Here is a 40,879-nt window from a genome sequence, read left to right as displayed (position 1 = left end):
CCGTCCGATTGGACAGATAAAATATTCACTAATTTAATTCAACCAACAGGTATTGTTTTGTATAAGTCTTGTGCATAGTCGTAAAAATACCTATCTTTGCTTGCGGTTTTTAAAGATAATACAATGAAAACATGTTTTTTGCCTAAAAAGGTATACATATTTTTATTCATCAATTTATTGATAGTCTTACGGATTTCAGCACGGAATAATGAAAATTTTTATTTTTCAAATCTGAATCTGAAAGATGGTCTCTCCCAGATTTCCGTATTGAAAATATTTCAAGACACAAAAGGGTTCATCTGGTTCGGTACCCGCAACGGGCTGAATCGGTATGATGGAAGTGACTTTGTGGTCTATAAGCATGACCCGAAAGATTCTCTCTCGTTGAGCGACAATCATATCTGGGCTTTGGCAGAAGACAAAGACCGGAACCTGTGGGTCGGTACGGCACGCGGTTTGAACAGGTTCGACCTGAAGACCAATCGTATAAAACCGTTTGTCGACAAGCGTTACGGAGAGGTCGCCACAAGCGAGATACGGTGTCTGACGGTAGATTCGAGGAACCGGCTCTGGATAGGCACCTCCAGGGGGATGTATCTGTATGTTCCGGCAATGGACGTTTTCCAGCATATAGACTTGAACGGATTGATTAAGGATGAATTTATTTCCGTGATTTATGAAACCAAACAACATCAGATCTTGATTGGCACTTCTACTGAGGGCTTGATTGTTTGCGATATGAACATGAAGGTGCAGAAACAGTTGACTGCCCGGACACCCAATCTTCGTTTGTTGAGCAACAGCATCTCTACCGTTTATGAAGACTCTAAAGGAACGTTGTGGGTGGGTAGCGCAATCAGCGGGCTTTATCGCATTGATTTGGAGAACGAAAAGATCGTGACCTACCATAAGGACAATAGTATTTTGGCAAGTAATAGCATCAGAGCCATATCCGAGTTGCATGGCATGTTGCTGGTAGGTACTTTTGACGGCTTGTATACGATAGACCTTTCTACTCATTCTTTCTGGAAACATACGGATGCCTCGCTTGAGAAGGGAACGTTGAGCCACTTCTCCATTTACTCCCTATTTGTAGACAACAGTCAGACGGTGTGGGTAGGCATGTATGCCGGTGGAGTCAGCTTCTCCAGCCGGTTCAATAACCGTTTTGATTTTCATGATCCCACTACGGTGTTCGACGCTTTGTTTGGTATCTATGGCTGCATGGTAGCTTCTCCTAACGGTTGCTTATATATGGCGACGGAGGGTAGGGGATTACTCGATTATAATCTGGGCAACAGGCAATATGCCTATTATCCGATAGACAATGCTTCCAAATTGCAATATAGCCAGAATATTATCAAAGGGCTTTTATTGGAGGATGATATTCTGTGGTGCGGCACCAACAAGGGAACCATCTATCGGTTTAACACCCGTACCAAGAAATACACATTACATTACCAGCTTCCAAGGGACATGTCCATTTATGCCATACTTCGCGATGAAGATAACAGTATGTGGTTGATTACTTCTGATTCCCGTATGGGTGTTGTACGCTTGTTGGACAAAGGGGAGATGCAGACCCATTTCCCTGTGAATGGCGGAAAAGACAGTTGCTTGTTTGCCAGTTCGCGCTGTATCTTGCGCTTAAGAAAAGGAGTTGTATTGATTGGTAGCCGTAACGATGGACTGATAAAATACGATTTAAACAAAAAAGAAGCCGTTTATTATGATGCAGATGAGAAAGAGCCGTACCGCTTATTCAGCAATTACGTGACGAGTATTGTGCGCGACAGTTCCGGACGTATCTGGATTGGCACTTATGGTGGAGGAATAGCACTGTATGATGAAGAAAAAGGAATCCTGAAGACCGTGACTAAAGAACAGGGGCTGATAGCCAATGATGTTTGTACTATTGTAGAGGACAATGAGAATAACTTGTGGATCAGTACCAATAACGGCATCTCCAAATACAATCTGAAGACAGAAGAATTTACCAATTATAACTCCTTGAACGGAATTGGTGTTTATGAATTTACTCCTCACAGCGGTCTTCTATTGCCGAACGGTGAGATTTGCTTTAGCGGAAACAATGGTTTTGTGACCTTTAATCCGCAAAAGTTGCAACTGAATACCTATGTACCGCCGATAGTCTTCACAAAGTTGGTGGTGAATAATCAGGTGATCGAACCTGAAGACGACACACGGATCCTGACTACGATACTGGATGATATGGAGGAGATAGAATTATCCTACAATCAGAATAACATATCTATCGGATACAGTGCATTGAATTTTGTGTTTGCCCATCAGAACCAGTATGCCACCTTCTTGAAAGGGTATGATAAAGACTGGAATTACATAGGCGACCGTCGGGAGGCTTATTATACGAATCTTAGTCCGGGGACATACGTCTTTGAAGTAAAAGCTTCCAATAATGACGGAGTATGGGGAGAGCAGACGCGTAAGATACGTATCATTGTGCATCCGCCTTTGTGGAAGACCTGGTATGCCTATTTGTTCTATGCGATTGCTTTTGTTTTTCTGTTGACATTGATCATGTACTATATAACGAAGAAGCAGAAACTGGAACGTGAACTGCAATTTAAGCAAAAAGAAAAATTACAGTTGGAAGAGTTCCATCAGGCAAAGATACGTATGTTCACCAATTTCTCGCATGAACTTCGTACTCCACTTACGCTGATTATTGCGCCTTTGCAGGATCTGGTGTCCATGCCAGAGTTCTCTGCCAGCGTGCGGAACAAGCTGGGATTGATTTTCAGCAACGCTCAACGGCTGTTGTTGCTTGTGAATCAGTTGATGGACTTGCGAAAGAATCAGGAAGGAAAGTTGAAACTGCATATTACGAAATCAGACCTGAATGCTTTCATGCAAGAGATTTACTATGCATTCAATCATTTGGCGGCAAAGAAATCTATCGAATTTACTTTCGATAAAAAAGAAGAAAGAATGTTGGCATGGTTCGATAAATCCATTATTGAGAAGGTGATTTTCAATTTGTTATCCAATGCCATGAAATTCACGCCAGCCAATGGTAAAGTGATTTTCTCTTTGTCCAAGTGCACTTTTGCCGATCTGCCTTCAGAACAACAGGAAGAACTGAGTGCATTGCCGGAGGATATCGAGTTTGCCTGTTTCTCTGTGATAGATTCCGGTAAAGGCATTCCGGAAGATGAAGTGAAGAATATTTTCGCTCCTTTCTATCAGGGTGAGGATAGCAATAAAGAGAATGTGGGTACGGGTATTGGTTTAAGTTTGACGCGTTCTATTGTCCTTTTGCACAAGGGCACGCTTGCCGTATCTCATAATCAGCCTACCGGTACGATTTTCAGAGTGTATATTCCCATCAGTAGTGCGGCATACGATGCCAGTCAGTTGGTGGCAAAAGAAGACGGGCAAATCGTGGAGGATGTGATTCCATCTGCCAGAGAGATGCATTTTGATATAGAAAAGAAAAGGACGGTACTTCTGGCAGAAGACAACGATGAAGTACGGGCATACGTCAAGGAATGCCTTGAACCCTATTTTTATGTTTTGGATGTGGATAACGGAAAATCGGCATTGGATATGGCGTTGGAGAAATATCCAGATTTGATACTTAGCGACATAATGATGCCCCAGATGGATGGATTGGAGTTATGTTCGCGTGTGAAACAGGACTTGCAGCTGGGGCATATTCCGGTGGTGCTGATGACAGCCAAATCGATGGTAGTGCATATTAAAGAAGGTTTCTCGGTAGGTGCTGATGATTACATCGTGAAGCCTTTCAGTATGGATGTGTTGATTTGTCGTATCAACAATCTGATGGAATCTCGTGAGAAGCTGAAAAAACTCTACGGAAAGAAATTCTCACCGGAGGCAATGGGTATCGAAATCGTTTCTGGTGACGACCGTTTCACTCAAAGTTTCTTTGAGATAATCGAGAAGAATATTTCAAATTCCGAGTTGGGAGTCGACTTGTTAAGTCAGGAATTAGGTTTGAGTCGTGCCAATCTGTATCGGAAGCTGAAAGCAGTGACGGAACTCTCCCCCACAGAACTGATACGCAATAAGCGACTTGAAATTGCGGCAAAACTTTTATTGGAATCCGATTATACAGTTTCCGAAATATCTGTTTATACAGGTTTCAACAGTCATGCCTATTTCACCAACTGCTTCAAATCGTTTTATGGTTATTCGCCCTCAGAATGGGTACAAAGGCATAACGAGAAGAAGGATACCTCTAATTAATATCGCTTTTATGTCTTGTTTGAAATAGAATTTCAAATGAATAAGACAATATTGAAAGTTGCGCTAAGATTAATCGCTTATCTTAGCGCAATCTTTTTATAAGTGATTTGATTATGAAAAACCTTTTGATTGTATTTATCTTATTTTTCTCTATGTCTGTGAAAGCACAGTTGCCGGGATCTGAACCGCGTTTGTGGTCGGAGGGGATTGCGCAAACAGTGATGACGCGCTATCCGTCAGCTTTGATGATTCCTTTTAAGCCTTGGTGTTATCCGCAAGGGTACTTTCTGATGGGTCTGGATAAATTGTGGCAGTCCACGGGAGACAAAAAGTATTATGATTATATTATGAATTGGGCCAATGAGGTCGTTCGTTCGGATGGGAGTCTGGTCTATTTCCGGGGTAGGAGCATGGATGATATGATGGCAGGTTCTGTCATTGTCTGGGCTTACAGACAGACGGGTGACGAGAAATTTAAAAAGGCTGCCGACCTCATACGGAAGAGCTATGATGACTATCCTCGTACATCTGATGGCGTCTTTTGGCATGGCCGCGGAACGGTAGGGCAGATATGGGTGGATGGCGTCTTCATGGGACAAATGTTCCTGACGAAGTACGGCTGCTATATCGGTGATTCGGAATATTGTTTTGATGAAGCAGCCAAGCAGTTGATTGGTATGCATCGCCATCTTAAAAAAGGAGATACAGGTTTGTTGTATCATGGCTGGGATGAAGATAAGGATGCTCGATGGGCGAATAAGGAGACCGGAATGGCGCCTGAAGTATGGAGCGAGGGTTTAGGGTGGTATGCCCTGATATTGGTAGAGACTTTAGAGGTGTTCCCTAAGAATCATTCTCAATATAAAGAATTGCTTAGCATTACTCGTGAACTGATGGCAGGCTTGAAAAAAACTCAAGATACGGAAAACGGACTGTGGTATCAGGTTGTCGATAAGGGAGGAGAACCGGGAAATTGGCACGAAACTTCCGGAAGCGGTATGTTTGTTTACGCTATGCAGCGGGCCATAGAATTGGGTATTATTCTCTCTAATGATTATGCGCCTTGTGTGCAGAAGGGATATCGGGGATTACTGTCCAAAGCACGTCTCAATCCGGAAGATGGTCTGATTGATTTATGGGATGCCAACAACGGACTGGGCATTCAGAAAGACTATAAAACTTATGTTACCCGTCCAAGGAAGAAGAATGGACAAGAGGTGATTTCTTCCTTTCTGTGGGCTACCGGCATTGTAGAAAAAGGAAAGAAAGAGGCATTATACATCAAGCCGCAACCTTGTAGAAGCTTTGTCTGCACGGATTATTCACAAGGGAAAGTCTTTATCTTTGAAGATGGAGAGAAAGTGTGGGAGCATGATGCGCCGCTTTCTAATGATGTCTGGGTTTTGGATAATGGCAATCTGCTGTTTACCACCGGACATGGGGTTCTTGAGGTGACTCGTGCAAAGGATACTGTTTTTCATTATACATCCAAGAGCCATATATTTGCTTGCCAGCGGCTTGCAAACGGGAATACGTTCATCGGCGAATGCAATTCCGGACGTTTGTTGGAAGTTTCTCCCACGGGAAAGATTGTGAAAGAAGTCTGTATTCTTCCATCGGGAGTGACAGACGGGAAGAAGTCGTTCATCAGGAATGCGCGTAGACTGGATAATGGCCATTATCTGGTGGCACACTATGGTGGCAAAAAGGTGGTGGAATATGATGAGAACGGGAAGAACTGCTGGGAAGTACCGGTATCGGGCGGAGCGCATTCTGTGATTCGTCTGCCTAACGGGAATACATTGGTGGCAGTGACCGATGCTGATAAGAATCCCCGTATTGTAGAGTTCAATCCGCAGAAAGAGATCGTATGGGAATTATCCAATAAGGACATTCCGGGAGCACCTCTCAGGTTTATGAGCGGAATGCAATATATTCCCGAAATGGGATTGGTGGTGACCAACTGGACAGGGCATGGAGCTAAAGAAGAATTGCCGCACATGCTTTGGGTGGACAGGAATAAAAACGTAGTGGATGTTTTTGCTCCACGCGAAGGCATCGTGACCTTTTCTTCGGTGTTTGTTCCCCTGAAAGGAGAAAATATTTATCATTAAAACAATATCAGTAAAAAGAAAATTTTATGAAACTTAAGACAGGTTTAGTATCGTTGTTGGTTGTATGTGGAGCATGTAGCCAAGCACCCCAAGAAGTAGATGTTGTAAAGGACAGTTTTGATTTTGCTGCACAACAGTTGAGATACGCATTTACGCAGGTAGATTCAGTCAAGGCCGGTATGTCGGAAGAGCAGTTGAAAAAGAACCTTGTTTCTCCCCGCACGATAGAAGATGACGGAACTTTGCGCCTGGTAGCATCAAGAGATTGGACCAGTGGCTTCTTTCCTGGTGAATTGTGGTATATGTACGAATATACCCAGGATGATTTTTGGAAGAAGCAGGCACAAGTGTTCACGGCCAATATAGAAGACCAGAAGACCAATGGAGGAACCCACGATATGGGCTTCAAGATGTATTGCAGCTTTGGAAACGGTTACCGCTTGACGCATGATGCGGCTTATAAGGATATTCTGCTGGAGTCTGCTGCAACATTAATCACTCGCTACAAACCGACTATAGGTTGTATTCGTTCATGGGACCATAGCCGTGATAAATGGCAGTGTCCGGTTATCATTGACAATATGATGAACCTTGAATTGCTGTATTGGGCATTTAAGGAAACGGGTGATTCGGTGTATTATAATATTGCGACGACGCATGCTCGTACTACGATAAAAAATCATTTCCGCGATAATTACAGCTCTTATCATGTGGTGGATTATGATACGATCAGTGGCGAAGTGCTTCATAAGCATACGCATCAGGGCTATAACCACGAATCGGCTTGGTCGAGAGGACAAGCATGGGGATTGTACGGTTATACCATGTGCTATCGTGAAACGAAACTGCCTGAATTCCTGTCTCAGGCTGAAAATATAGCTAATTACATTTTCACCAATCCTACTATGTCGGAAGATATGGTAGCTTATTGGGACTTTGATGTTCCGAGCATTCCGAACGAACCACGCGATGCTTCTGCTGCTGCTGTAATGGCTTGTGCAATGTACGAATTGTCTATGTATAATGCAGAGAAGTCGGCACAATATAAGAAATGGGCAGATACTATCGTTGAAAGTTTAAGTAAGAACTATCGTGCTCAGTTGCAGGGTGATTATGGTTTCTTGCTGTTGCACAGCACTGGTGCACGCAACTTTGAAAGAGATGTACCTTTGGTTTATGCCGACTATTACTTCCTGGAGGCTTTGCTCAAGAAGGCAAAGCTGGAGAAGGAAGGTACGGCAATCTTATAAATGATGAAAATATCAATAGGTATGAGACGTTTTATTTTATTGTTAGTGATAACTTGTTTCGCCGCAGGTACTTTCCAAGCGAAAGTACCTGTAGCGGATAACAAGATCCGGTTGACAGATAATTGGGAGTTCCTCCGCCAAGATGTGGGGAATATCTGGGAACTGGTTCGTCCGGTAAGGAAAGGGCAGCCGGAGGAACAACCGATATGGACAAAGGTTACTCTGCCCCACTGCTTTAATGCAGAAGATGCGGTAGATCCCGACTTGAACTACTATCAAGGACCGGGTTGGTATAAGACTCGTTTGAAGTTGGATAACCCATATCCCAACGGACGCATCCTACTGGAATTTGAGGGCGCAGGTCAGAAGACGGATGTATATATCTATATGACTAAAGTGGGTAGCCATGTCGGCGGTTATGACAGTTGGAATGTGGATATAACGGATGCCGTGCGGGCGTTTCTTTCGAGCAAAGAAGCGGAACGCTTTGGGGGTGAAGTTCCTTTAAGCATTCGTTGTGACAATACGCGGGATGCCGAAATGATACCTTCGGATTTGTCGGATTTCAATCTGTATGGTGGAATCTATCGTTACCTGAATTTGGTCTATCTGCCGGAAGTCTCAATCGCTTCCCTACGGGTAGATCCGGTTTTGGATGCCAAGATGAAGAACGGTACATTAAAAGTATCCGGCACGTTCTATAATCCTGCCGATGTGCGTGAAGCCTCAGTAGAGATAGCCGTGAAAAATGCGAAAGGAGAGGCCGTAGCCACACGGACTCTCGATAGCGTCACTCCGTTGGGAGATATGGCCCTCTTGGATGTTCAGATAGCCAAGCCGCAGCTTTGGAATGTGGATAGTCCTGCATTGTACACTTGTGAAGTGACGGTTACGGCAAACGGGCAGAAGATGACCGCAAGCGAGCGTTTCGGTTTCCGTTCGTTCGAGTTTATAGAGAAAGGTCCTTTCCTGCTGAATGGAAAGCGTCTTTTGCTCAGAGGCACGCATCGGCATGAAGACCATGCGGGAGTAGCTGCCGCCATGACCGAGGAGCAGATGATAGAAGAAATGAAGATGATGAAGGATATGGGAGTGAATTTCATTCGTCTTGGACATTATCAGCAATCTGAAATCATTCTGAACCTTTGTGATGAACTGGGTATTCTGGTTTGGGAAGAAATTCCCTGGTGTCGTGGTGGGGTCGGCAATGAGCAGTATCGCGGGCAGGCTAAGAGTATGTTGGCGAATATGATCACCCAGCACTACAATCATCCTTCGGTGATCATCTGGGGCTTGGGCAATGAGAATGACTGGCCGAACGACTTTCCAGAGTTCGAGCAGCGTGAAATCCGCAGTCTGATGAGCGAACTGAATACATTGTCCCATCATCTGGATGCCGGACGCAAGACGGCCATTCGCCGTTGCGCTTTCTGTAGCGATATTGTAGATGTATATTCCCCTTCAATTTGGGCAGGATGGTATCGTGGAGTCTACACGGACTATCAGAAAATGTCCAGAGAAGAAATGGAGAAGGTGAAACACTTCCTGCATGTAGAGTGGGGTGGGGATAGCCATGCCGGCCGGCATGCGGAAGCCACGGCACCCATACGCAAAGAAGGAGAAAATGACGGTGATGCCGCCCTGAATGGTTCGGCCTTGGTATTGAAGAAGGGGGACTGGTCGGAAAGTTACATTGTGAAACTGATAGACTGGCATCTGAAGGAACAGGAAACCATGTCGTGGCTGACCGGTACTGCTTTCTGGCCGTTTAAGGACTTCTCTACTCCGGTACGTCCGGACAATCCGGTGCCGTATGTGAATCAGAAAGGGGTGGTAGAACGGGATTTCACAAAGAAAGAAAGCTATTACGTCTTCCAGTCATATTGGGCACAAAAGCCGATGATTCATATCTATGGGCATGGCTGGCCCGTGAGATGGGGGGATGCAGACGAAGAAAAAGAGATTTTGGTCTATTCCAATTGTCCGGCAGTAGAACTATTCGTGAATGGTGAAAGCCAAGGGGTGCGCAAGCGCAACAGCCAAGACTTTCCTGCTGCCGGTTTACGTTGGAGTGTGAAACTCGCCAAAGGCCGGAATACGCTTCGTGCTGTATCAGTTGGCAAAGAGGCTCTTTCTGATGAATTGAGTTTTGAATACCAGACAGAGAAGTGGGGAAAGGAACATGCCTTCAAGATTACCTCTACCCCTCGCGAAGATGGTACGGTGGAAGTGGAGGCGCAATTGGTTGATGCCAATGGAGTCAGATGCCTCGATTCCAGGATCTTTGTCTATTTCGATATTGCAGGCGACGGAGAATTGATCCAAAACCAAGGGACCGTGACAGGCTCACGCAAGGTACAGGCACGTAACGGAAGGGTTCAGATCAGGGTCAAGACACACAACGGAACCTCTTGCGTGGCAGTGAAAGCGGATCAGGTAAAGACTTCATTTATAACGATACAGTAGCTGAAAAAGATCGGTCTTATAGCGATACAGTAGCTGAAAAAGATCAGTTTTATAGCGATACAGTAGATAAAAAAAGTAGGTATTATAACGTTACAATAGATGAAAAAGGTAGGTATTTTATTTTTAGGGATATGTGCTTTACTGCTCGTTTTTTGTTCTTCGCAGGGTGACGGTAAAGACTACGTAAAGAGTGTTTTGAAACAAGGGATATTGGAACGCGCAGCTGCGAATTTGAAGGAAGAGCCGGTAACGGTTACTGCCTTCATCGCAGAGCGTAGTGCAGGCGATGTGCACGACTTCTATTCGGAAGGTGACTATTGGTGGCCGGATACGTTGAATCCCGACGGGCCTTATATCCGTCGGGACGGGCAGACGAATCCGGATAATTTCGTGGCCCATCGTCATGCCATGATCCGCTTTAGTTCGATTGTGGCAATCTGACTTCCGCCTATTTGCTGGAGCAGGAGCAGAAATACGTAGATGCGGTGCTGGAGCACGTACGTGCCTGGTTCGTGAACAAGGCGACGCGTATGAATCCTAATTTGCAGTATGCACAAGCCATCAAGGGAATCGCCACAGGGCGCGGCATCGGTATCATCGACACGATACACCTCATGGAAGTGGCGCAATCCTTGTATCGGCTGGAGAAATTGGGACTGCTTTCCGAAGACGATATCAAGTCTACCAAACGGTGGTTTGCCGATTATCTGAACTGGATGTTCACGCACCAGTATGGCATCGACGAGATGAACGCCAAGAACAATCATGGAACTTGCTGGGTGATGCAAGCCGCAGTGTTTGCCCGCTATGTCGGCGACAAGGAGATGCTGGACTACTGCAAGAAGCGCTACAAGGAAGTTCTCTTGCCCAACCAGATGGCCGAAGACGGCAGTTTCCCCTTAGAAACCGCCCGTACAAAGCCCTACGGCTATTCTCTTTTCAACCTGGATGCAATGGCAACCATCTGTCAGACCCTTTCGGACGAAACCGACAACCTGTGGACTTATACGGCAGAAGGAAACAAGAACATGGAAAAGGGAATCGGATTTATCTATCCCTATGTGCTTGATAAAGAGAGCTGGACCTATCCGAAAGACGTGATGTACTGGGATGAATGGCCGGTGGCACATCCTTTCCTGGTGTTCGGGGCTTTGCAGACGGACAATGAGGAGTGGCTGTCTACGTGGGCGCGTCTGGAACATTTCCCTGTGACGGATGAAGTGGTGCGTAATTTGCCTGTACGTAACCCATTGATTTGGATTTAGAGACAGATAAATTGCTCTACCCAAGTTCCGCAGCCCGGCTTTTGCAGGGAACAGCGCAACAGGCAGACCAGGCGTTACAGCCGACAAGCAGGGGCAAGCGACAAGTAATCGGCTTTTCCGGAAGCGCATACTTCTCCTTGCCTTCTATAACGCAGGCTAAAAAACGCCGTTTAACGTCTGTTTGCACTATAGTAACGATATGTTAACGCTGTAGCGCCATTCTGCCCTTGCAACAGGATTGCTCGTTCATCGTTCGCTAAAAACGGTTTTTTAACGGAGGTACAACGGAGGTAGAGCGAAGGCAGAGCGGAGGTAGAGCGTCCCGAAAAAGGGGTCGGAGAGCCGGAATCTGCTCAAAACGCCCCCGACAGCGCGACGGGAAATCCCCGGAAAGCGGGAAAAAAAACGAAAAAAAGGAAAAAATAATCCTCAAATTAAGATTATTTAACCGGTTTTCGTGAACCCTGTAACCCTCCGGAGAACCGGACAGTTACCGACTTGAGAAACTTAAATCGCATTAGATTTAAAAACAAGTTGCCGACTTGGGAAACTTAAATCGCATCAGATTTAAAAACAAGTTACCAACTTGAGAAACTTAAATCACATTAGATTAAAAAACAAAGCATATGACTCGAAAAATAGTAATAGGAGTATGTATATGGTGTATGGGAAGCATCAGCCTCCCTGCCGTAGCACAAAACAGAGTTGTGAACCAGCGCACCACGGGTACGATGGTCGAAGGAGAAGTAACGATGCTGGTAACCCAAGAAACCACCACCCACTACCGGCGGACCACTTCCCAGGGCGTATCGGAAGCCAAATTAGGGTACACTCCCGGAGTCACCCCCCCGCACTTGGCACTTCCTCTGGCCGAGACCGTGATGGCAAGATATCCGGACTACCGGATGGCCTACTGGAAAGATTACACCTATGTACAAGGATACATGTTCGAAGCGATGGACCGCTTGGGGCAATTGACCGCCGACAACAAGTATCTCGAATACATGAAAGCATACATAGACCACTTTGTCGATGAAAACGGCAACTACCGTGGCGGCGCACTGACCAATCTCGACAACTTCATGACAGGCTCAGCCTTTTGCACCCTCTACCATCGTACGGGCAATGAAAAATACAAAAAAGCAGTCTTGCAGATCCTGGCGGCCGTCGACAAGTACCCCAGCTCGGACGGGCAGTTCTGGCACGGAAACCGCAGCCCGAACATGTGGATTGACGGCGTATTCATGATGCAGATGTTCCTGATACGTTGCGCCCAATATGTCGGAGAAGCGGACTACTGTTATGACGTGGCATGCCGGAACATCATGGCTGCCGCCCGCCACCTGCAACGCCCCGATGGACTGGTGCTTCACGCCTGGACCACAGAACCGGAAAAAGCAGCGTGGGCAGACAAGTCTACAGGACTTTCACCCGAAGTTTGGAGTGAAGGAATGGGCTGGTACACCCTGATCGTCCCCGAACTGCTTGCCGCGCTGCCCAAGACCCATAAAGACTATCAGTCGGTGCTCGACATCTACCTGAAGATGTGCAAAGGGCTGAAAGACGTGCAGGACAAGAAAACCGGAGGCTGGTTCATGGTGGTAGACAAAGGGGAGAATCCCCTGAATTTTATCGACCCCTCAGGAACAGCGATGTTTGTCTATTCCATCCGGCGCGGCGTCCAACTGGGCCTGCTGAAAGCCAAAGAGTATGCCCAGGTTGCCGAAAAAGGATACAAGAGCCTGTTTCCCTTCATACAGGTGAACGACCGCGGTCTGCTGGACGTGATAGGCGCGTGCGATGGTGTGGTGATTAAGCAAAATTTTGTAGAATATGTTACTGTCCCCAAGATCCTGAATGCCAAAGAAGCCGTAGCCGGCATCTTGTGGGCTTCTGTCATCATGGAAACAGAACAATTGAAAAAATAAACAAGAATGAGAATCTTACGCAGTCTGATCATGGTGGGCGTATGGCTTGTGGCGCTCTCCGTTCGTGCCGATAATGCGGATGAATTGGCGCGCATCAAGCAGAATTATGTCCGGATGCTGGTACCCTCGGGCGAAGACCCGTCCGGTTTGTTGTCTATACTTTCGTCCATTCAGCCGGAGAAGGAAATGTCGGACCAGGCGGTAGTGGAGCTACACCAACGTTATCCTTTCGATTTAAAGAAGATAACAACCTATATCTCTTCTCTCACCGATGCCGGAACGTGGCCCGACATTAATTACGAAGATAAAAAACGCTCGGGATGGGAACCCAAACTTCATGCCGAGCGCATCCTGGAACTGGTGAAACTCTATAACTCCAAGCAAACTGCTTATTATCATTCTCCCGAAGTAGAGACGGTGATCCACAAGGCATTGGACTATTGGTTTACCGCCCGACCGGTGTGTCTGAATTGGTGGTACAATCAGATAGGCATCCCTAAAACGCTGGGCACGGCCTTCATCTTGTTCGAAGACAAACTGAGTCCGACCGAGAAGCAGCAAGCCATCACCGTAATGGAAAATGCAAAGTTCGGAATGACTGGACAGAATAAAGTGTGGCTTGCCGGAAACGTGATGATGCGTGCGTTGTTGCAGAACGATTATGCCTTGGTCAAAATGGCGCGTGACACGATTGCTTCCGAAATCGTATCGGGCGGGAAAGAAGGCATCAAAGACGACTGGTGCTTCCATCAGCACGGCGCCCAACAACAGTTTGGTAACTACGGGCTTTCATTCGTCTCCGGAATGAGCTTCTTCTCGGGACTCTTTTCTGGCACCTCCCTGGCCTTTGACGATCGGCAGCTGGCCATTCTGAGCACGCTGATCGACAGGGGCTACCGCTGGATTATCTGGCGTGGGATGATGGACGTGAATGCCTTAGGACGCCAGCTCTTCCATCACGCCCCCGTGCATAAGGCATTGGGACTTGCTTTTGCCGCCTCCGAGTTGGGAGGAGGCGAGTCGCAGTCGTGTGCGGCTGTCGCTGCGGCTTTGCTCCACGACAATTATCCGGCGCCCGAGCGCAACACCCTGACAGGGCATAAGCATTTCTGGCAGTCGGACTATACAGTCCATCGGCGTCCCTCGTGGATGGCTTCCATAAAGATGGCTTCCGACCGCATTGTAGGTGCGGAGATGATGAATGGCGACAACATGAAAGGCTATTACATGGCCGACGGGGCAACCTATATCTATAAGGACGGTAAGGAATACCTGGATATTTTCCCTCTTTGGGACTGGCGTAAACTGCCGGGAGTGACGGCTTTTGAGGATGACGCCCCTATGCCGTTGATTAAAAGTTACCAGCCTCGCAATAAAGGAACCTTTGTCGGTGCTGTTTCAGACGAAGAACAAGGTATGACCGTCATGGAGCTGGACCGGGCCGGAGTGAAAGCACACAAGGCATGGATTTGTACAGATGATTTCCTGCTTTGTCTGGGAGCCGGCATACAGGCCGATAGCAATTTGGTCGTAACGACTTCGATAGAACAATGCCATAAGAAGGGGGAACTTCTTGCTTGGAAAAAGAAAGAATGGAATACGGCCGATGAGAAACAGACGGCTACGGCAGGAGAACATCGCTTCTTTCATAACAATACGGGATATATCGTATGGGGAAATGAAGGCGAGATCGTTGCCGAAACGGCAAACCGCACAGGACGTTGGCATGATGTGATGCAGATGTATCGTCCGACGGAAGTGCAAGGTGAGGTCACTACTCTTTATCTGAAACATGGAGCATCTCCTAAGCAGGCTGCATATCAATATCTGATATTGCCGGCAGCCGACAAAGAGAAGGTGGCAGACTTTGATTTGTCGGATATCCGGATACTTCGTAATGATACAATCGTACAGGCTGTTTATGCAGAAAAGAAATCCACTTGCTGGATAGCTGCTTATCGGCCGGCACAGTTGGCAGTTGCAAAGGGTATCACACTGAACATTCAGACTCCCGGAGTCTATATGATACGAAAGCGTGGAAAAGGACGATACACGATAAGCTGTGCCAGTCCGACACAACAAGAAGAATCTGCAAAACTCGAATTTAACCGTAAACAGATACATATCTCTTTGCCCCAAGGAAAAGAGAAGGGTAAAACAGCTTCCGTGGAGGTTGTAGTTCGTTAAAAAGTACCTTTTGAGGCATTTCTCCAAGCGTTTGGAATAATATTGCAAGCCTTGTATGTAGGATACGCCTATTTTTGTTTTTGAAAAACAACAGATAGACTATGAATACATACAAGGCTTTTATTTTAGGGTTAGCATTGTTGGGTACCAGTCCGCTGAAGGCTCAATCAATGATGGATGCTTATAAAGCGGTCTTTACTGCTCCCCCTCAACATGTTCCTACAACCAAAACTCCGGATGCCCCTTTGGCAGGCAATGGAGACATAGGTATCACCATGGGCGGCACCCCTGATAAAATTTGTTTTTATGTCGGTAAGAACGACTTCTGGAGGGCTTATCCGGTTTATCCCGGTGGTATTGCGTTGCCTGGTGGATTGGATATTTCGATAGATGAACTTCAGGGTGCATCGTATTATGTGGAACAATTGCCGGGCTCGGCTGAGATAGCTGCTAAATTTGCTACTTCCCGTTGCAAACTAAAGTTATCTGCATGGGTTGCAGCAACCGATAATAAGGTCATCATAGAGTTGGAGTCGGATAGGGCAGTAACTGCCCGTCTGCGCTTATGGGCAGCCGAGGGTAATACTTCGACTACGGCATACGGCATGGATAAAGTGATGTGGGTGAGTCGTTCATTTGAGAATACTGAATTGTTGCGTTGGCCTACCCATGTGGCATTGGCTCTAAATTCAGATACCGACAAACTCTCTCTTACGCCCGGAAGGAAAATCTGTTTGGTGATATCTGCCTATACTAATCATGATACGCCGGATTGGAAGAATAAAGCTATTACGGAGGCTGACGGAATAACGGAACCCGCAATCGAGCAGTTGCGCAAGGAACATCATGCTTGGTGGGATAACTTTTGGAAACAGTCTCATATCAATATTGGCGATGCTTATTTTGAGAAGTATTATTATCAGTCCCAATATTTGTTTGCCTGTTCTTCTCGCGAAGGAAAGTTTGCACCTGGAATCTGGGGACCGTTTGTTACGCGCGATGAGGCAGCATGGGGAGGCGATTATCATCTGAATTATAATTATCAGGCACCTTATTGGGCATCTTTTTCTTCCAACCATATTAGCCTGACGGATAATTTCGACCAGCCGCTGTTGGATTATATGGAATCCGGCAGGAAGCATGCACAGGATTTGTTGGGATGCAGGGGAATTTATTATCCGGTGGGCATCGGTCCGAAAGGGTTGTGTACGGCTATGTGGCCGTTGACTCCGGAAGAGATGCAGGAGAAATATGCAACTCGTGAGAATACGATAGATGGTGGTTATAAGTTTTTGGGACAGAAGATAAATGCTGTGTTCAGTGTTGGAAATATGCTGATGCGTTATTATAGTACGTATGACGAAGCGTATGCCCGCAAAGTATATCCCTATCTTGTGGCTTGTGCCGATTTCTGGGAAGATTATCTTTCTTTGGAGGGTGGGCGTTATGTCATCCGCATGGATCACTTCAATGAAGTAATGCCCAATAAGCGTAATGGAGGTATTTGGCGTGATCGTTTGGGTGATTTTAATTCCACTCTTTCTTTGGGACTGGTTCGGATGCTGTTTCAGGGAGTGTTGGATATGAGTGATTTCCTCTCGGTTGATCAGGTGCGGCATTTCCGTTGGAAAAATATTTTAGAGAAGTTGAGTGAATATCCGTTGGGGATTGCTGAAGACGGACGTCAAAGTTTGAAGAATATGGAGAAGGGTCCTCAGGATAGAGATGTACCGGCATCGGGCTTGAACAGAGTTTCTATTCATGGGCTGATTCTTCCGGGAGGAGTTGCGGGACCGGTGACGGATGCCGGATTCAATGCTATCTTGTTGAATGATGTTGCGCACTGGGCAGAAAAGCAGCGTGAACCTAATGATTGGGGAAATACTTCTAATAATGGCATTGAAACGTGTTATCCCGGAGCGGTGCGCGTAGGATATCCTTCGGATAAGATACTGTCATATATGAAGAAACGCATAGAAATGAATGTATATCCCAATTATTGGATTGTACAAGGTGGGGGAGGTATCGAGACTTTAGCAGCTGTTCCTTTGACAATAAATGAAATGTTGTTGCAAAGCTACGAAGGTGTTATACGGGTTTTCCCGAATTGGAATTCGAAGAAAGATGCTTCGTTTGAGAATCTGAGGGCTTATGGTGCATTTTTAGTTAGCTCTACATTAAAGAAAGGTAAGGTGCAGGGAGTTGCCATTGTTAGTGAGAAGGGACGTGTCTGTAAGATAGAAAATCCTTGGAAGGGACAATCGGTGCAGGTTACCCGTGGAGGTAGAAAGGCAGACGTCCTTTATGGAGAATATCTACAGATACCAACTGTTGTAGATGAAAGAATAGAATTAAGTTTATATACAAATCCATAAATTTAAGAATCAAATGAATGATATGAAAAAATTAGTAAGTGGCATTGTTGCCATAGCGCTTTGTGCAGGTATGTCTGCTCAGACGAAATTGCCGCCAGGATGGCAATCCAGTTATGTGCAGATCAGCCCAAAGGGGGAGTTGGTTTATCATCCCGACAAACAGGGAAATACGATTCCGGACTTTAGTCGTGTGGGATATCATCATGGCGATAAGTCAATCCCTTATTATCCGGTGACGAAAGTCGTATATCCGGTAGAAAATGGCGATAATCGTCAGCGCATTCAAGATGCGATAGATGAGGTGTCTCGCATGAAACCTGACAAAGACGGTCATCGCGGAACGGTTTTGTTGAAACGTGGGGTATACTATGTTCACGGAACAATCCACATCAACACAAGTGGAGTTGTTTTGACGGGTGAAGGAGATAATGTGAATGAAACTCGCCTGTTGGCCATTGGTAAACAGCGTTTTTCATTGATACAGGTATCAGGCGCAGGAAAAATGGAAAAGGTGCCCGGTACCAGAGTGAAGATTACGGATAGTTTTGTGCCGGTAGGTACCCATTCTTTTCAGGTATCTTCTGCTAAGAAGTTTCAGGTAGGTGACCGTATCATTGTTTATCGCCCAGGAACGGATAATTGGATTCATGATATTAAAATGGATCAGATTGTCGAGCGTAAAGGAACCCGCCAGTGGACAGCCCAGGAGTATAATCTTTCTTTTGAACGTGAAATCGTGAAGATAGAAGGCAATCGGGTCTTTATTGATAATCCGGTGATGATGCAGATGGAAGATAAATATGGAGGTGGCGAGATCTTTAAATATACTTTTGCAGGACGCATCAATGAGGTCGGAGTCACTAATATGTGTTTGGAGTCAGAGTTTGAACATTACGAAGACAATCAGCATGGCTGGATCGGTGTTCAGTTTGATAAAGTAGAGAATTGCTGGGCACGTAATTTGACTTGCCGTTATTTCGGTTACTCGGCAGTGAGCTGTGAGCGCAATGCGAAAAATGTGACGGTGACGGATTGTCGTTGTTTGGAAACAAAATCTTTGATAACTGGGGGGCTCCGGTATTCCTTTAATAATTGGGGGCAGCAAAATTTATTTATGAATTGCCAAAGTACGGAAGGGCGTCATGACTATGTGACCGGTGCTCGTGTATGTGGGCCGAATGTGTTTTATAATTGTACGGCATCACAATCTTATGCAGACATAGGACCTCATCATCGTTGGGCAGTGGGTACTCTTTATGACAATGTGGTTACAGATGGAGAAATCAATGTGCAGGACCGTGGTAAGATGGGTAGCGGACATGGTTGGGCTGGCGTGACTCAGGTTCTTTGGAATTGTCGTGTAAAGCGTGCTGCCGTACAGAGTCCCTGGACATCCGGTTACAATTATAATTTTGGTATGAAAGGAGAAAAATATCCGGGAGTGTTTACAGATCGTCCTGACGGTGTTTGGGAAGGACAGAATGAAAAAAACGTTTTTCCCCGTTCGCTTTATGTCGCTCAGTTAATGGCTCGTCATAAAAATATGGATCTGCATATACTGACTAAATAACTCTGAAATGATTTGCATTTAGGCATTGTAAAATTGTAGTTTATAGTAATTGATTGAATTATAGGATACTATAAAATTTTAGTTTTTGCAAATTATAAGATTTTGAGATATAATTGATAGTATTTGATACAATCTTTAAATCTCATTTCATAAAATTGTTGTTTGTTTGCAATAGCGAAAATAACGATGTCTAACTTTAAAATAATGTATTGATATTATGTAAAAAAACAATTAAATCATGAACAACTCAAAAAGAATTTCCAGTGAAATTCCTTGTTAATTTAGGTCTAATTTTTAAAAAAAGTAGTTTAATGAAAAAGAAAGAACACAAATCGAAATCGCTGCTATGGCGATTATTTTTCGTTCTGTTTGCATTTTCTATGAGTATTAATCTCTATGCTCAGGAAATTACAACAATCGGTACGGTTGTCGATCAAAATGGAGAACCTCTAATTGGAGTAACAGTTTCCGTTATGAAAGGCAGTAATGGAACTATTACTGATATTGATGGTAACTTCTCTATTAAATGCAACAAAGGAGCCACATTGAAATTTAGTTATATTGGCTATAAGGATGTGACACAAGTTACTATGGGTACTAAAATGAATATTGTACTGACAGAAGATGCTCAAGCATTGGATGAAGTTGTAGTTATTGGTTACGGTACAGTAAAGAAGAGAGATCTGACAGGTGCTATCTCTACTGTAAATGCCAAAACGATTGAAGAACGTCAACCTACCGATGTATTTCAAGCATTACAAGGAGAGGTGTCCGGTCTACAAATTTCCAATAATTCAGGTGCTCCAGGTGATACAGGTACTATGCTGATTCGTGGTGCTTCTACTATGGGGTCAGGTGTTACTCCATTGTATATCGTAGATGGTGTTGCTGTAGATAATATCTCTACTATTAATCCTGGAGATATTGAAAGTATGGAAGTTTTAAAAGATGCTGCTTCTGCTGCAATTTACGGTTCTCGTTCAGCTGCTGGTGTAATCATTATCAGCACCAAACGCGGAAAAGAAGGTGCTCCAGCTAGAATATCAGTGAAGTACAATCATTCAATGAAGAAACTGGGACATAAGATTGACCAAGCAAATGCATTTGAACGCTACTTGAAAGAAAGAGCCGGTAACGCAGGAACTTCTTTATGGAAAACCAGTAATGACTCTTTACATCCTAACTTTATGGCTGATAACGATTATCAGGATTTGATTACTCGCATGGCTCATTCCAACCAAGTCGATATCAACATCAGTGGTGCAAAAAGTAAAATGAGTTACTATACAAGTATTGGCTATTTGAATGAACAAGGTATTGTTTTAAATAGCTATTTGAATCGTATTACTTCTAGGACTAACGTTGATTTCACCATATCAGATCGTTTCAAATTAATGAGTCGTTTCAATGTGGCGTATACAGATAAGAATAATATTAATACCGGTGGTGTAATCAATCAGGCATTACGTCGTCCACCACAAATGGCACTCTATTTCCCTGATGGTTCTTATGTATATAATAATGGTGGTCAGTTCAATCCAATAGCTGATGCTTATGAACGTGTCAATAAAAGCGTTTCTTATTCGGTTTCTTTGTATCAGGGAGCAGAATACCAGCTTATGAAAGGTTTGATCTGGTCTGCCAATGTACAAGGTGAATTGAAAATCAATCGTAATGACCAATTGATTCGTGGAGATTTGGTTTCTTCTGGTATTAGTTCTGGTTCTAATGATGTAAAACTTCCTCGTAAATTGGCAGCAGAAACCTACATTAACTTTGCTAGGGATTTCAAAGAGCATTCAGTAGGTGCCATGCTTGGTACTAGTGTTGAGGATTGGCGTGATGAAACGTTCCATTTGGAAGGTAGTGATTATGTGTCAGAATCCATTCTTACTTCTAATGCTCAGCAAGTGAAAGACCTGACAAAAACCAAAACTACTTATGAAAGTCATGCTATGGCATCTTTCTTCGGGCGTGTAAACTATAGTTATAAGGGGAGATATATATTTACATCAAATCTTCGTTATGATGGTTCTTCACGCTTTGTTGGCAACCGTTGGGGATTATTCCCGTCTGCATCAGTTGCATGGCGTGCTTCTGATGAATTCTTCTTTGATTGGGCAAAGCCTGTGCTGACTGATGCTAAACTCAGAGTTAGTTGGGGTACAAATGGTAATGAACGTGTTGGTAACTATGAATCAATCAACCAATATAATATTGGTTCATATTATAATGGCATCATTGGAGTTACTCAAACGAATAAATTGGCTAATCTTAATTTAAGTTGGGAATCAACAGAACAAACTAATATAGGTTTGGATGTTACGTTGCTCGATGGACGTGTTTCTTTTGTTGCAGAATATTATATAAAGAAAACCAAAGATTTGCTGGCTGATGAAGTAATACCTTCGGAACTGGGCGTTAGCAGTATGCGTGTCAATATGGGTAATATTGAAAATAAAGGTATTGAACTTACGTTAAATGCAACTCCCATTCAAACTCGCGATTTCTCATGGCAAACTACACTTACCTATACTAAGAACAAAAACAAAGTATTGAAGCTATCAGAAGGTAAAAGTTTTGTAGAAGATGGCAAATACTTGATTGAAGAAGGTTCACCTTTAGGACAATGGTTTGGTCAGAAAGCTTTGGGTATTTATGCCACAGATGAAGCGAATGCATACATTAAGAATAGTGACGGCTCATTTGGAGAACGTTTAATCCCTGTCTATCAAAGAGATCCAAATAATTATAATAACTATATTTATGGTTCTAACGGTAAACCTATCTTCTCACATTATGAGACAAAAAGTGGTCAAAAATATACAGGTGATGTAGGGCAAATGACCACTGCAGGTTCTGTAAGCAAAGGTGGTGATATCATTTGGGATGACTTGGATCATGACGGTATAATTGGTGATTCGGACAGACGAATTTTGGGTAATGGTATGCCTACATGGTACATGGGGTGGACTAACTATTTGAACTATAATAGTTTTTCTTTATCATTCTCATTCTATGGAAGTTTTGGCAACAAGATTTATAATAAGCAACGTCGTGACCTGTTACAGAATTCATCATCAAACATGACTCCCTTAGCAAGAGACTGTTATCGTTTGTGGAAATATCAGGGACAGATAACAGAAGTTTATAGCAGTGCTAAAGCAACAACAGGTGTAAACAATGCACGTGAACTTTCATCTTTCTTCTTGGAAGATGGTGATTATATTCGTCTTACGAATGCTCGTTTGGCATACAGAGTTGACCGTAATTTCACTAAACGATTCCATATCTCCGATCTTCAGTTGTATGTATATGGAAACAATCTTCTTACTTGGACGAAATACAAAGGATTTGATCCGTCAAGTATATCTAATAGTAATGTACTCCGTCCGGGTATTGATAGTGGACGATATCCTACCGCAAGAGAAATTGGTTTCGGATTAAATGTTAACTTTTAACTTGTAACAACTTATGAAAAGATTAAAATATCTACTAATTGCTAGTGTCAGCCTACTGCTCTCTTCCTGTGAGAACTTTTTAGACAGGCAGCCCGAAAGTTCGCTGTCGGGTGAAACATTTTGGACCTCAGAACAAGATCTGAAAACCTGGAATGCAGGTATGTATGACGGTTTACAATCTACTTTACGTACAAACTGGTTTTATTGGGGGGAACTTCGTTCTGGTATATATGCTGAACGTGGAACAGCTTACGATCGTAACCTATTATATAATGGTTTGAATTCTCAATCGGGTTCTTCCAGTTGGAGTGATCTTTACAAAACGATTTATCGTGCAAATGCAGCAATAAAACATATTCCAACCAGTCCGATAGGTAGTTCTGTGTCTGATCCATATTTAGGTCAGGCTTATGCTATGCGTGCATTGATGTATTTCTATGCGATACGTGTATGGGGGGGAGTTCCTAAAATTACTGAGCCAATGGAGGACGTCTCCTCCCAAGAACGATATTATGGAAGAACTTCTGTAGAAGAATTAAAAGCTTTTATTTTGGAAGATATCGAGAAAGCATTAGAACATATTGGAGCTTCCACAGATATGTCCAGTACCAGTAAATACTATTTAAATCGCGGTGCTATAATGGCATTGCGTGTGGATGTATTAATGTGGTATAAGGAATATGATAAAGCATTGATAGCAGCTAATGATTTGCTAACAAATTATAAGTATAGTCTTGAACCTGCTCTTACTTATTCCAGCATGTTTTTAAATCCATCTAGTTCTAAAGAGATGATATTCAATCTTTTCTGGAACTATGAAGAAGATGGTAATGGTTTTGGATATGCTCAAGAACTTGCTTCAGGTTCAAATACGATCCGGTATCATCCAACAAAAACATATTATAAAGAACTGGTATCCCGTAAGAGAGAAGATACTCGCGTAACTATGATCATGGATACATTTGCCATCAGTTATTTCATTACTCCTGATGAAATGATAGAAGAGTCATATGAAAAAGCGATGAATGGTGATTATGGCAATGCTGCCAACTTCCAGATTAAATGTCCGAAATTCACCGCATATGGAGCAACTGCTAATGATGGTAGACCTGGCTATTCCTACGTTGCTAATGGATCATGTTCTACTCACATGCCTATTTATCGTGTAGCAGATATATTGTTGTTAAAAGCAGAAGCTTTAGTGTTGGGTACAAATAAAGATTATCAAGGTGCGATTAATATTGTCAATCAAATACGTGAACGTGCAGGCTGGGAAAAGACCGCAGTTTTAGCGGATTATCCAACTGAAAAGGATTTGATAAAATTAATCATTGATGAACGTACCATTGAACTATGGGCGGAAGGTAAACGTTGGTTTGACCTAGTACGTAATGATATGGTAAAAGAATATTTAGATCCATATTTGCAGAATGAAGACTTGGGTGATCAGAGAATTCCGGAGGGCTTTGTTATCGGTGCAGACAAAGGAGCTAATCAGATCGGTGGTTACGGTAGAATTTTGTGGCCCCTGAACCAGGATGTATTCCGCAAGAATCCATCTATGAAAGGACAACAGAACAAGCCTTATGAAGAATAACAATAATGTCTTAAATAAAAATGAATATGAAAATCTATAGATATTTTATAAGTCTTGCCCTATTTTGTATTTCCTTGAGTTCATGTACTTTGTTTGATCTTGATTTTCAGAGCAACAATGAATATGAAGCAAAACAGGCAGATAATAGGGTAAATATGACAATTTGGGAATTTATTCAGAGTCGTCCTGATATTTTCAGTACTTTAATTGAAGGTATTCAATATGCCGGAATCGAAGATTTGTATAAAGAAGAAGGTAATACGCATATATTGCTTACTAATAGTGCCCTTAGCAATGGAGATAATTGTTTTTGGCAGAAAAATCCGGTGATGCTTCCTGGGGATACAGAGGCTGCCGCCGCCACTGCGTGGGAACAATATGACAAAAAAGTCGTAAAGGAATTGCTGACATATCATATTGTAAAAGGAGAATGGTCCTATTTTAATCTAAATTCTTCGGATCGTTGGATTGAAACCTATGGAGAAGGTAGTTTTTCCTACAACAAGGATGGACAAACGCTTCAAGGAGATACTGCGGTGATGTGTATCAAAGCTGGACACGATCGTAACTTACCACTTCAATTGAATAATTTTGAATGGAACTATAGAGGATTGCTGGCAGCGTCTTCCGGAAGTTGCCGCACTACTAACATTCATGCACGTGATGGTTATATCCATGTATCTGATTGGTGGCAACCTCGCCCATTGAGATATTTTTTGGGTCAAGAATAAACAAACAATATAGAAACGTATGAAAAAATTAATATTCAATATCGCTATATTAATATGTGTGATCTTCACTTCCTGTTCTGACAATGACAGCATAAATATTGTTTCATTAAACACTTTCGGTACTAAGTTTTGCCGTAATGACGTGGTGAAGGTTTTTGTTGCTGTCGAACTCAGTGATGATACAAATGTTAGCTATGAATGGGGATGTGATGGTGGAAGCATGACAAATCCTCAAGGATTATTTGAAAATGTATGGAAAGCTCCAAATGAAGCTGGAACTTATGAGATTTGGTGTACGGTGAAATGTGGTGGTAAGAAAGAAACTCGTCGCTCCAAGATGATAGTACTAGACGAACTGTTTTACTCTAATTTTGAAACTCCCTATTATAATGAAGGTTGGTCCAATGCATCTATGACGGTAGCATTTGACGCTAATAAAGGGACGAATGGTGCAGTAAAATTGACTTCTACTAAAGCAGACGGACGTTTTGCCCGTAGCTGGGAAAATGTATCTATTCCTTTCTCCACACAAGTAGATTATGCAATTAATGCTTGTCCAGCAGATAATAATTTTGCAGAAATCCGTATAGAATTTGCTCGTATCAACAATGCTACATTTTACGTAACTAAGGTATGTTTTACAACTTATCCTAAAACAGGAGCATGGAAAGCTACTTATACAACAACAGATGTGACAACAGGAGAAACGGCAGATATTATAATAGATGAAGGTTTGGACACAGCAAACTTTAAGTTTAAAAAGGATGCTTTTAAAACTATTGCAGTATCAATCGATGCAAACAGGAAATTCATTGTTTATTATGATGGCAAGAAATATTTTGAAAGCAACGTATTAGCAGGTGTACAGGATCAGTATTATGTATCTCGTTCCGGTTTCGGACTAGATAACAAAGTTGTTATCTTTGCTGACAATTTATTTGTTTTTGATAATGGCACAATCTGTACAGCAGAACCTCGTGAAAGATAAATAATAATTTCATTCATTTAAAAAGGAGAGAATATATCTATATTTGTTTAAGTATTCTCTCTTTTTTTTATTTAACAAAATAAAAGTATGAAATATCGTATTCTGATTTTATTAGCAACCATTCTGTTTTCATTGACAGGTATAGCTCAAGATAATGTAACGGGAGTTATTCTGAATGAAAATGGTAAACCAGCAAAAAAGATAAAAATACGAGTAAAGGGACGTATGAAAATGTTCTCCACTTCATCAAAAGGTACATTTGAACTGAATAATGTGAAAATGGGGGATACACTGTTGATATATCCTAATAAGAAATTGGTAGCTTATATACCTATGTTGGCGATTCCAACTTATACCATACATTTGGGGCAAAATTCGTTGCGTTACGCCACAGATGAGAAAACAATTACTTGCATGTATCAGAAAATACCAGAACAAACTTATAATAGTAATATTATTACTTATGAGAAAATACAACAATTGGATGCTAACAATTTAATAGATTTGTTACGAGGTAATGTGGCCGGACTACAAATTAATTATTTAGACGGACAAATGAAGGCTTCCATACGGGGAAGTTCATCTTTCACCCTCAGTACTGAACCCCTTTTGATTGTGGGAGGAACCGAATATCACTCATTAGAAGAAGCCAATAATGCAATATCGGTGGAAGATATACGTGAAATCGAAATTAAAAAAGATGGTTCTGAGTATGGTATGAAAGGAGCGAATGGGGTTATTATCATACGAATAAAATAATCCTTTATTAAATCTTCTACTATGAAAAACATTATTTATAACCCAATGATTTATCCTAATTTTACACCGTGAGTATTAAAATTACAAAACATTGATTATCGTCGCAATAAAAAGGCCATAATTCAGTCCCTGACTCAATGGAGTTCGCTCAAGGACTCGTTCTAAAACGATTTTTGGGGAATGAATATCTCTACATTGCATGACAGAACTGAAAACCTACAGATGGACACGAATTTCGTCTTGAATAATTGTTCCGGCAATTTATATCTCGGTGTATCCTTATACGTTTTTTAAGTCTATCAGAACTTCAGGAGAAAAATTGGCAATACTGCCGGCCTGCAATCTCCAGTTGATTGACTTGCAAGATATTCCCTTTTACTACAAATAACAGCTTTATCATACTTTGAACAAAATTTCAAACTTTTGAGATAATATTTATAATTCTATTATAATACCTCTTTCTTTGCAATATAGTTAACCCGATTATTGATCGGAGTGGTTGGTTACAAATAGAGCAATAAGAATGAGATTCTATCTATCTTTCTTAAAGAAGAAGATGTAGGCACTATGCTTTTGCAATCCAAACCATTTAATAAGAGGATAAGATAATGTAAAGAATACAATATCTATTTTAAGTCTAATCAATAAAACTAACTTTAATGAAAAAGAAAGAACACAAATCGAAATCGCTGTTATGCCGCATTTGTTTGTTTTTGCTGAGTTTCGCTTTTAGTACTATCGTACAAGCTCAGAATATAACAGTAACAGGAAGCGTGGAGGATCAGAATGGTGAACCATTGATTGGAGTGTCAGTTGCCGAACTGAATACGGCCAACGGAACAATTACCGATATTGACGGTAACTTTTCCATTAAATGTGCCAAGGGAGCGACCCTCAAATTCAGCTACATAGGTTATAAAGATGTAACAAAGGTAGTTACAGAGAGTAATCTGAAAATCACATTGGAGGAAGATTCACAAGCTTTGGAAGAAGTGGTAGTAGTGGGTTACGGTACACAGAAAAAAGGAAGTGTGACGGGAAGCGTAACCAGTGTCGACGCCAAGGCCATTGAAGATTTCCCATCTGCCAATCTCTCTTCTGCGCTGGCAGGACGCCTCTCCGGTGTATATATAAGCCAAGGTACAGGCAAACCGGGAACCTCGGCTTCGTTTAGTGTACGTGCCAAGGGTACTCCCAATAATTCCGACCCGTTGTATGTCATTGACGGCGTGGTGAGGGATAAGATGGCATTTGATGCACTGGATGCCAGCGAAGTAGCCAATATATCCGTATTGAAAGATGGGGCGTCGGCAGCGGTTTATGGTTCCCGTGCCGCTAATGGTGTAGTATTGATTACGACCAAGAAAGGCGGAAATGCGAAGCCGACCATTAATTATACAGGTACGGTAGGTATTGATGTCGCTGCCATGATTCCGGAAACACTGAGTGCCTACGAGCATGCTGTTTACTTGAATGACCGTGCCATACAGGGTTATCTTAACAATAAGATATGGAATCCGAACGTAGAACAGCAAGACCCGACCACGAAATCTTCCTGGTATACAGACGATGAATTGGCACACTTCAAAACGACAGATTATAGCTTCTTTGATGACGCTTGGAGAACTCCCTGGTCTACGCGCCATGCCATCAACATCACGGGTGGAACCGAGAAGGTACGCTACTTCATCGGCGGTTCTTATTTCTACAATGTAGGTTCGTTCGACAACCTGAAATATTCCAAGTATAATTTCCGTGCCAGCATCGATGCCGATATCAGCAAGAATCTTACCGTCGGACTGAATATCAGCACCGACAACCGCAAGGACACCAAGCCCAATTGGAAATCGGACGGCGACCGTGACCGTATGAACGACTTATACAAAGGACTATTGCTCCGTACGAAGATGATTCCGAGCATGATCGACGGCATGCCGGTGGGTAATTTCATCGAGTGGCATCCGCTGATGCTTATCAGCGAAGAATCGGGTCTGCATACGAAGAAGTGGCAGAATGTGAATGTCAATGCGACTGCCGAATATCGAGTGCCGTTCGTGAAGGGATTGAAACTGAAAATGCAGTACAACCGTACGTTGGATAACCGCTTAATCAAGAAGGTGAACTTCCCGTATGAGCTGTACAACTTCCAGACGGCCGGAACGAACAACCACTATATCGACCTGAGCAACGTGGTCGTATCTACCAAGACCCGCGACGACGGAAACTACGTATTCAAGGAAAACCAACTGTCGGAAGCCTACCAGCTGAACCTGTTCGTCACTTACGACCGTACGTTTGGCAACCATGACCTGAGTGCACTATTCGTTTACGAGCAGTCGGAAGGTGACAGCGAGAAGTTTGATGCACAACGCAACAAACTGATCACGTGGGAGATGCCGGAGTTCTTCGGTGCGAGTGGTGACGCGCTGGAATCCATCGTAGGTGCCGGTTCTGTAAGCGAGAGTGGCCGCCTCTCCTACGTAGGTCGTCTGAACTATGCCTATGCGGACAAGTACCTGCTGGAAGCCGCATTCCGTGTTGACGGTTCTACGAAGTTTGCACCCGACCAGCGTTGGGGATTCTTCCCTTCGGTTTCGGCAGGATGGCGCATTTCCAGTGAGCCGTTCTTCGAGGAGAATATCAAGTTCATTGACTACATGAAGTTGCGCGGTTCTATTGCCACCTTGGGTAATGACGCCATTGGCGGCTGGCAATGGATGGCACGATATGGAATCACGACGGGGGCTGTGTTCAACGGCTTGTCCTACGGGTTGGAGCCCAAGGAAGTCCCCAATCCGAAACTGACTTGGGAGAAATCGACCTCTTACAATATCGGTTTCGACAGCCGCTGGTTCAACAACAAACTTGATTTCAGCTTCGAATATTTCTATCGCCGGACTTACGACATCCTCGACAACCTGAACGTGAGCGTACCGACCACGTTCGGCGCATCCTTGCCCAAGGAGAACTATTCCGAGGTGAAATCCCGCGGCTTCGAAGTGGAACTGGGCTATAACGACAGGGTCGGAAAACTGGACTACTACGTAAGAGGTAATTTCAGCTACGCGAAGAGCTGGTGGTCGAAGAAGGACGAAGCGGAGAACATCCGGGCATACAAATCGGAGATAGGCCGCTCGTTGAGCCGTGAGTGGGGATTCGAGTGCATTGGCATGATTCGCACCGAAGAGCAGTTGGAGCAATACATGAAGGAGAACCCGAACATGACCATCAAAGGACAGAAGCCGGGATTGGGTATGCTGATATACAAAGACGTGCGTGGACCGGAGAGCGACGAGCCGGACGGCATCATCACGGACGATGACAAAGTAGTGATCATCGAAAACAAAGTGGCCCCCATCACTTACGGCTTCACCGTCGGCGGCAAGTGGAAAGGCTTCATGCTCGACATCTTCTTCCAAGGCATGGCGGGGCATAAGAAGCTGATGGATTTCCGCGGCAATGGCATCAATGCCCATACCAGCACGTTCAAGTACTACAACGACCACTGGACACCGGAGAACACGAACGCCTCGATGCCGGGTGCCACGCAGTACAAGAACAATGAAGCCTCCTCCTTCTGGGTGCGCAATGCCTCCTTCTTGCGCTGCAAGAACATCTCCCTCTCGTACGACTTGCCCAAGACATTCGTTCAGCGCATAGGCATCGACAAGGTACGGCTTTTCCTGAACGGCACGAACCTCTTCTTGCTGCAGGATAAGGTGAAATGGATGGATCCCGAAGCAACAAGCATCTCGGACTATCCCGTCATGAGGAACTTCTCGTTTGGTTTGAACATTACAATTTAATCAGATAAAATCACTTGAATATCATGAAATCGAAACATATCATAAAATCGAGACATATCATAACGATTACAGCATTAGCACTTGCGAGCCTGACCGGTTGCACATCCGTCCTGGACAAAGACGACCTGACCGCCGTCAGCGAAAAGGCGACATGGAACAGTGAGATCCTGGCCACGGCCTTTCTGGACAAATGCTACAAGGACAACCTGCCCACGTTCAGCGGCGATTATTCCAAATACAGCGACGAAGGCAATGGCGGAGGCGACTTCATCCACGGCCGGCTGACGGCGGTAGCCACTGCCGGAGGTCCGCTGGGTGAGCACTGGCCCTACGACAAGATATACACGCTCAACGTCCTCCTCTCCAGCATCGACGGAGGCAGCCTGCCCGAAGAGATCCGCAACCGCATCAAGGCACAGGCGCTTTTCCTGCGCGCATACCAATACTTCGAGATGGTGAAAATCTACGGCGGTGTACCCTTGGTGCTGACCCCGCAAGACAGGCATACCGATGACTTGTACGTCACCCGCAACACGGCCAAAGAGTGCATCGACCAGATCGTCAACGACCTTGACCTTGCGGCAGCCTCACTGCCCAGCATCTGGAGCGAGAGCGACTTCGGACGCATCACCAAAGGAGCGGCGATGGCGTTCAAGGGGCGCGTGCTGATGACGTATGCCAGCAAACAGTTCAATCCGAACGACGACCGTGCGCGTTGGGAAACGGCCTACAACGCCTGTCTGGCCGCCCAGAAGGAGTTGGCGGGCAATGGACAACGCGCCCTGCATCCCGTCTACAAGGAGATATGGACCAAGGAGACCACTTCCGAGACCGTGCTGACCACCCGCTTCCTCGACCCCGTGCGCACGCACACTTTCATGGCAGGACTTCGTCCGCTGGAGTTCTCGGTGGGGGCCACAGGCAACCATCACCCGACGCTGGACATGGCGCTTGCCTTCCCGATGGCCGACGGTACGGCTCCGGGCGTGGACATCGACGGAGACGGCGTGAAGGAGCCTTTCGACCCCACGGCTACCGACGCCACCGGCATGTTCTGGCTGAACCGTGCCCCGCGTTTCTACGACATCATCGTCTACAACGGCGCCGAGTATCCCCTGAACGGCATGCCCGAATGGTTCCAGGGCTACATGTACACCTACAAGGGAGGCGAAGACACGCACAGCCCCACCGGCACGGGATTCTACTCCTGCAAATTCTCCATCCCCGAGAAGACGGCTACCGAGGCGAAGGACCACGGCGATATGGACTGGATTGAGATGCGCTATGCCGAAGTCCTGCTGAACCTTGCCGAATGTGCCGCCGAAGTGGGAGATAAGTCGGACGAGGTCTATTCCATCCTGAAAGAGATCCGCAAGCGTGCTGGCATCACGGCCAATGCCGACGGCCTGTACGGACTGAAGGCGAACATGAACCGTCAGGAGCAGATAGACGCCGTGCTTTACGAACGCCGTATCGAACTGGCCTACGAAGGCAAACGTTTCTGGGATTTGCTTCGCCGCAAGATCTTCTCCGACATGCAGGGCTATTCGCGCTACAGGATTGAGATACAGGTGAAGGACGAATACGCCTCCATGGCACGGAAGGACTTCATCACGATGATAAAGAGTGATCCGGAGCTGATGACGAAGAATTACTTCAAGTATTTCACGACCCAGACCTGGAGAATCGACGAGACCTATCAGTGGGATGTGAAAGACAACTATTACTTCCAGGGATTGGCGCGCAAGCACTTCGAGCAGAATCCGAAGTTGCAGCAGACCATCGGTTGGGAAAGCGGTGATTTCGATCCTCTGAAGTAAGGATATCCAACTGCCAGAGATAGAGGGGGCTGCTGTCCGACAGCCCGACCCGGAAATCGAAGCCGGTACTTTTGCGACGATATGCGCAAGGGTATCGGCTTCTTCCTGTTCAAGCATCAGCTTATGTCCGTTCAGGTATCGGTTTCTTCTTATTCCGGCATCAACTTATGTCTGTTCCTGCATCAACTTATGATCATTCCTACATCCGCTTATGCCCATTCCGGTACTTGCTTATGTCCGAACAGGGGCTGGTTTCAAAATACGGTTCACGAGAACCAGTTAAAAAAGCCTAACAAAACAGCCGTTTTCCCCTCTTTTTGAGGATTTTTTTTCTCACTTTTCGGGCAGTTTCGTTTCCGTTTTCGGGTTGTTTTGCCCTCATTTCGGCTCTCCGGCCTCCTTTTTCAGACGCTCTGCCTCCACTCTGCCTCCACTCTACCTCCACTCTACCCCCAGTCAACCTCCACTAAGAAACCATTTTTAGTGGCCGATGAGTGAGCAACCCTGTTGCAACGGCAGAGCGCCCCTGCTGTTTTAACACATCGGCTTCGTATTGTTAATCGAAGTTAAACGGTACTTTTCGAGTTGCGTTATAGAAGGCAAGAAAAAATACGCCCTTCCGCCAACTGTACACAAACCCTCCGCCAACCAGACACGCCCCCTTCATCGACCGAACCCACCCCCTCCACCCACCGTCCGCCCTTCCTCTTCCCCACCTCCCGACAAGACATAGCGAAGCGAAAACTCCCCCGATTCCCCATAAAAACACCCCTCCCGTCACTTTTTTACAAGGATTTGAGACAAAATATATAATAAAAGTGCATTTTTCCCCCTTCCTTTGTAAAACGGTTAATCTGCTTTATCCGATAACGCCGCGACCATCGCCCGGCTTTATCCGATAAACGCCGAAACCATTAATCAACTTTATAGAATAAAAAAACAAGTATGAAGAACATTTATTATCTGCTACTATGCTTTCTTCTCCCTTCCTCCCTCACGGCACAGGAACCCGAAGGCAAAAGCCAGTGGATCTATCCCGATTCCAACGGAAAGTTAGTGTACAAGACCACCCAAAGAGGTGACCGCATCATGGACTTCTCCCATGCCGGCTACAAAGGCGGCGGCGTGACCCTTTCCTACGTCCCCGCCAAACTCACCGTCCACCCGCTGGGTGAAGACGAAGACTGCACCGACTACATCCAGCAAGCCATCGACATGGTGTCCGCACTGCCCCAAGACGCCGACGGCTTCCGCGGCGCCGTCCTTCTCGCCCCCGGACGCTACGTGTGCGAGCGCACGATACAGATAAAAACCGACGGCGTCGTACTGCGCGGAAGCGGCAGCGACCCCAGCGGAAGCGTCATCGTCATGCGAGGCGGAAAACACACCGCAATCGTAGTGAACAACGGCACGCGCCAACGCGCAGGCAACCGCATAGGCGACGCCTCCGACAACGAGAAAACCATCCGCGTCACCGACAAATACATCCCCGCCGGCTCCCGCCAACTGACCCTCGAAGACGCCTCCACACTATCCGTAGGAGACAACGTCGAAATACGCAAACCCGTAACCGGGAAATGGGTCAAATACCTCAAGATGAACGACCTCGTGCGCGACGGAAAGCCCCAGACCTGGATCAAGGAAGGACGACTGCTGATTGCCGAACGCACCATCGCCGCCATCGACCGTAACACAGTCACCCTCACCGTCCCCTTGGCAGACGCCTACGACGCCCGATACACCGACGGCAACACCACCCTGCGGGTAGCCAACGACGTGCAACGTCTCCGCCAATGCGGCGTGGAGAACCTCCGCATCGAATCGCCCGCACAAGCCGTCAACCACACGCAGGCACTCTACTACGCCCTGCGCATCAACGGCGAAGACTGCTGGGCGCGGGACATCAACGCCATGGAAACCATGGAAAGCATCGGCATAGGCGGACGCCGCATCACCCTGCAACAGATCAACGTCGTGCGCCGCGCCCTGCATCAAGGTGCCTCCAAACCCGCCGAGTTTGCCCCGAACGGCGGACAGATACTCGTCGACCGTTGTTCAGTAGAAGGCGACAACATCTGGTTTGTCGCCCTGGGAGCCGGCCAGACCGGTCCCATCGTCTTCCTGAACTGCGACTTCCGCGGAAACGGACGGATAGAAGGACACCAACGCTGGAGCACCGGCATGCTGTTCGACAACTGCCGCCTGCCGGAAGGAGGCATCGACTTCAAGAACCGCGGCTCCATGGGTTCGGGTCACGGCTGGGGAACAGCCTGGGCAGTGGCGTGGAACTGCGAAGCGAAGAGCTACGTCAACCAGATTCCGCCCGGCACGTGCAACTGGGTGATAGGCAGCCGAGGAGAGAGTACCCCCCTGCGCCGCCCCTTCAACCAGTCCGGCCCCACGCTTCCCGTAGGCATCTTCGACTCGCACGGCACACCCGTCGCCCCCCGCAGCCTCTACCTCGCCCAGCTCAGCGAACGCCTGGGCGAAGCCGCCCTCGATGCCATCGGCTATGGCCCAACCTTGCAGCAGCCCGCCCCCGCCTCCTTCGACTACGCCTTCCAAGGCGGCATGAGGGCATCCGCGCAACTGGCAGGCAAGGACTTCCGTGCCATCCACGAATATATGCGCGCCTTGGGTTGGGACTATTCCGAACATCCCAACATCTCCGGCAACGACCACCACGAGGGCGTGCATTGCGAAGTCGTCTTCGACCCCATGCTGCAACACTACGTCTTCCGGTTTACCAACCACGCCGGCGCCGATGCCGTAGACTATGACCGGGGCAGATTCCCCAGCGACCGCCAACGCAACGAGATGAAAAGCCAGACCAACCGCAATTGGCACCATCTGAACGGCAACTGGAACGAGTGGCAGCGTCTGGAGTGGAAATTCCGCATCCCCAAAGGCTTCCGACCCACCCCGAAGTTCTGCCACATCCACCAGCTCAAGGCGCAAGAGGGCAACAACGGCGCCCCGCTCATCACCATCAGCACCCGCAGCGATGAAGACGGCAGCAACCGCCGCGTGCAAGTCATCCACACCGGAGACACGCGCACATCGGGCAAAGGCATCCTCATCGACAACCTCCCCCTCAGCGACTTCGAAGACGAATGGATACAGGTCGTCACCGAGATGCACTACACCCACCACGGCACGTTCCGCATCAAGCTCACCCGCATCAGCGACGGCAAAGTCCTTGCCGACCAGTCGTTCGAAGATGTCGACCTCTGGCGGAAAGGCGCCACGAACATCCGCAACAAGTTCGGCATCTACCGCAGCCTGGGACGCCGGATGAACGACAAGTCCGACCGCCCCGACAACGGCCTGAAAGACGAGACTCTGCAACTGGCCGACTTCAAGGTCTACGAGGCGCAGACTAACCCGAATCCTCAACCGCATGATTAAGCACAACCTTCAATACACATGAAATCACCCCTCATCTCTCTATACATAGGGAGCATCTGCCTCATCGGCAGCTGCTCCCTCAGCGCCCAAGAAAGCTGGCAATCCCAACTCGTCACCCAAGACGCCACAGGCGCACTGACCTATCAGAAAGACAACGACGGCTTCGTCCTGCCCGACTTCAGCCATGCCGGATATCGAAACGGGAGAGACATCCCCGCAGTCGACCTGCCCGAACGTACCCTCACCCTCAGCCCCTTGGAGGACAAGGAGGCGGACAACACGCAGCAGATACAAAAGGCCATCGATGAAGTCGGCAAATACGCCCTTACGCCCGAAGGCTTCCGGGGCGTCGTCTTGCTGAAAGCCGGACGGTACAACATAGACGGCACCCTGAACCTGACGTACGACGGCGTCATCCTGCGTGGCGAAGGCAACTGCTTCTCCGACCAAGACTCCACCGTGCTCTACGGGAGAAATGCCGCCGAGAAAGCCAAGCGCCTCATCCTGATGGGAAACTCCTCTGCCCACAATTGGGGAAACGGGAAAGGCGATGCCCGAGTGAATATCGTAACAGAGAAGGTTATGCCGGGCGACTACTCCTTCCTAGTGGAAGATGCAAGCGCCTATCGGGAGGGCGACCTGATCTGCGTGAAGTATCCCACTACCACTGCCTGGCTCGAAGCCGTCTGGTACGGCGGTAATACCAAGCGTGACACCGACGAAAGCAAGAAGTGGAAGACGAAAGACATCGACATCTCCTACCATCGCTACGTCACCAAGGTGGAAGGCAACCGGATCGAACTGGACGCCCCCCTGTTCTATACCCTCGACAAGCAGTATGCCCAGGCATATATCTATAAGATTCCCAATCCGTCTACCGTCCGCCGCAACGTGGGCATCGAGAACCTGCACCTCTCCTTTGAAAGAAGCCCTGAAAACTCCACTGCCAACGTCGACCAGAATTGCATCTACATGAGTTCGTTGGAAGATTCATGGATGAAAGGCGTCTCCATGTCCGGCTTTGTCCATGCAGGCATCAAGACCACCTCCACGACGAGAAGCACCATCGAGGATTGCTACGCCATCGACCCTTCCGGCCTCTGCACCGGAGGTACGTACTACAACTTCGAGAACTATCATCGTTCGCAACTCATCCTGCTGAAGAACTGCTACGCCCGCAACGGCCGTCATCACTACATCTCCAACGGTTGTGCTTCCACCAGCGGCATTGTCATACAGAACTTCCGTTCCGAGCTTTCCCTCGCGCAGGCCGAAGGTCATCGGCTGTGGTCGCAAGGCATCCTGTTCGACAACTGGAAGGAACTGGGCACCATCAAATCGAATGCCGGAAAAATCGGCATGTACCTGCGCGATAATATGGGAAGCGGTCACGGATGGGGAGGCACGCAGAGCGTATTCTGGAACTGCGACGTGCAGAACGGTGCCATCTATCTGGACAAAGTACCCACCGGACAGAACTACGCCATCGGCTGTATCGCTAAGACCATCCGGAGGTACCGCAACAACATGAGCGAATATACCAACGGCTACATCGAAGGACAAAACCGGAAAGGTCTGCAACCCGCATCACTCTACGAAGCCCAAAGAGCGGCAAGGGGAATCACTACCGGAATAAAGTCCGTGCCTGTCCGACAGGCTGATATCCCCCATATCGTTGTAGAAGCCAATCGCATCCGGATAAAATCCCTTCAATCAGCCTCCGTATCCATCTACACGACGAACGGAACCCTGATACAGACCTTCCCATCCCCCTCCGACAATTGGACGGAAAGCATGCCCCTGAACGATGATTTCTACGTCGTCCGTGTGCAGGCAGCCGGTCGGAAGGCTTATAGCCGGAAGGTGCTGGTAAGAAATGCAGGGAAATAACAGTTTTGAGTTTTTGAGTTTTTAAGTTTGTGAGTTATTAAATTATTCTCATTAGTGGATCAACTTTAAAGCTTCAACTCGGAAACTTAAAAACTCAAGAGCTTAAAAACTTATCAACTCAAAAGTTTAAAAACTCAGAAACTCCAAAGCTTATCAACTTAAAAAATTATCAACTCAAAAAATTAAAACCTCAAGACCTCAATAGCCATGAACAAAAGATTTTTTCTGCCACTCCTGTATACACTAATATGTTATACCGTTTGTTTCGGACAGAAATTCGTACATCCCGGAATGTTGCACACAACCTCTGATCTCGAATTTATGAAATCCAAAGTCCTTGCCGGCGAATCTCCTTGGAAAGAAGCATGGACTCAACTCAAATCATCGGAAATAGCTTCACTCGATTACAAGCCGACACCCTTCAAGGTAGTATCCAACGGACCTTATAATAAACCCGACAATGGCGGAAAAGAGTTTGTACGCGATGGAGCGGCCGCCTATACAATGGCCTTGCAATGGTATGTGGAAAGAGACAAAGCCTATGCGGAAAAAGCGATTGAAATATTCAACGCTTGGGCCAATACACTTGATTCTGTTGTCAATCACAACCGCCAACTGAAAGTGGGTACGGCAGGAATCAAGTACCTCAATGCAGCCGAAATACTGAAATACACCTACAAGGGGTGGAAGACGAAAGACCGCAAGGCCTTCGAAAAGATGGTCGCCAACATCTGGTATCCGGTAATAAAGGATTGGACACCCCGTTACAATGGCAATTGGGATGCTGCCAACGGACAAACACTGATGTGTATCGGCATCTTCCTCGACCGGCGGGATATTTTTGATAGTGCCTGCCGCCAACTGACCGATGGCGATACAAATGGCTCCATCAAAAACTATTTCTATGAAAACGGACAATGCCAAGAGAGCGGACGCGACCAACAACACGTACAGATGGGCATCGCATTCCTTTCCTGTGCCGCCGAAATCGCATGGAAACAGCACGTTGACTTATATGGAGCATTCGATAACCGCCTCTACAAAGGATTCGAATATACGGCAAAATACATGTCGGGCGAAGAAGTACCTCATGTGCAGTATGTCACTTGGTTTGGAAAAAACGTTTATGGACCGGAAATCTCCCCCAATCAACGCGAAAGGATTTGCCCTGCATGGGAACGGGCTTATCATCACTATCACGACCGCAAAGGCATGGACATGCCTTACACCCGCAAAATGATTGAAAAAAGTCGCCCCGAAGGAACGGAAATCCAATCGTTCATGCCTTGGGCGTCACTGACCAGTGCCGACTTTCCGGCTGAATAAATGGAAAATGGAAAGGGGAAAAGAAGCATTTTCCATTTTCCCCTTTCCATTTAAGTAAGAATTATCTTCCCGACGTCGCCTGCAAGCGGCTATTTCCGGGATAGACCTTAATCAGTCGGACTCCGTGAGGAGCTATATCAGTCGTGAACTCCACGTCAGACGTAGCGACATCCTGTTGACGCCATAAGTCACGCACCTTCTGTTCTCCTCTCATGCCTAAGTTTTTCCAGGTCACGGTCGCTTTTGTCGGTTTCTCCCCACGATTGAACAGGCCTACTGCCATAGCACCGTCTTCCATCGGTTTGGCATAAACCACAACGGATTCATTCTCCTTAACTACAGTTCCCTGCTTGCCAAGCGGATCTTGATTGACCTCAATCACTTCGTCATTCGTAAGCAGGCTGATGGTGAAGTCATCCAGCTGCGCCATGTCACAGCCAATCAGCAAAGGAGCAGCCAATAACGCCCACAAGCTGATATGCGTATACTGCTCGTCCGCCGTCAATCGGGTATAGTGCAGACGAGGTCCCCAACCTACCATGCCTACTACCAGCATGTCCGGATCGGGCCAATGACCGGGACCAGTATAGGCCGCCCATTTGGTCTGGTTGAATCCCAGACGGCTCATGCTTTCCCAAGTATCCTTGATATCACCGGTCGTACGCCAGCAATTGGCCATCTTTTCCCATTGAGAGGCATCTCCCCAAGGAGCGCTGTTCGAAAGGCTGAATACGACATCACGCTTATGCGAGCGCAAAGCGTCCATCATCTCCTTCACGTGATATACATCGTTCGGGTTCCAGTCATATTTCAGGTAGTCCATGTCCCAGTCCATCCATTGCTGTACGTCGTTCTTTACGAAAGAATATTTTCCATGATGGTAGTTCACGCTGTGATAAGAGCCCAAATGTCCTGCATACGTACCGACCCACGGACCGGAATATATTCCTATCTTCAGTCCCATAGCATGCACCTCGTCCGCCAATGCCTTCATATCCGGAAACTTGCTGTTGGTCATAACTCCTTGGTGTTTTCCTCCGCGCAGCCCTTGCCAACCGTCATCAATGTTGATGTATTGCCAACCGTGATTGATCAATCCTTTTTCCACCATCGCTTTTGCAGAACTGAATGGTCCACAGCAAAACTCATAGGCCGGACACCGGTAGCCGGAATCGTATAAAGGAAATGGGAACCGGGACGGACACCGAACACTTTTGCTCCATTGATACGGGGGGTATCAGGCGCTTTTGGGGTCAAAATATACTTTGATAATGTGTCAGGAACGGCAGTAGTTTGTCCGCAAACCATGTTAGCAGTTCCCGACAGCCCCATGGCTACAAATAGAATAAGGATTTTGCTTTTCATTTCTTCTTTTGGTTTTTCATTTGTTTTTTCTTAATGATAATACTACTGGTGCGATAAAAATCGCGTTAGTTTAGAAATCATCAAATAAAGAGAGTTCTTTGACATTTTGATCTGAATTGGTTGATGGGTCTTGCTTGGTTATAAGCTGTCGCAATTCGATACGTTCCAACGCAGAAATTCTAATCAAGGTCGCCACCTCAGTAACTGAATAGCCGCTGTTATAATCTGCTTTTATTCTTGCTACCGTCAGATAAGATATTTACTGCCCCCTTGCTGTATTTGCCCAACGCCCATGCTGCGAGTTTTATGCTTGTGGATATGG

20 protein-coding genes and 1 pseudogene are annotated in these 40,879 nt (G+C 46.1%); 19 read left to right on the top strand and 2 right to left on the bottom strand.

What is annotated here, in order from left to right:
• Positions 1 to 123 precede the first annotated feature (123 nt).
• From QZ323_RS09650 to QZ323_RS09560, 19 genes and pseudogenes are all read left to right on the top strand, one after another.
• Positions 124 to 4,251, top strand: coding sequence for a two-component regulator propeller domain-containing protein (locus tag QZ323_RS09650; RefSeq protein WP_363174931.1), 4,128 nt, complete (start codon positions 124 to 126; stop codon positions 4,249 to 4,251).
• Positions 4,252 to 4,364: 113 nt separating this feature from the next.
• Positions 4,365 to 6,365: a glycoside hydrolase family 88 protein gene (locus QZ323_RS09645; protein ID WP_294634426.1), complete on the top strand. Its 2,001-nt coding sequence runs from the start codon at positions 4,365 to 4,367 to the stop codon at positions 6,363 to 6,365.
• A gap of 26 nt (positions 6,366 to 6,391) precedes the next feature.
• Positions 6,392 to 7,615 (top strand): glucuronyl hydrolase, encoded by a 1,224-nt coding sequence (locus QZ323_RS09640; RefSeq protein ID WP_294634425.1) that lies wholly within the window; start codon positions 6,392 to 6,394, stop codon positions 7,613 to 7,615.
• 21 nt (positions 7,616 to 7,636) lie between these two features.
• On the top strand, positions 7,637 to 10,081 hold the full coding sequence (locus tag QZ323_RS09635) for a glycoside hydrolase family 2 TIM barrel-domain containing protein (RefSeq protein ID WP_294634424.1): 2,445 nt from the start codon (positions 7,637 to 7,639) through the stop codon (positions 10,079 to 10,081).
• A gap of 99 nt (positions 10,082 to 10,180) precedes the next feature.
• A pseudogene (locus QZ323_RS09630) lies at positions 10,181 to 11,346 on the top strand (alginate lyase family protein).
• A gap of 626 nt (positions 11,347 to 11,972) precedes the next feature.
• Positions 11,973 to 13,274, top strand: coding sequence for a glycoside hydrolase family 88 protein (locus QZ323_RS09625; RefSeq protein ID WP_294634423.1), 1,302 nt, complete (start codon positions 11,973 to 11,975; stop codon positions 13,272 to 13,274).
• 6 nt (positions 13,275 to 13,280) lie between these two features.
• Complete coding sequence (locus QZ323_RS09620) at positions 13,281 to 15,461, top strand: polysaccharide lyase 8 family protein (RefSeq protein WP_294634422.1); 2,181 nt, start codon at positions 13,281 to 13,283, stop codon at positions 15,459 to 15,461.
• Between the two features lie 101 nt (positions 15,462 to 15,562).
• Positions 15,563 to 17,836 carry a trehalose hydrolase gene (locus QZ323_RS09615; protein WP_294634421.1) on the top strand — a complete coding sequence of 758 codons (2,274 nt, stop codon included), beginning with the start codon at positions 15,563 to 15,565 and terminating at the stop codon, positions 17,834 to 17,836.
• A gap of 13 nt (positions 17,837 to 17,849) precedes the next feature.
• Positions 17,850 to 19,406: a hypothetical protein gene (locus QZ323_RS09610; RefSeq protein ID WP_294634420.1), complete on the top strand. Its 1,557-nt coding sequence runs from the start codon at positions 17,850 to 17,852 to the stop codon at positions 19,404 to 19,406.
• A gap of 311 nt (positions 19,407 to 19,717) precedes the next feature.
• The gene (locus QZ323_RS09605; RefSeq protein WP_294634419.1) at positions 19,718 to 22,867 is read left to right on the top strand and encodes a TonB-dependent receptor; all 3,150 of its coding nucleotides are present in this window, start codon (positions 19,718 to 19,720) and stop codon (positions 22,865 to 22,867) included.
• Between the two features lie 13 nt (positions 22,868 to 22,880).
• Positions 22,881 to 24,464: a RagB/SusD family nutrient uptake outer membrane protein gene (locus QZ323_RS09600; RefSeq protein WP_294634418.1), complete on the top strand. Its 1,584-nt coding sequence runs from the start codon at positions 22,881 to 22,883 to the stop codon at positions 24,462 to 24,464.
• A 26-nt stretch (positions 24,465 to 24,490) separates the two neighbouring features.
• Entirely contained in the window at positions 24,491 to 25,195 is a 705-nt protein-coding gene (locus QZ323_RS09595; RefSeq protein WP_294634417.1) for a hypothetical protein, read from the top strand.
• 19 nt (positions 25,196 to 25,214) lie between these two features.
• Positions 25,215 to 26,183, top strand: coding sequence for a hypothetical protein (locus tag QZ323_RS09590; RefSeq protein ID WP_294634416.1), 969 nt, complete (start codon positions 25,215 to 25,217; stop codon positions 26,181 to 26,183).
• Between the two features lie 87 nt (positions 26,184 to 26,270).
• A complete protein-coding gene (locus QZ323_RS09585) occupies positions 26,271 to 26,942 on the top strand; it encodes a TonB-dependent receptor plug domain-containing protein (protein WP_294634415.1) in 672 nt (223 codons plus the stop codon).
• 659 nt (positions 26,943 to 27,601) lie between these two features.
• Positions 27,602 to 30,748, top strand: a complete 3,147-nt coding sequence (locus QZ323_RS09580) for a TonB-dependent receptor (protein WP_294634414.1) — start codon at positions 27,602 to 27,604, stop codon at positions 30,746 to 30,748.
• Between the two features lie 23 nt (positions 30,749 to 30,771).
• A complete protein-coding gene (locus QZ323_RS09575) occupies positions 30,772 to 32,568 on the top strand; it encodes a RagB/SusD family nutrient uptake outer membrane protein (RefSeq protein ID WP_294634413.1) in 1,797 nt (598 codons plus the stop codon).
• A 945-nt stretch (positions 32,569 to 33,513) separates the two neighbouring features.
• Positions 33,514 to 35,976, top strand: a complete 2,463-nt coding sequence (locus QZ323_RS09570; RefSeq protein ID WP_294634412.1) for a hypothetical protein — start codon at positions 33,514 to 33,516, stop codon at positions 35,974 to 35,976.
• An 18-nt stretch (positions 35,977 to 35,994) separates the two neighbouring features.
• Positions 35,995 to 37,866: a T9SS type A sorting domain-containing protein gene (locus QZ323_RS09565; RefSeq protein ID WP_294634411.1), complete on the top strand. Its 1,872-nt coding sequence runs from the start codon at positions 35,995 to 35,997 to the stop codon at positions 37,864 to 37,866.
• Positions 37,867 to 38,187: 321 nt separating this feature from the next.
• On the top strand, positions 38,188 to 39,192 hold the full coding sequence (locus QZ323_RS09560) for an alginate lyase family protein (protein WP_294634410.1): 1,005 nt from the start codon (positions 38,188 to 38,190) through the stop codon (positions 39,190 to 39,192).
• Positions 39,193 to 39,253: 61 nt separating this feature from the next.
• Here QZ323_RS09560 and QZ323_RS09555 read toward each other — a convergent pair whose 3' ends face one another.
• Both QZ323_RS09555 and QZ323_RS09550 read right to left on the bottom strand, forming a co-directional pair.
• A complete protein-coding gene (locus QZ323_RS09555) occupies positions 39,254 to 40,303 on the bottom strand; it encodes a glycoside hydrolase family 27 protein (RefSeq protein ID WP_294634409.1) in 1,050 nt (349 codons plus the stop codon).
• The gene (locus QZ323_RS09550) at positions 40,285 to 40,557 is read right to left on the bottom strand and encodes a hypothetical protein (protein ID WP_294634408.1); all 273 of its coding nucleotides are present in this window, start codon (positions 40,555 to 40,557) and stop codon (positions 40,285 to 40,287) included. Before QZ323_RS09550 ends, QZ323_RS09555 begins: the two co-directional genes overlap by 19 nt.
• Positions 40,558 to 40,879 lie beyond the last annotated feature (322 nt).

It is taken from the genome of uncultured Bacteroides sp., from assembly GCF_910585845.1.
In the GTDB taxonomy this organism is placed as follows: Bacteria; Bacteroidota; Bacteroidia; order Bacteroidales; family Bacteroidaceae; genus Bacteroides.
Note: the sequence above shows the minus strand (reverse complement) of the source record. Positions and strands in the feature narration are given on the sequence as shown.

What these genes read in the sequence shown, in the direction of transcription:
- QZ323_RS09650 (WP_363174931.1), top strand. Translation starts at nt 124, where the DNA reads ATGAAAACATGTTTTTTGCCTAAAAAGGTATACATATTTTTATTCATC.
- QZ323_RS09645 (WP_294634426.1), top strand. Translation starts at nt 4,365, where the DNA reads ATGAAAAACCTTTTGATTGTATTTATCTTATTTTTCTCTATGTCTGTG.
- QZ323_RS09640 (WP_294634425.1), top strand. Translation starts at nt 6,392, where the DNA reads ATGAAACTTAAGACAGGTTTAGTATCGTTGTTGGTTGTATGTGGAGCA.
- QZ323_RS09635 (WP_294634424.1), top strand. Translation starts at nt 7,637, where the DNA reads ATGAGACGTTTTATTTTATTGTTAGTGATAACTTGTTTCGCCGCAGGT.
- QZ323_RS09625 (WP_294634423.1), top strand. Translation starts at nt 11,973, where the DNA reads ATGACTCGAAAAATAGTAATAGGAGTATGTATATGGTGTATGGGAAGC.
- QZ323_RS09620 (WP_294634422.1), top strand. Translation starts at nt 13,281, where the DNA reads ATGAGAATCTTACGCAGTCTGATCATGGTGGGCGTATGGCTTGTGGCG.
- QZ323_RS09615 (WP_294634421.1), top strand. Translation starts at nt 15,563, where the DNA reads ATGAATACATACAAGGCTTTTATTTTAGGGTTAGCATTGTTGGGTACC.
- QZ323_RS09610 (WP_294634420.1), top strand. Translation starts at nt 17,850, where the DNA reads ATGAATGATATGAAAAAATTAGTAAGTGGCATTGTTGCCATAGCGCTT.
- QZ323_RS09605 (WP_294634419.1), top strand. Translation starts at nt 19,718, where the DNA reads ATGAAAAAGAAAGAACACAAATCGAAATCGCTGCTATGGCGATTATTT.
- QZ323_RS09600 (WP_294634418.1), top strand. Translation starts at nt 22,881, where the DNA reads ATGAAAAGATTAAAATATCTACTAATTGCTAGTGTCAGCCTACTGCTC.
- QZ323_RS09595 (WP_294634417.1), top strand. Translation starts at nt 24,491, where the DNA reads ATGAAAATCTATAGATATTTTATAAGTCTTGCCCTATTTTGTATTTCC.
- QZ323_RS09590 (WP_294634416.1), top strand. Translation starts at nt 25,215, where the DNA reads ATGAAAAAATTAATATTCAATATCGCTATATTAATATGTGTGATCTTC.
- QZ323_RS09585 (WP_294634415.1), top strand. Translation starts at nt 26,271, where the DNA reads ATGAAATATCGTATTCTGATTTTATTAGCAACCATTCTGTTTTCATTG.
- QZ323_RS09580 (WP_294634414.1), top strand. Translation starts at nt 27,602, where the DNA reads ATGAAAAAGAAAGAACACAAATCGAAATCGCTGTTATGCCGCATTTGT.
- QZ323_RS09575 (WP_294634413.1), top strand. Translation starts at nt 30,772, where the DNA reads ATGAAATCGAAACATATCATAAAATCGAGACATATCATAACGATTACA.
- QZ323_RS09570 (WP_294634412.1), top strand. Translation starts at nt 33,514, where the DNA reads ATGAAGAACATTTATTATCTGCTACTATGCTTTCTTCTCCCTTCCTCC.
- QZ323_RS09565 (WP_294634411.1), top strand. Translation starts at nt 35,995, where the DNA reads ATGAAATCACCCCTCATCTCTCTATACATAGGGAGCATCTGCCTCATC.
- QZ323_RS09560 (WP_294634410.1), top strand. Translation starts at nt 38,188, where the DNA reads ATGAAATCCAAAGTCCTTGCCGGCGAATCTCCTTGGAAAGAAGCATGG.
- QZ323_RS09555 (WP_294634409.1), bottom strand. Translation starts at nt 40,303, where the DNA reads ATGGTGGAAAAAGGATTGATCAATCACGGTTGGCAATACATCAACATT.
- QZ323_RS09550 (WP_294634408.1), bottom strand. Translation starts at nt 40,557, where the DNA reads ATGAAAAGCAAAATCCTTATTCTATTTGTAGCCATGGGGCTGTCGGGA.